A 57434-nucleotide genomic window follows, 5' to 3' on the forward strand; every position below is an offset into this window, starting at 1 on the left:
CGGTGGACAACACGGTGACGGTCGGCCCCGCGTCCGCCCTGGACGTCAGCGCCCTCACGGCCATCAAGCCCCGCTGGTGCGGCGCCGCCCCCACCGGCCCCGGCACCTACACGGCCCAGCTGCGCGCCCACGGCGGCGAGACGGAGGTGAGCGCCGAGGTCGTCGACGGCTCCCTGGAGGTCACCTTCACCGAGCCCGTCCGCGGCGTCGCCCCCGGCCAGGCGATCGTGCTGTACGACGGCACGCGCGTGGTCGGCTCGGCGACGATCGCGTCGACGACCCGGGCCACGGCGGGCGTGGCCTGATCACCTGATCCTGCTAGGGGACAGGGGACAGGGGACAGGGGACAGGGGCGGGTTCCACGCGCGCGTGGTCCCGCGCCCCCCCGGCTCACCCCCGCCCGAAGAACTCCGTCAGCACCGGCGCCAGCACGTTCGGCTCGACCATGTGTGTCTGCCCCTGCAGCGCGCGGTACGCGCCCTGGGGGACCGATTCCGCGATCGCCCGGGCCGCCTCCCGCAGCCACTCGGGGCTCGCGTCGCCCGCCACCGCCAGCACGGGGACGCCGACCGAGCCCAGCCGGGAGCGGGGGACACGGCCGTCGCGCATGACGGCGTCGTCGTAGGCGAGGCTCGGGGCCATCGCCTCCATACCGGCCCACATGGGGGACTGGCGGGCGCCCTGGATCACTCCCTCGGCCAGACCCGTCAGCCGCAGGAACAGTTCGACCGCGTCCCCGCGCCGCCCCTCACCGAGCGCCTCCGCCAGCCGCCCGGTGTACTCCGCACGCTCCTTGGCGCCCTCCTCCGACATCGCGAACGGCGTCTCGTACACGGCCACCCGCCGCACCGGCAGCCCGCTCGCCGCCGCCTCCAGCGCCAGGGCCCCGCCCGAGGAGATGCCGTACAGGAGCGCCTCGCCGCCCACCGCCTCGATCACCGCGGCCAGGTCCTCGACCTCACGTTCCACCGCGTACGGCGCGGTGTCACCACTGGCGCCGCGGCCCCGGCGGTCGTACACCACGGCCTGGAAGCGCTCCGAGAGCGACACGGCCAGCGGCGCCAGGGTGCCGCCCGTCGACATCGCGCCGCTCACCAGGACGACCGCGGGGCCGCGTCCGGTGCTCTCGTAGGCGATGCGGGTGCCGTCACGCGAAAGGGTCTTCTTGTCCATGCTCATGCAGACTGCCGCACGGCGCGGTGTTCATCGATGAGGCGGGCGGCGCGTCCGCCGATCAGAACACTTCCACCTCGTAGAAGCACAGGTGATCCTTGATCTCGGCGACGTCCGGCTTGGGGTCCGGATACGCCCAGACGAGGTCCGCCGCGTCCGGCCGCGACCAGTAGGAGGCGGTCCCCTTGAACGGGCAGTACGTCTGCGTGCCGGACGGCGTCAGCAGGTCCGTGCGCACGTCCTCCGGCGGGATGTAGTAGCGCTCGGGACAGCCCGTCTCGCGCAGCACCAGCGCCCGGTCGCTGTCCGCCAGCACCTGCCCGCCGCGCACCACGCGCACGCGCCTGCCGCTCCGCTCGACGGTGATGCGATGCCCTGTCGTCACGATCGCCCCTCCTCGGGTAGCCGACTCCTCCGCTACAGCGCAGGCTGAAGCCGAGTTCTTCCCTCGCGCCAGGAGGCCCCCATGCGCGCCACGGATCCGGCCGGAAACCGCTCCCGGCTGCTGCACCAGGTCCGGTACGCCCTGCGGCACCCGGACCGGGTGCCCGCGCACGCCCGGCGCACGCTGCGGGACACCTGGCTGCGGCTGCGCCACCGGGACCACATCGCCTACTACCGGGCCGTGATGGCCTCCGACGCGGCCCGCAGCGCCGAAGCGGCGGTCGGGCACAACCCCTCACGCGAACAGTGGGAACGCATCGGCCGCATGCAGTTCGACTACCTGGTGGGCCACGGCCTGCTGCCGCACCACCGGATGCTGGAGATCGGCTGCGGAAACCTGCGCGCCGGACGGCTGTTCATCGACCACCTCGACACCGGGCACTACTACGGCATCGACATCTCGCCGCACATCCTGCTCGCCGCGCAGGACACCCTGGTGGCCGAGAAGCTCCAGGCCAAGCTGCCCTACCTGGCGCTCGCCGACGACCTCACCTTCGCCTTCCTGCCGGACGCCCACTTCGACGTCGTGCACGCGCACAGCGTCTTCTCGCACTCGCCGCCGCACGTCATCGAGGAGTGTTTCGCCCACGTCGGCCGGATCCTCGCACCGGGCGGCTTCTTCGACTTCACCTTCGACCGCACGGAGGGGGAGGAGCACCAGGTCCTGCACGAGGACTTCTACTACCGGACGCGGACCCTCACCGACCTCGCCGCGCGGCACGGCCTGGACGCCCGCCTCATGGACGACTGGGAGCGCCTGCCGCACCGGCAGTCGAAAATGCGGGTCACCGCGGCGGCGGACCGGGCCCGTACGGTGGGGTCATGAACATCTGTGTCTTCCTGTCCGCCGCCGACCTCGACGAGCGCTACACCCGCCCCGCGCGGGAGTTCGCCGAACTGCTGGGCAAGGGCGGCCACACACTCGTCTGGGGCGGCTCCGACGTCGGCCTGATGAAGGTGGTCGCCGACGGGGTGCAGGAGGCGGGCGGCCGGCTGGCCGGTGTCTCCGTGCAGTTCCTCGCGGCCAAGGCCCGCCCGGGCGTCGACGAGATGATCGTCGCCAAGGACCTCGCCGAGCGCAAGAAGCTGCTCCTGGAGAAGGCCGACGCCGTGGTGATCATGGTCGGCGGCACCGGCACGCTCGACGAGGCGACCGAGATCCTGGAGCTGAAGAAGCACGGGCACACCGACAAGCCGGTGGTCCTGCTCAACACCGCGGGCTTCTACGACGGCCTGAAGGAGCAGTTCCGCCGCATGGACACCGAGGGCTTCCTGCCCCGGCCCCTCACCGACCTGGTCTTCTTCGCCGAGGACCCGGTGGGGGCGCTGGCGTACCTGGAGGAGAGCCAGGGCATCGAGTAGGCGGGTGCGGGTGCGGGTGCGGGTGCGGGTGCGGGCCGGCGGGGGCGCGGGCTCGGGTGCGGGCTCGGGCGGGGCGGGGCGGGATCGCCGGGCAGCGCGCGACCGGCCGTGGCGGGTGCGCGCCCGCGGGGCGGCGGGAGTGCCGGGGCTCGAGTGACCCGGCCCTGATGCGAGCATGGCGGGCATGGCTACTCATGTGATCACCGGAGCCGGTTCCGGCATCGGCGCGGCCGTCGCCCGCCGCCTCCACGCGCGCGGGGACGAACTCGTGCTGCACGCGCGCGACGCCGGCCGCGCCAGGGAACTGGCGGCCGAGTTCCCCGGGTCGCGCACCCTCGTCGGCGACCTCGCGGACCCCGAACGGCTGTCCTGGGCCTTCTCCCACCAGTCGCTGCCCGACCGCGTGGACTCGCTGCTGCACATCGCCGGCGTCGTCGACCTCGGCCCGGTCGGCGAACTCACCCCGAAGACCTGGCGCCACCAGCTCAACGTCAACCTGATCGCCCCCGCCGAGCTGACCCGCCACTTCCTGCCCCAGCTGCGCGCCGCCCGCGGACACGTGCTCTTCGTCAACTCCGGCGCCGGCCTCAACGCCCACGCCGACTGGTCCGCGTACGCCGCCTCCAAACACGGCCTGAAGGCCCTCGCCGACTCCCTGCGTCACGAGGAGCACGGCAACGGCGTCCGCGTCACCTCGGTCTACCCGGGCCGCACGGCCAGCCCCATGCAGGCCAAGGTCCACCAGCAGGAGGGCAAGAACTACGACGCCACGCGGTGGATCGACCCGGAGTCGGTCGCCACGACGGTCGTCATGGCCCTGGACCTGCCGCGCGACGCGGAGGTCAACGACCTGACGGTGCGCCCGGGGAGCTGACCCCGGCACGCCCCCTGCGTAGGCTTCTCCGGTGAGTGAAAACAGCCCGTTCAGGTTCGGCGCGGCCACCGGCGTGGGGTCCATGCCGGGCGGCGACGCCCGAGAGGCCGCCAAAACCGTCACCGGCACCTTCGAGGACTTCCCCTTCCTGCCCGAACTGCCCGCCCGGGGACCCGGCGCGGACATGATCGGCCGGACTGCCGGCCTGCTCGTCGAGCTGTACGCGCGCGTGGAGCCCAGCGGCTGGCGGCTCGGGGACCGGCCGGGCCGGGACACCAGGCGGGCCCGCTCCTGGCTCGGGGAGGACCTCGACGCGCTGGAGGAGTTCACGCAGGAGTACGAGGGCCCGCTGAAGGTCCAGGCCGTCGGTCCCTGGACCCTCGCGGCCAACCTGGAGCTGCGGGGCGGCGAGGCCGCCCTCTCCGATCCCGGGGCCTGCCGCGACCTCGCCGCCTCCCTCGCCGAGGGGCTGCGCCTGCACCTCGCCGAGCTGCGGCGGCGGATCCCCGGCGCGCAGCTCGTCCTCCAGCTCGACGAGCCGTCCCTGACGGCCGTCCTGCGCGGTCAGGTGAAGACCGCCAGCGGCTACCGCACCCACCGGGCCGTCGACCGGCAGATCGTCGAGCAGACGCTGCGCGACCTCGTCGGGGTGCACGAGGCGGGCCCGGTCGTGGTCCATTCCTGCGCTCCCGACGTGCCGTTCGCCCTGCTGCGCCGGGCCGGTGCGGCCGCCGTCTCGTTCGACTTCTCTCTGCTCACCGAGCGTGACGACGAGGCGATCGGGGAGGCCGTGGAGGCCGGCACCCGGCTCTTCACCGGTGTCGTGCCGTCCGCGGAGGGCCCATTGTCAGACCCTGCCGGTAGCGTCATGGGTGTCAGGACGCTGTGGCGCAGGCTGGGGCTGTCTCCGGGGCTTCTCGCGGAGGCGGTCACGGTCACCCCGGCGTGCGGCCTCGCGGGGGCCTCCCCGGGGTACGCGCGCAGGGCTCTCGCGCAGTGCGCCCGGGCGGCGAGATCCCTCGCGGACAACCCAGAGTAACGGGAGGACGACACGGTGGCCGGCGACAAGCAGGCGGAGACGACGACGGTGCCCGCCGAGGCACGGGAGAAGCACGCGCGCCTCGCGGAGCAGATCGAGGAGCACCGCTTCCGTTACTACGTGAAGGACGCTCCCGTCGTCAGCGACGCGGAGTTCGACCAGCTGCTGCGTTCCCTGGAGGCGCTGGAGGAGGAGTACCCCGAGCTGCGCACACCGGACTCGCCGACCCAGAAGGTCTCCGGGTCCTACGAGACGGAGTTCACGGCCGTCCAGCACCGCGAGCGCATGCTCTCCCTCGACAACACGTTCAACGACGAGGAGATGGCCGCCTGGACCGAGCGCATCGCCCGGGAACTGGGCGAGCAGGAGTACCACTTCCTGTGCGAGCTGAAGGTCGACGGCCTCGCCGTGAACCTCACCTACGAGCGCGGCCGCCTCACCCGTGCGGCCACCCGCGGCGACGGCCGCACCGGCGAGGACATCACACCGAACGTGCGGACGATCGCCGAGATCCCCGACCGCCTCAAGGGCGACGACGTGCCCGACGTCGTGGAGATCCGCGGCGAGGTCTACTTCCCGATGGAGAAGTTCCAGGAGCTCAACGCCCGCCTGGTGGAGGCCGGTGACAAGCCCTTCGCCAACCCGCGCAACGCGGCGGCCGGTTCCCTGCGCCAGAAGGACCCCCGCGTCACCGCCACCCGCCCCCTGCACATGGTGGTCCACGGCATCGGCGCCCTGGAGGGTTTCACCGGCCTGACCCGCCTGTCCCAGGCCTACGACCTGCTCAAGACCTGGGGCCTGCCCACCTCCCGGCACAACCGGGTGGTCGACGGCCTGGCGGGCGTACGGGAGTTCATCGCCCACTACGGCGAGAACCGCCACTCCGTGGAGCACGAGATCGACGGTGTGGTCGTCAAGCTCGACGAGATCCCCCTCCAGGGCCGCCTCGGCTCCACCTCGCGCGCCCCGCGCTGGGCGATCGCCTACAAGTACGCGCCGGAGGAGGTCAACACCAAGCTCGTCAACATCCGCGTGGGCGTGGGCCGCACCGGCCGCGTCACCCCGTACGCCCAGGTCGAGCCGGTCACGGTCGCCGGTTCCGAGGTCGAGTTCGCGACCCTCCACAACCAGGACGTGGTCAAGGCCAAGGGCGTCCTCATCGGGGACACCGTGGTGCTGCGCAAGGCCGGTGACGTCATCCCGGAGATCCTCGGCCCGGTCGCCGACCTGCGCGACGGCAGCGAGCGGGAGTTCGTCATGCCGAGCGAGTGCCCCGAGTGCGGCACGCCCCTGCGACCCATGAAGGAGGGCGACGTCGACCTGCGCTGCCCGAACGCCCGCACCTGCCCGGCCCAGTTGCGCGAGCGCCTGTTCTACCTCGCCGGCCGCAAGGCCCTGGACATCGAGCACTTCGGCTATGTCGCCGCGGCCGCCCTCACCGCCCCCCTGGAGCCGAAGACCCCGCCGCTGGTCGACGAGGGCGACCTCTTCGACCTCACCATCGAGCAGCTGCTGCCCATCAAGGCGTACGTCCTCGACCCCGACAGCGGCCTCCCCAAGCGCGACCCGAAGACCGGCGAGGAGAAGGTCGCCACGATCTTCGCCAACCAGCAGGGCGAGCCCCGCAAGAACGCCGTCGCCATGCTGGAGAACATCGCGGCGGCCAAGGAACGCCCCCTGGCCCGCATCCTCACCAGCCTGTCGATCCGTCATGTCGGGCCCGTCGCCGCCGAGGCGCTGGCCCGCGAGTTCCGCTCGATCGAGCGGATCGACCAGGCCACGGAAGAGGAACTGGCGGTCACCGAAGGCGTCGGGCCGACCATCGCCGCCTCTCTCAAGCAGTGGTTCGCCGAGGACTGGCACCGCGACATCATCCGCAAGTGGAAGGCCGCGGGCGTCCGCATGGAGGCCGAGAGCACCGGCGAGGACGAGGGGCCGCGCCCTCTGGAGGGACTCACCGTCGTCGTCACCGGAACCCTTGAGCACTTCACACGGGACGGCGCCAAGGAGGCGCTGCAGAGCCGCGGGGCCAAGGTGACCGGCTCGGTGTCGAAGAAGACGTCCTTCGTGGTGGTCGGTGACAGCCCCGGCTCGAAGTACGACAAGGCGATGCAGCTGAAGGTTCCGGTTCTGAACGAGGAGGGTTTCGGCGTCCTGCTGGAGCAGGGACCGGACGCCGCGGCCGAAGTCGCCCTTTCGGCCGAGGAGTAGCGGTTGAAGGCCACCCGTTCGGCGCATACCAGATGCATACGGGTGGCCGGGGCGCATTCGGGCAACCGTCGGCGACCGCTGCCCGTGGAAGCCTTCTGCGGCCTACTGTTGAGATGTGCGCCCGCCGTGCCCAGCCGCGGTCGGGGCATCGTCGTGCTCGCACGGAGCGCGGGGAAGGGCTTTCGGGCGCGGGCCGCCTAAGGGTTGTCGGGCACCGGGCCGCGGGGCGTGGGCACCGCCGGCTGTGAGAGGGACGGGAATGGAACCGACCGAGAGCGCCGTGCCGGGCTCACGGCTGCACCTGCGCCGCATGGCGGCCGCCTGGCGTGCGGTCCGTGAGGCCGTACGGCCGGCGGGGCGTCCGGGTGCGGAGGTGCGCGCCGTCGGACAGTACACCCCGGAGGGGCGCGGCGCCGGAGGGCGCGCCGCGGACGGGTCCGGGACACAGCCGGCCGCCGATCACACCCCCGGACCGCACGGCGCGGATCCGGACGCGGACGGCGACCGGCACCAGTCCTGGCCCGCGCTGCCCGCCGCGGTCGTCGCGGCGGCCGGCTTCGTCCTGGGTGCCGGCTTCTACCGGGCCTTCACCGGCGGACACGCGCTCTTCCCGGCCGGCACGGCCGGCTGGTCGCTGGCGGTGCTCACCGGCGTCATCGTCGGCCACCTCGTCATGCTGGGCCGCTCCCGCTGGTGGGGCGGCACCGGCTCGGGCGCCGCCCTCACCCTCGCCGTGCTGCTGCTCTACGGCTGGGTCCCGGCCGGAATGGTCAGCCTCACGGTCGTCGTCCTGGTCGGCGTGGCCCGCCGCAACCGCTGGCGCCAGGGCGTGCTGCACGGCGCGGTCGACCTCCTCGGCATCGGCGCGGGCGCGCTCGTGCTGGGCGTCTTCGGCACCGTTCCGTCCGTGGAGTCCCCGGCGGAGCCCGCCGCCTGGACACTCGCCACGGCACCCCAGGTCGCCCTGGTCGCCGTCGCCTACCTGATGGTCACCCGCGTCCTGCTCTGGTATCTGCACGCCCCGCGCCCCGGGCTGCCCACGGTCGCCCGTACCGCCCTGGTCAGACAGGGCCTGGTGGCCGTCGCGCTGCTGGGCATCGCGCCGCTGGTCTGTGTGGTCGCGGTGGCCAAGCCCATCCTGCTGCCGCTGTTCTCCATCCCCCTGATCGCCCTGGACTCCACCCTGTGGATCGCGCGGGCCCGGGCGGAGGAGCAGCTGCGCGACCCCTTGACCGGGCTGCCCAACCGTCAGTGGCTGCTGGAGCGCATCTGGACCGCGCTGGACGACGCGGAGCGGATCGATGCCCGCGCCGCCCTGATGCTGATCGACCTCGACCGGTTCCGTTCGGTCAACGACACGCTGGGTCATCTGGCCGGTGACCGGCTGCTGCTGCAGATCGCCGACCGGCTGCGGGTGGCGCTGCCGCGCGGGGCGGAGGCCGCCCGGCTCGGCGGCGACGAGTTCGCCGTCTTACTCCCGGTCGCCGACTCCACGACCTCCGCGACCCGGGTCGCCCGCAACCTTGTGGCCGCCCTCAGCTCACCCCTCGACCTCGACGGCCTCACCCTCGTGCTGGAGGCGAGCGCCGGGGTCGCCGTCTTTCCCGACCACGCCCTGGACGCCGAAGGCCTGCTGCGGCGCGCGGACGTGGCGATGTACCAGGCGAAGCGGGACCGCACCGGCGTCGAGGTCTACGAGTCCAAGCGCGACTCCAACACCCCCGACCGGCTCGGTCTGCTGGGCGACCTGCGCCGCGCCCTCGACGCGCACGAGGTGCAGCTGCACTACCAGCCCAAGGTCCGTTTCGACGGGCAGGTCGCGGGCCTGGAGGCGCTGGTCCGCTGGGTGCACCCCGAGCGGGGCAAGGTGCCGCCGGACGAGTTCATAGCGATCGCGGAGTCCTCGGGGCTGATGCCCCATCTCACCGAGTACGTCCTGGAGACGGCGCTCGGCCAGGTCGCGCGCTGGCGCGAGCAGGGCCTGTTCGTGCCGGTCGCGGTGAACGTCTCCCCGCGCGATGTGCACACCCCCGGTTTCGCCGGCTCCGTCGCCGCCCGGCTGGCCCGGCACGGCGTCCCGGCGGGAGCGCTCCAACTGGAGATCACGGAGCACGTGCTCCTGGAGGACCCGCAGCGTGCCGCCGACACCCTCAATCAACTGACGGCCCACGGCGTGAAGATGTCCCTCGACGACTTCGGCACGGGCTACTCCTCGCTGGTGCACCTGCGCCGGCTGCCGGTGAGCGAGCTGAAGATCGACCGTTCGTTCGTGGCCCGGCTCGCGGTCGACGCCGAGGACGCGGAGATCGTGCGCTGCACGGTCGACCTCGCCCACTCCCTCGGCCTGCTCGTCGTCGCCGAGGGCGTCGAGGACGACGAGACCTGGGAGCGCCTGCGGGACCTCGGCTGCGACGCCGTCCAGGGCTGGCTGGTCGCCGCCGCGATGCCCCCGGAGGAGACCACGGCGTGGCTGCGGGCCCGGGGCCCCCGGGGATGGCAGCGCCCGCGCACCGCGCTGCCCGCGGCGACGGCCGACGAGTAGGCCCTGCCGCGCTCGTCCGGGGTGACGGCTCCGGGGTGGGCGGTCAGTGCGTGCCCTGCGGCACGAAGTGGCCGATGAACAGCCCCAGCCGCCGCTCGTGCGCCTCCTCGGGCAGCCGGCCGCTGCGCATCAGGGTCACCAGCCCGTGCAGCCCGGCCCAGTACGTCTCCGTCAGCGCACCCATGTCCTCGCCCTCGGCCGCGATCGGCTGGACAGCCTGCAGCAGTTCGCCGAAGGCGTCCTGGAGGGCGGCGGGTGCCTCGGGGGTGGCGAAGGGCAGATCCACGTCGAGCGTGAAGATCACGTCGTAGAGCGCGGGCCGCCGCCGGGCGAAGGCGGTGTAGGCGCGGCCCACCGCGGCCAGTGCCTCACGGGGGCTCCCGGCCGCCGTGCGCGCCGCCCGCAGTTCGCCGGCCAGTTCCTCGCAGCCCTGCACCGCGACCGCCGCCATGATGGCGCCCTTGCCCTTGAAGTGGCTGTAGAGCACCGGCTGGCTGTACTCGATCTCGTCGGCGAGCCGGCGCGTGGTGACCGCGTCCCAGCCCTCCGCCTCCGCCAGCTCCCGCGCGGCCGTCACGATCAGCCGCTCCCGTTCCGCTCGTTCACGCTCCCGGCGCTTCTGGATCGTCATGGAAGAAACCCTAGCATCGCTAGCGTTCCTGTCGACGCTCTGCTAGCTTCGCTCTTGTCCCTAGCGCTGCTAGAAATTCAGCAAACGGAGAAGATCATGACCGTCACCGCGTACACCCTGGCCGTCGTGCTCAACCTGTTCTGCCTGTTCCTCGGCTACCGCTTCCTCTTCCAGCCCGGCCCCGCGGCCACCGGCTACGGCGTCCCGGCCGACCCGCGCGGCGACGCCGGGGCCTACCTGACGATCAAGGGCCTGCGGGACGGCACCCTCGGGGTGGCCGGTCTCGTCGTGCTCGCCTTCGCGGGAGCCCGGGCCGAGGCCTGGTTCATGCTCGCCGTGGCCCTCATACCGCTCGGCGACACCCTGATCGTGCTGCGCCACGGCGGCGCGAAGGCCGTGGCCTTCGGCGTCCACTTCGCCACCGCGCTCATCGTCCTGGTCAGTGCCGCCCTGCTCTTCGCGGCCTGACCGCGCCCACCGAGTTCGTCCCGCTCGACGGGCCGCCGGGATCGCCGGCGGCGGACGGGCGAAACCGTTTCACGGGCACGGCCCCGCGCCCCATAGGATTGGGCCACACCACATTCACTCACCCCAGAGGATCGCTGCATGCCTGGCATCACGCGCGAGGAGGTCGCCCACCTCGCCCGGCTGGCGCGTCTGGAGCTGAAGCCCGAAGAGCTCGACCACTTCGCGGGACAGCTGGACGACATCATCGGCGCGGTCGCCCGCGTCAGCGAGGTCGCCGACCAAGACGTACCGCCGACCTCGCACCCGCTCCCGCTGACGAACGTCATGCGCGAGGACGAGGTCCGTCCCTCGCTCACCCCCGAGCAGGCGCTCTCCGGCGCCCCGGCCCAGGAGCAGCAGCGTTTCAAGGTGCCGCAGATCCTGGGGGAGGACTAACCGCCATGACGGACAACGTCAACATCATCAAGCTCACGGCCGCCGAGACCGCCGCGAAGATCGCCTCCGGCGAGCTCACGGCCGTCCAGGTCACCGAGGCCCACCTGGCCCGCATCGAGGCCGTCGACGAGAAGGTGCACGCCTTCCTGCACGTCGACCGCGAGGGCGCCCTCGCCCAGGCCCGTGCCGTGGACGCCAAGCGCGAGCGCGGCGAGAAGCTCGGCCCGCTGGCCGGCGTGCCCCTGGCGCTGAAGGACATCTTCACCACCGAGGGCGTGCCCACGACCGTCGGTTCGAAGATGCTCGAAGGCTGGATCCCGCCGTACGACGCGACGGTCACCCAGCGCCTGAAGGCCGCCGACGTCGTCATCCTCGGCAAGACCAACATGGACGAGTTCGCCATGGGGTCCTCCACCGAGAACAGCGCCTACGGCCCGACCGGCAACCCCTGGGACCTGACGAAGATCCCCGGCGGCTCCGGTGGCGGCTCCTCCGCCGCGCTGGCCGCGCACATGGCCCCGCTCGCCATCGGCACCGACACCGGCGGCTCCATCCGCCAGCCGGCCGCCGTCACCGGCACGGTCGGCGTGAAGCCGACGTACGGCGCGGTCTCCCGCTACGGCATGGTCGCCTTCTCCTCCTCCCTCGACCAGGGCGGTCCCTGCGCCCGCACGGTCCTGGACGCGGCCCTGCTGCACGAGGTGATCGCCGGGCACGACCCGATGGACTCCACCTCCATCGACGAGCCCGTCCCGGCGGTCGTCGAGGCCGCCCGCAACGGCAGCGTCGAGGGCATGCGCGTCGGCGTCGTCAAGCAGTTCCGCGGCGAGGGCTACCAGGCCGGCGTCATCCAGCGCTTCGACGAGTCCGTGGAGCTCCTCAAGGAACTCGGCGCCGAGATCGTCGAACTGGACTGCCCGTCCTTCGACCTGGCGCTGTCCGCGTACTACCTGATCGCGCCCTCCGAGTGCTCCTCCAACCTCGCCCGCTTCGACGGCCTGCGCTACGGCCTGCGCGTCGGCGACGACGGCACCCACTCCGCCGAGGAGGTCACCTCCCTCACCCGTGAGGCGGGCTTCGGCCCCGAGGTCAAGCGCCGCATCATGCTCGGCACGTACGCCCTGTCGAGCGGCTACTACGACGCCTACTACGGCAGCGCCCAGAAGGTCCGCACGCTGATCAAGCGGGACTTCGACAAGGCGTTCGAGCAGGTCGACGTGATCGTCTCCCCGACGACCCCGACCACCGCCTTCGCGATCGGCGAGCGCGCCGACGACCCGATGGCGATGTACCTCGCCGACCTGTGCACCATCCCGACCAACCTGGCGGGCAACGCGGCCATGTCGCTGCCGTGCGGTCTCGCCCCGGAGGACAACCTCCCGGTCGGTCTGCAGATCATCGCCCCCGTCATGAAGGACGACCGCCTGTACAAGGTGGGCGCAGCCGTCGAGGCCGCCTTCGTGGAAAAGTGGGGCCACCCGCTGATCGAGGAGGCTCCGTCGCTGTGAGCGCACTGTCCAAGGCCAAGGGCTTCAAGAAGTCCAAGTCCGGTCTGTACGTCTCGATGGCCACGTCGGCGTTCGGCGCCGTCGGTGTCTACAAGCAGATCAAGAAGGCCCGCGGAGACAACGACACGCTGCGGCTGCTCGACGCCGTCGTGACCGGAGCCGCCGTCGTCACCAACCTGGCCATTCTCTACCGCGAGCTGAAGCGGCTGGGCGACGACGACGTCCTGCTGGGCTGAGAGGGAAGTACTCACCGTGACCACCACGACCGACCTGGTGTCGTACGAGGAAGCACTCGCGTCGTACGACCCCGTCATGGGCCTCGAGGTCCATGTCGAACTCGGCACCAAGACCAAGATGTTCTGCGGCTGCTCGACCGCCCTCGGCCAGGACGCCAACACGCAGACCTGCCCGGTCTGCCTCGGCCTGCCCGGCGCACTGCCGGTCGTCAACGCGACCGGCGTCGAGTCCGCCATCAAGATCGGCCTCGCGCTGAACTGCGAGATCGCCGAGTGGTGCCGCTTCGCCCGGAAGAACTACTTCTATCCGGACATGCCGAAGAACTTCCAGACCTCCCAGTACGACGAGCCCATCGCCTTCGACGGCTACCTCGACGTGCAGCTGGAGGACGGCGAGACCTTCCGCGTGGAGATCGAGCGCGCCCACATGGAGGAGGACACCGGCAAGTCGACCCACGTCGGCGGCGCCACCGGCCGTATCCACGGCGCGTCCCACTCCCTGCTGGACTACAACCGCGCCGGCATCCCCCTCATCGAGATCGTCACCAAGCCGATCGAGGGCGCCGGCGAGCGCGCCCCCGAGGTCGCCCGGGCGTACGTCCGTGAGCTGCGCGAGGTCATCCGCGCGCTGGGCGTCTCCGAGGCCCGGATGGAGATGGGCCAGATGCGCTGCGACGTGAACCTGTCGCTGCGCCCGCACGGCACCGAGAAGTTCGGCACCCGCTCGGAGACCAAGAACGTCAACTCGCTGCGGTCCGTGGAGCGCGCGGCCCGCTTCGAGATCCAGCGGCACGCGGCCGTGCTGTCCTCCGGCGGCACGATCGTGCAGGAGACCCGGCACTTCCACGAGGACACGGGGTCGACGACCTCGGGCCGCGTGAAGGAGGAGGCCGAGGACTACCGGTACTTCCCGGAGCCCGACCTCGTTCCCGTGGCGCCCTCGCGGGAGTGGGTCGAGGAGATCCGCGCCGGTCTGCCCGAGCTGCCGCTGGTCCGCCGCAACCGGCTCCGCGAGGAGTGGGGCATCTCGGCGACCGACATGCAGGCCATCCTCAACGCCGGCGCGCTGGAGCCCATCGTCGCCACGATCGAGGCCGGGGCCGACGCCGCGTCCGCCCGCAAGTGGTGGATGGGCGAGCTGGCCCGCAGCGCCAACGAGTCGGGCAAGGCGCTCGACGAGCTGGCGATCACCCCGGCGCAGGTGGCCCGGGTCACCGAGCTCGTCGCCAAGGGCGACCTGAACGACAAGCTGGCGCGTCAGGTCATCGAGGGCGTCCTCGCGGGCGAGGGCACTCCGGACGAGGTCGTCGACAAGCGCGGTCTGAAGGTCGTCTCCGACGAGGGCGCGCTGACGGCGGCCGTCGACGAGGCCATCGCCGGCAACCCGGGCGTCGCGGACAAGATCCGCGGCGGCAAGGTGGCCGCGGCCGGTGCGCTGGTCGGCGCGGTCATGAAGGCGACCCGCGGCCAGGCCGACGCGGCCCGCGTGAAGGAACTGATCCTTCAGAAGCTGGGCGTCAGCGAGGGCTGACCTCCCGTGGCCCCGACGAGGGGGGACACACCGGACCCGGTGCGTCCCCCCTCGTCATGCACGCAGAGGCATCACGCCCTCAGCGGCATCACGCCCGCAGCGGCATCACCGCCTGCAGCGGCCTCATGCAGGCAGGGGCGTCGTGCCCCCGGAGGCGTCATGCGCGCAGCGGGCCGTCCCTCACAGGCGGCGGCCGACGACCCGGACGAAGCCCAGCGTCTCGCCCCGGTCGAGGCGCAGCATCTCGGCACACTGCCCGGCCATCCGGACGTGCCACTCGTCCGTGCTCTCGTCGGCCACGACCTCGCACCAGCGCAGCCAGTCGCGCCAGCCGTCCTCCAGCCAGTCCGCGGCCTCGACCTCCACGGCCCCGCTGCGGGTCCAGTGCCGCCGCCACCAGGCCGCCGTGTGGAAACACCAGAAGCCGGGCTCCCAGTACGGCTCGAGGTGCTCCGGCGGCTCGGCGCCGTCGATCTCCTCGCGCAGCGCCGGTACGACCACACCGATCCGCCCGCCGGGCTTCAGCAGCCGCGTCAGCGTGGGCAGGTACAGGTCGTCGGTGCCGAAGTACTGGTAGGCGTCGATGGAGACGATCGTGTCGAAGCTGTTCTCGCCGAACGGCAGGTCGTGCGCCTCGGCCAGCACGGGCAGCACCCGGTCGGCCACCCCCGCCTCGGCGATGCGCCCGGCGTTGTCGTCGGGCTTGATCCACAGGTCGGCGGCGGTGACCTGGGCGTCGTACTCCCGGGCGAGGAAGACCGACGTCATGGCGCGGCCGCAGCCCAGGTCGAGCACGCGGGAGCCCGGGCTCAGGGTGTCGAGCCCGAGGGCGGGGGCCAGCCACTCCAGCAGCCACAGCGCGTGCGGGCCCATCTGGTTGTCGACGGTCCAGCGGGCGTCGTAGCCGTTGCTGCGGGGCCAGCCGGGGTGGCTCACACGGTCAGTGAGGGGGTCGTTCGAGGTGGGGGAAGTGATGTCCGGCATCGGTGGACGGGCTCCTTGAGTCCTTGAGGGAGAAAGGGGATGCGTCGGAGCTCGGTCGGACCGTCAAACAATGCACCTCTTCGGCCGGGCGGCGGGATGCCGCGGGCATACCTCGGACCGGCGGACGCTACCACCCGGGAGCCCGGCCCCGCACCCGGTTTTCCCCGCCGGGCGCGCTACCGTCACGGCCATGAGTGGATGCCCTGATTCCGACACCGAGCCCGAGACCGCGGACTCGGAGGCGGCCGCCGGGCAGGACGAGGCCGGTGATCCGACACGGGACGAGGCCGATGACCCGGCACGGGACGAGGCCGGTGACCCGACACGGGACGAGGCCGGTGACGCGGCACAGGACGAGGCCGGTGACCGGGCACAGGACGAGGGGGCCGCGCGCCGGGCCCGCTGGACGGCGGCCGCCACCGGCGCCGCGCTGACGCTCGCGGGACTCGCCGCGGCCGTGCTCCGCCTCACCCGCCCGGCGCCGGCACTCGTCCCGGCCGCCTACGCGAGCGGGGCCGCCGTGTGCGCCGCCGCCGCCGTGCTGGGCTCCCGCGGCCGCACCCGGCGGGCGCTGTGGCTGCTGATCGCGGGCGTGATGGTGATGGCGCTGGGGGACCAGTTCGACTGAGACCGGCCGCTGTGAATAAGCCCACGAAACCGACAAATGATCTCGTTCGTTTGTAAGAGTGGCAGCGCATTGCTCATGCGTTCTTTGCTGGCTGTTCAGTTCATGTACGACTGTTCCCGGCCAAAGATCCACACAAAGCAACTCCGGGAGCACGTTCGTGGCAGCCCTAGCACGCTGGTGTGTCCAGCGCCGTCTGCTCAGCGTCCTGCTGTGGCTCCTCGCCTTCGCGGGGGTCGCCGCGGGCGCCGCTGTCGCCGGCACCGCGTACTCGAACGACTACGAGGTCCCCGGTACCGAGTCGGGCCGCGCCACCCAGCTGCTGCACGAGGGCTTCCCGCGGCTCGGCGGCGACAGCGACACCGTCGTCTGGCACACCGCGTCCGGCGGTGTCCGGGCCGCCGACGTCGAGCAGACGATGACCCGCACCCTGGACCGCATCGAGAACCTCCCCGGTGTGGCCTCGGTCACCAGCCCCTACGACGGGCCCGGCACCGGCCGCATCAGCGAGGACGGCCGCACCGCTTACGCCTCGGTCACCTTCGACGACCGGGCCGAGGACATCGCGAAGGGCGAGGCGCAGGCCGTCGTCGACACCGCGAAGAGCGCCGAGACCGACGGGCTCCAGGTGGAGCTGGGCGGCAGCGCGGTAGCACTCACCGAGTCCTCCGGCGGGCACGTCGCCGAGATCGTCGGTGTGATCGTCGCCGCGGTAGTGCTGTTCCTCGCCTTCGGCTCGCTCGCCGCGTCCCTGCTGCCCATCGCCACCGCCCTGGTCGGGGTCGGCACCGCCTACGCGGGGATCGTGCTGCTCGGGCACGCCATGACCGTCGCCGACTTCGCCCCCATGCTGGGCATGCTCGTCGGACTCGGCGTCGGCATCGACTACGCGCTGTTCATCGTCACCCGGCACCGGCGCGGGCTGAAACGCGGGCTGTCCGTCACCGAGGCCGCCACCAACGCCGTCGCGACCACCGGACGGGCGGTCGTCTTCGCGGGTGCGACCGTTTGCATCGCCCTGCTGGGCATGCTGATCCTGCGGCTGAGCTTCCTCAACGGCGTCGCCGTCGCAGCCGGCCTCACCGTGCTCCTCACCGTCGCCGCCTCCGTGACGCTGCTGCCCTCCCTGCTGTCGTTCATCGGCATGCGCGCCCTCAGCCGCCGCGAGCGCCGCCGCCTCGCGGAACACGGCCCCGAACCCGAGCTGCCCACCGGCTTCGCGGCCCGCTGGTCGGCGTTCGTGGAGCGCCACCCCAAGGTGCTCGGCCTGGTGGCCCTGGTCGTCATGGCCGTCCTCGCGCTGCCCACCCTGTCGCTGCACCTCGGCACCTCCGACCAGGGCAACGGCCCGAAGACGGCCACCACGCGCCAGGCCTACGACCTGCTCGCCGACGGCTTCGGACCCGGCGTGAACGGCCCGCTCACCCTCGTCACGAAGGTCGGCGGCGCCGACGACAAGCTCGCCCTGGAGAACCTCGACGGCACCCTCCGCGCCACCGAGGGCGTCGCCTCGGTGACCCCGGTGACATTCGACTCCGGCGGCCACACCGCGTACCTGACCGTCGTACCGGAGTCCTCCCCGCAGTCGCAGCGGACCAGCGACCTCGTCGACCGGCTGCGCGAGGACGTGCTGCCGCGCGCCGAGTCGGGCACCGCGCTCGACGTGCAGGTGGGCGGCATGACCGCCGGCTACGACGACTTCGCCGACGTCATCGTCTCCAAGCTGCCGGTCTTCGTCGGTGTCGTCATCGGCCTGGGCTGTCTGCTGCTCCTGCTCGCCTTCCGCTCGATCGGCATCCCGCTCAAGGCCGCCGCGATGAACGTCGCCGCCGTGGCCTCCGCCTTCGGGGTGGTGGTCGCGATCTTCCAGTGGGGCTGGGGCAGCGAACTGCTCGGCCTCGGCAGCGCGGGACCCATCGAGCCCTTCCTGCCCGTGATCATGGTGTCGGTGCTCTTCGGCCTCTCCATGGACTACCAGGTCTTCCTGGTCAGCCGGATGTACGAGGAGTGGCTGGAGACCGGCGACAACCGGCGGGCGGTGCGCGTCGGCCTCGCCGAGACCAGCCGGGTGATCAACTCGGCGGCCGTCATCATGATCTCCGTCTTCCTGGCCTTCGTGCTCAGCGGCGACCGGGTGATCGCCATGTTCGGCATCGCGCTGGCCTCCGCCGTCGCCCTGGACGCCTTCGTCCTGCGCACGCTCCTCGTCCCGGCCCTGATGCACCTGCTGGGCGGCGCCAACTGGTGGCTGCCCCGCTGGCTGGACACCCGCATGCCGCGCATCAGTATCGAGCCGCCCGAGAGCCGTGCCGCCCATGAGAGGCTGGCCGCCGCGACGGACGCCGAGGTGGCGGACGTCCTGGCGGAGGAGGAGCGGCAGCGGGATGTACGCGATATCCCTGGGTGACGACGCCGAGCTGAGGCCCCTGGAGCCCTGGGACGCCGCGGAGTTCCTGGCGCACCTGGAGCGGGGACGGGAGTTCATCGGGCGGTACATCCCGTTCGGGACGACCGAGACGGACCTGCTCTCGGCCCGTGCGAAGCTCCAGCGCTACGCCGACATGCGCGCCGCCGACACGGGGTCCCTGCACGGCCTGTGGCTGGAGGGGACCCTGGTGGGCGGGGTGCTCTTCCTGAACTTCGACGCGGCGAGCGGGAACTGCGAGGTCGGCTGCTGGCTGGAGCCCGCGGGAACGGGCCGGGGCCTGGTCACCCGCGCGATGCGGGTACTGATCGACTGGGCGGTCGAGGAGCGCGGCATCCACCGCGTGGAATGGGTCGCCGCCTCGGGCAACCGGCCGAGTCTGAACGTGGCCCGGCGACTCGGGATGACCCGCGACGGTGTGCGCCGGGAAGCCCACCCCTATGGTGGCGTACGGCACGATCTCGAAGTCTGGTCGGTGCTGGCGCCCGAGTGGCGGGCCGCACGCGCGCGTGCGGCTCACGACGATCATTAAGAGACTTCTCAGACAGCGACCCTACGGTGCGAGACATGGCAACGAACGCAGTGGACGAGACCGAGGCCACCAAGGCCACGACCGACGAGAAGGCGGTGGACACCACCGAGTCCGACGAGGCGCCCCGGGCCGAGGCCGAGGTCGCGACCGACGACGCGCCGGCCAAGGAGGAGAGCCCCTCCGGCGTGGGCCAGGGTGCGGCGGCCGTGGTCTCCGCGGCGCTGGGCGTCGTCTCGCTCACCGGCAGCTGGATCGGCACCGTCGCCTCCGCGCGCCAGAACCTCGTCGGCCAGCTGGAGACCGCGCAGAACGCGGGCGTGGCCCAGCAGATCCAGGCGGTCTACGGCGACGCCTGGCAGACCACCGCCCTGTGGGGCGGCCTGTTCGCGCTGATCGCGCTGGTCGTCGGCGTCGTGACACTCGCCCGGCCCGCGTTCGGCACCCCGGGCAGGATCCAGGCCCCCTGGATCAAGTCCGTCGCCTGGGCGGGCGTCGCGCTCGGCGTCATCGGCCTGTTCCTGGCCGTCCTCAAGTACACCGGCATCCTGCTCGGACTGCCCTCCGCCAGCTGAGAGCCCGCAGGTCTTGAGGGGCCTCAGGCGCTTCCGTGAGCACCTTACGGAGCCCCTGAGGCCCCTCAGCCGCGTCTAAGGCCCCTCCCACGGCCGAAGATGCGGAACTCTCCCGATGTGGCGGCCCCACCTGGGAGACGAGAGTGAGGTCATCGCGGAGGAACACTCCGCAACCGGCCTCTCCTCGAAGGACACACCATGTACGAGTACGAGCTCCAGCAGCTGCGCACCTCCGACCTCATCCGCCGGGCCGACCACGAGCGCCTGGTCCGCGAGGCCGCCCGGGCCCGCCGCGCCGCCCGCCACGAAGCGGACCAGGACTCCGCCGAGCATGAGAGCCATAGCCGCCGCTTCCGCCGGCCGCGGTCCGCCCGGACCGCGTGAACACGCAGGCGGGCCCGGCCGGCGCCGTGACCGTCCGGGGAACGGCGGCCGTCGTCCCTACGGCAACAGCGGCCGTCGTCCCCACGGGAACGGCGGCCGCCGCCCGTGCCGCCGGAGGGAAAACCGGTGCCGCGCCGCCGGACCCGCATGCGATGCTCGGGCCCGTGGAGACCAGGTCCGTCAGTCCCGTGTTCGTCGGCCGCGCGGAGGAGTTGGGCACGCTGCACGACGCACTCGCGGGCGCCCGCACGGGCGAGCCGCAGGCCCTGCTCATCGGCGGGGAGGCCGGCATCGGCAAGACCCGCCTCGTCGAGGAGTTCGCCGCCGCGGCCCGCCGGCGCGGGGCGGTCGTCGCCCTCGGCGGCTGCGTGGAGATCGGCGCCGACGGACTGCCCTTCGCCCCCTTCTCCACCGCCCTGCGCGCCCTGCGCCGCGAACTGCCCGGCGAACTGGCCGCCGCGGCCGACGGGCAGGAGGAGGAACTGGCCCGGCTGCTGCCCGAACTGGGCGAGTCACGGTCCGGACGGCACGACGAGGACGGCATGGCCCGCCTCTTCGAGCTCACCGCACGCCTGCTGGAACGCGTCGCCGCCGAGCACACCGTCGTCCTCGCCCTGGAGGACCTGCACTGGGCCGACGCCTCCACTCGCCACCTGCTCACCTACCTGGTCCGCACCCTGCGCACCGGCCGTCTCGTCGTCCTCGCCACGTACCGCTCCGACGACATCCACCGTCGCCACCCGCTCCGACCCCTCCTCGCCGAACTCGACCGGCTCCGCACGATCCGCCGCCTCGACCTCGCCCGCTTCAACCGTGACGAGGTCGGTCGCCAGGTGGCCGGGATCCTCGCCCACGACCCGGACCCGGACCAGGTCGACGCGATCTTCCGACGCTCCGACGGCAACGCCTTCTTCGTCGAGGAACTCGCCGTCGCCGCCCACGAGGGCTGCCGGACCGGCCTCACCGACTCCCTGCGCGACCTGCTGCTCGTCCGCGTCGAGGGGCTCCCGGAGCCCGCCCAGCGGGTCGCCCGGTTCGTCGCCGAGGGCGGCTCCACCGTCGAGTACCGGCTGCTGGCCGCCGTGGCCCGGCTCCCCGAGGACGACCTCATCGAGGCGTTGCGGGCCGCCGTGAACGCCGGCATCCTCGCCCCCGCACCCGGCGGCGACGGCTACCGCTTCCGCCACTCCCTGGTCCGCGAGGCCGTCAGCGACGACCTGCTCCCCGGCGAACGCTCCCGCCTCAACCGCCGCTACGCCGAAGCCCTGGAGAGCGACCCGGCCCTGGTCCCCGCCGACCAGCGGGCCACCCGCCTGGCCAGCTACTGGTACCACGCCCACGACGCGGCCAAGGCCCTGCCGGCCGTCCTCGAAGCCTCCGTGGAAGCCCGCCGCCGGCACGCCTACTCCGAGCAACTCCGCCTCCTGGAGCGGGCGATGGAGCTGTGGGACTCCGCGCCCGAGGCCGTGCGCGGCACCCTGCGCCCCGTGGACTGCACCGAGGTCTACCCTCCCCCACTGTCCGAACGACGTGGGGGGACCCCCAGCGGCTGCGACCCCGCCACCACCGCGCTGCGCCACCTCGACCTGCTGGCCGAGGCGGCCGTGGCGGGACGGCTCTGCGGGGAACGCGAACGCGCCCTGAAGATCACCAAGCGGGCGCTGCGGCTGCTCGACGAGGAGAACGACCCCCTGCGTACCGCCTGGTTCTGGATCCAGCGCTCCCGGCTGGTGCAGGGTCTGGCCCGCGGCGACGGCTGGCAGGAGATCGCCACCGCCCAGGAACTGGTCCGCGGTCTGCCGCCGTCGGAGGTGCACGCGGAGGTGCTGGCCACGGCCGCGCACTGGTCGATGCTGCACGAGCCGGGGCCGGACGCCCTGACGGCCGCCGAGCGCGCCGTCGAGTACGCGCGCATGGTCGGCGCCGACGACATCGAGTCCAATGCCCGGCTCACCCTCGGCGGGCTCATGGTCGACGCCGGGCAGATCGACGCCGGACTCGGCCACATGTACGACGTCCGGGACGAGGTGGTCGCCCGGGGGCTCGCGGGGGTCGTGGGCCGCAGCCATGTGAACCTGCCCTCCGTCCTCGAAGGCGTCGGCCGCTCCGAGGAAGCCGTCGGCATCCTGCGCGAGGGCCTGCGGCTCACGGGGACGATGGGGCTGCGGGACGCCGAGGCCTGGATCTGGAGCAACCTCGCCGAGTCGCTGATCTCCCTCGGCCGCTGGGACGAGGCCGCCGAGGCCGCCGGCAACGCCCAGCGGCGCGGCCAGACCGCGGGTCCGCACGGGTCGGGCGCCAACTGCCTGGCCTATCTGGCGCTCGCGCGCGGACAGGTGCCCGAGGCGGCCCGGTACCTCGCCCAGGGCCGCGCCGCCTACGGCCCGCACGACCCCATGCCGCAGCACGATCTGCCGATCTCCTTCCTCAGCATGGCCGTCGCCACCGCCGAGGGCCGTCCGGCCGACGCCCGCGCCGAACTGGCCCGGACCCTGGAAGCCGGCTTCCCGCTCGGCACCCAGCGCTACGCCTGGCCGCTGCTGCTCCAGGCGGCCACCGCCGAAGCCGACGCCCGGGCGCTGCCCGCCGCCCGCGACGGCCGTGAGCAGGTCCTGGACGGCATCCTCGCCGCCGTCAAGCGCCTCACCACCCACGCCCCCGTCTGGCTCGCCCACGAGCAGTGGGTCCGCGCCGAGCTCCACCGCGCCGAGGGGCGGAGCACCCCGGACACCTGGTCGGACGTGGTCACCGCCTTCGAACCGCTGAGCCGGCCCTACGACCTCGCCCGCGTCCGGTACCGCCTGGCCGAGTCCCTGCTGACGGGCGCCGGCGAGGACGAGCGCGACCGCGCCACGGAACTGCTCCGGCTCACCCACTCCGCCGCCCGACACCTCGGTGCCCGGCCGCTCGCCGACGCCGCCGCCGTGCTCGCCCGGCGCGCCCGCCTCCCGCTGACCCCCGTCACGGGACCCGGCCCCGCGCCGGCCGACCCCGCGGACGCCCTGGGCCTCACCACCCGGGAACGGGACGTCCTGCGGCTGGTCGCGGCGGGTCACACCAACCGCCGCATCGCGCAGGAACTGTTCATCTCGCCCAAGACCGCGAGCGTGCACGTCTCCAACATCCTCGGCAAGCTCGGCGTCTCCGGGCGGGGCGAGGCGGCGGCGGTGGCGCACCGGCTGGGGCTGTTCCCGGCCGAGACGCTCGTGCCCGGTCCGGCGGGCTCAGGCATACGCTGAAAGGAGGTATCGCGGATGCCGTGAACCCGCGGCCCAGGGAGGCACCCGTTGTTCAACATGTTCGAGGAACTGTTCTCGCCCGGGCGCAAGCACACCCACGACGAGCAGAACCGCCTGGAACTGACCCGCGAGGACGTCGGGGACGGCGATCCCGGACGCGGGCCGATAGACCTCGCGTCCGGAAAGGTCGTCGTCCGGCCGCCCGACGAGCACCCGCACGACCCCGCCGCCTAGCGGAATCCCCTACGACACCAGCAGCCCGCCCGGACCCCGGCAGCGGGCCGCAACCGCCGCACCCCCCGGAGCAGCCGGCAGGAGCCCCTACGTCACCGCAACAGGCCGACAACCCGACGGCCGGCGGGAGCCCCTACATCACCGCAGCAGGCCGACAACCCGACGGTCGGCGGGAGTCGCTGGTGCCCCCGGGCAGTCGACGGGAGCCGCTACTCGGCGCAGCCGGTGCGCACCGGCCAGGGCCGCCCCACGTCACCCGCGGCGGCCGGACACCCGGTGGCCGGCAGGAGCCCCTACGTCACCCGCAGTTCCAGGATCCGGTCGTCGCCCGCCTTCGGCCTGCCCCGGCCGTCCGTGTTGCTGGTGACGAGCCAGAGCCTGTCGCCGCCCGCCGCGACGACCGTGCGCAGCCGCCCGTATGCGCCCTCCAGGAACGCCTGTGGCTCGGCCGAGGCCGCCGTGCCGTCCAGCGGGACGCGCCACAGCCGCTTGCCACGCAGGCCCGCCATCCAGATGGAGCCCTCGGCGTAGGCGATGCCACTGGGGGAGGCCTCGGCCGTCGTCCACTGGTCGACCGGGTTGTGGAACCCCTTGTCGCCGGACCGGCCCTCCGCCTCCGGCCAGCCGTAGTTGTCGCCCGGCTTGATCGCGTTGAGCTCGTCCCAGGTGTCCTGACCGAACTCCGAGGCGAACAGCCGCTGCCTGCCGTCCCAGGCCAGGCCCTGCACGTTGCGGTGCCCGTAGGAGTACACCGGCGAGTCCGGGAACGGGTTGCCCGGCGCCGGCTCGCCCTCCGGGGTCAGCCGCAGGATCTTGCCGCCCAGCGACTTCCTGTCCTGGGACAGGCCCGTGTCACCGCTCTCGCCGGTGCCCACGTACAGCATCTTGTCCGGGCCGAACGCGATACGGCCGCCGTTGTGGATGAAGCCCTTGGGGATGCCCTTGAAGACCGTGTCGGGAGCGCCGAGCTGCTCGCCCGCCGGCTTCTGTCCGTCGTAGATCATGCGGACGACGCGGTTGTCGGAGGCCGAGGTGAAGTACGCGTAGACCATGCGGTCCGAGGCGTAGTCGGGGGAGAGGGCGAGCCCGAGCAGTCCGCCCTCGCCGGCCGCCGAGACGCCCGGCACCTCGCCCAGTTCGGTCTTCCTGCCGGTCTTCTCGTCGACCCGCACGATCGTCCCGTCGTCCCGGGAGGCGACGAGCAGCCCGCCGCCCGGCAGCGGAGCGAGACCCCAGGGGGAGTCCAGGCCCTCGGCGACGGTCCGCACCACCTTCACCGAGCCCTTGGCGGGAGGTGTCTCCCCGGCCTGCCGAGGCGGCGCCGACGACCCCGGTGCCGTACGGCTCGGGGAGGTGCTCGCGTCCTCGCCGGAGGGACTCCCGCCGTCGGAGGAGCAACCGGCCGTCAGCAGGAGCGCGGCGGCCAGCACGGCCGGGACGGCTCGACGTCGCACGATCATGGTCCCTTCGACGGGGCAGGTTCCTCTCCCTGTCATACACCGCCCGCGGCTCAGAGGTTCCCGATCACGCGACGCGGTACCGGTAACACGGGTTTTGCCCGGAACGCACCCGTGAAAAAACGCACCCGTGAAAAGGGAGCTCAGTCCCACGACCCACGGGCCGGCGGCAGCGCGGCTATCTCCCGGAGATCGTCGAGGGTCAGGTGCAGGTCCGCGGCGGCCGTGTTCTCCGTGACCCAGCGCTCCTGCTTCGTGCCGGGCACCGGGACCACGTGCGGGCCCTGGGCCAGCACCCACGCGAGGGCGACCTGGCCGGGGGTGACGTCCGCGCCGTGCCGGCGGGCCACGCGACGCAGGCCCGCGACCACCGGCTGGTTCGCGGCCATCATCTCGCCCGTGAAGCGGGGGTGCCGGGCGCGCGGGTCGTCCGCCTCGAAACCCGCCCCGGGGCGCAGCCTGCCGGTCAGGAAGCCGTTGCCCAGCGGCATCGCGGCGAGGAAACCCACGCCCCGCGTCCGGCACCACGGCAGCAGCGTCTCCAGCGCCTCCGGCGACCACACGGACAGCTCGGCCTGCACCGCGCTCACCGGGAAGACCTGCTGCACCCGTTCCAGCTGCCGGATCGTCCCGTCGTGCAGTCGGGCCCCGGACCGGCGGCCGGCCCTCGCGCCCACCGCGCACAGGCCCAACGCCCGCACCTTTCCGGCCTGTACGAGCTCCGCCATCGCGCCCCAGGTCTCCTCCACCGGCACCTCGGGGTCGGCCCGGTGCAGCTGGTAGAGGTCGATGACGTCCGTCTGCAGCCGCCGCAGCGAGGCGTCGCAGGCCCGCTTCACGTACCCGGGGCGGCCGTTGGCGACGATGTGCTGGTCGCCCACGAGCAGCCCGACCTTCGTCGACACGAACGCGTCGGACCGGCGTTCCTTCAACGCCCGCCCCACCAGCAGTTCGTTGGTGAAGGGGCCGTACATGTCGGCGGTGTCCAGCAGGGACGCGCCCAGGTCGAGCGCCCGGTGCACCGCCCTGAGCGACTCGTCGCCGCGCCGCCGCGACGCGCTGTAGGCCCAGCTCATCGGCATGCATCCGAGTCCGACGGCCCCCACCGCGAGCGCCGCCGCGCCGATCGTCCTGCGCTCCACCTGGTCGTGACCCTCCCTGTTCGAGCCACCCCAACCTAACCTCTGCCGTCACACGCACCTGACATAGCCTCCAGAGCATGACTGCTGACGTGTGGCTGCCCATCCCGCCGGACGAGATCGACGGACTCCCCGAGGGCCCGGACTACCGTTTCTGGAACGGCGAGGAGGACTTCCCCGCGGACCCGGCCGACTGCGCCTTCTACGTCGTCCCCTACATGAAGCCCAGCCCGTTGTGCGTGCGTCCCCTGGGGCGGATGAGCAACGTCCGGGTCGTGCAGACCCTCTCCGCCGGGATCGACCACGTGGAGCCGGGGCTCGCCCAACTGCCCGCCGGCGTCCGGCTGTGCAACGCGCGCGGGGTGCACGAGGCCAGCACCGGCGAGCTGACGCTGGCGCTGATCCTCGCCTCGCTGCGCGGGATCCCCGACTTCGTGCGCGCGCAGGACCGGGGGGAGTGGCTGGGTGGGTTCCGGCCCGCGCTCGCCGACAAGAACGTCCTCATCGTGGGCTACGGCTCGATCGGCGAGGCCATCGAGGACCGGCTCGTTCCGTTCGAGGTGGCGCGGGTGGCGCGCGTCGCGCGCTCCGAGCGCACCACGGCGCGCGGTCCGGTGCATCCGCTCACCCAACTCCCCGCGCTGCTGCCGGAGGCGGACGTCGTCATCCTGTCCACCCCGCTCACCGAAACCACCCGTGGCCTGGCCGGAGCCGACTTCCTGTCCCGGATGAAGGACGGCGCGCTCCTCGTCAACGTCGCCCGCGGCCCGGTCGTGGACACCAAGGCCCTGCTCGCCGAGCTGGAGACCGGCCGCATCACCGCCGCCCTCGACGTCACCGACCCGGAGCCGCTGGCGCGCGAACACCCCCTGTGGCGTGCGCCGGGGGTACTCATCAGCCCCCATGCCGGCGGACCCACCTCCGCGTTCTTTCCGCGCGCCAAGCGGCTCCTGGTGGACCAGTTGAACCGTTATGTGAACCGGGAGCCGCTCCGCAACGTGATCCTTACGACGGGTGCCTCAACCGTCTGAGACAAGTGCGAGTACCGTCCGCAATCCTGCGGGTGCGGTGGGTACTCATATATCTGTTGATCGTCACGGAGCGTAGAGAACCTATGTCCCTGAGTGACGAGACTGGTGTATCGTCCCGACAGGGGCTGCGCCGGGGACCATACGGCGCCGGGGACGGACACTTCAGACTGTGAGGGGGGCGACAGGCGATGCACGGCCTATGGACGAGCGATCCGACGGGGCGGGGCTGCCGGCGGCGACCCTGGCGGACGGCCGCGAGCAGACGCGGTCAGCACGCCGATCACGTCGGCCACCACACCCACCGCAGCGATCGCCACACCGATCACAGCCATCACCACCGCAGGACCGGCCGGAGCCGACGGCACGCCCCGCCGGTCCACCGGGGCTCGCGGGACCCGGGCACGGCGCGGACCGGGAGGGCCCGGTGAGCGCGCCCCCCACCCCCACGCTGGACGGAGCGCTGCGGGCACAGCCTCCTTCCCCGGGCGCGCTCCTGCCCCGTACGCCGGTCACCGGACAGCGGCCCGGCCTGGCCCTCCAAGTCGTCCTCACCCTGGCCTGCGCGGGATACGCCGTCGGTGCCGCGCTCGGCTGGGGTTCGTACGAAGTGGCCCTGTTCATGGGCGACTTCGGGCTGAGCGCCGCGGCCGGCACCGCCGCCGTCTCGTGCTTCCTCTACGCCCGCAGCCGCCGCACCCGCTTTCGACCCGCCTGGCTGCTGTTCGGCCTCTCCTCGGCCATGGCGTCCCTGGGCAACCTGGTCTGGGGGTGGTACGAGGTGGTCCTGGGGCTGCCCGTGCCCAGTCCCAGCTACGCCGACCTGTTCTTCCTCTGCTTCGCGCCGCCCGCGATCGTCGGGTTGCTCGTGCTCGCCAAGCGGCCCGTGACCAAGGCCGGCTGGGTCTGTCTCGGGCTGGACGCCTGGCTCATCGGCGGCTCGCTGCTGACGCTGGCGTGGAGCCTCGCCCTCGCCCAGGCCGCGAAGTCGGAGGGGCCCGGCGTGGCGCACATCGCGCTGTCCCTGGCCTACCCGCTGCTCGACATCGCGCTGGTGAGCATGGTGCTCGCACTGCACTTCAGGCGGTCCGCCGTGAACCGCTCCGCGGTGAACACCGCCATCGGGGCCCTCGCCCTCACCGTGATGTGCGACGCCCTGTTCACCTCACCGCTCATGCACCACGACTACCGCTCCGGGCAGCTCCTCGACGCGGGCTGGTTCGCCGGCTCGCTGCTCCTGGCGTACGCCCCGTGGGCCGGGGCGCGCGCGGAGCTCGAGCGGTACGGCACCGCCGGGCACACCCGCGTGGTGCACGAGCACGTGCCGGGGCAGCGCACCGGCGCCCACCACCCGGCGCCCCTGCCCGGCGCCGAGCTCAGCCGGTACCCGGCCGCCCGGCCCATCGCCGGCTCGCTCGCCGCGCTCACGCCGTATCTCGCCGCCGCGGTGTGCACCCTGGGGATCCTCTACAACGTCCTCAACGGCCGCAGCGTCGACCGCGTCGTCCTGCTCACCGGGGGCACGGTGGTCCTCGCGCTCGTCGTGCGCCAGGGCATCATGCTGCTCGACAACATCACCCTCACCCAGGAACTGGCGCAGAAGGAGAACCACTTCCGCTCCCTGGTCCAGGGCTCCAGCGACGTCATCATGATCGCCGCACCCAGCGGTGTCCTGCGCTACGTCTCCCCGGCCGCCGCCGGTGTCTACGGCCGCCCGGCGGAGGACCTGGTCGGTACGGAACTGGCCGGTCTCATCCACCCCGAGGACCTGGGCTGCGTCGTGCACGAGGTCCGCAGGTTCCTCGCCGCCGACCCGGTCGAGGAGCCCACCACGCGCATCGAGTGCCGCTTCCGCTCGGGCGAGGGAAGCTGGCTCAACGTCGAGTCGACCATCAACCGTCATCACGGCGGCCTCATCTTCAACAGCCGTGACGTGACCGAACGAGTGCGCCTCCAGGCCCAGTTGCAGCACAACGCCGAACACGACCCGCTCACGGACCTGCCCAACCGTGCCCTGTTCACCAAGCGCGTCCAGCACGCCCTCTCGGGACGCCGCGCCTCCGACCGGGGCGTGGCCCTGCGGAACACGGCCGTGCTCTTCATCGACCTCGACGGCTTCAAGGCCGTCAACGACACGATCGGGCACCAGGCCGGGGACGAACTCCTCGTCCAGGCCGCCCGCAGACTCCAGGACTCCGTACGGCACGGCGACACCGCGTCCCGGCTCGGCGGGGACGAGTTCGCGGCCCTGATCGCCGGGGACAACACCCGCGACCGGGACGCCCGGGAGCGGCACATCCTGGAGCTCGCCGACCGCCTCAGGACGACCCTGTCCCAGCCCTACCTCATCGACGGCAACGATGTCCGCGTCAACGCCTCCATCGGCGTGGCCTTCGCGGAATCCGGCCTCGGCGCCGGCGAACTGCTGCGCAACGCCGACCTGGCGATGTACCGGGCCAAGGCCGGCGGCAAGGGCCGCGTCGAGCTGTACCGGCCGCAGATGCAGCAGGACGTCGTCCGCAAGGCCGAGCTGGCCACCCGGCTGCGGGCCGCCCTGCACGACGGGGAGTTCGCCCTGCTGCACCAGCCGGTGGTGTCCCTGGAGGACGGCCGGATCACGTCGGTGTCCGCACAGGCGCGCTGGCGTTCCTCCCAGGGGGTGCTCTTCACCCCGGCGGAGTTCCTGCGCGTCGCCGAGGACGGCGACAAGACCGCCGAACTGGGCCGGTGGATGATCGAGGAGGCCGTCGAGCAGGCCGCCGAGCGGCACGCGGCCGGGCTGTCCGTGCCCGTCGTCGTCCGGATGAGCGCCCGCCGCCTGCTGGACCGGTCGATGCCGCTCGGCTCGATCGAGGCGCTGCTCACGCGGCACGGACTGCCGTCCGGGTCGCTGATCATCGAGCTGTCGGACGCCGACCCCAGGGTGTCGCTGGACGAGCTGGAGCGGCGTCTGGGCGCGCTGCGGCGGGTCGGCGTACGGATCTCGCTCGACGGCTTCGGCAGCGGCTACGCGGCGATCACGGCCCTTCGGCGGCTCCCCGTCGACGTGCTGAAGCTCGACCGCGGTCTCGTCGAGGGCGTCGTCGAGTCCGCCCGCCTGTACAAGATCACCAGCGGGCTGCTGCGCATCGCGGGCGACCTCGGGCTGAAGTCCGTGGCCGAAGGGGTGGACCTGCCCGAACAGGTCGTCGCCCTGCGCGCGATGGGCTGTACGCACGGACAGGGCATGGCCTTCTCCGGGCCGCTCGACGAGTACCGGCTGCGCCGGGCGCTCGCCGCAGGGCACTATCCGGTGCCGGACGGACCGGCCGAGCCGGCGTTCGCGGGCGGCGCCCCGCGGGTGTACAGCTCGGGCATGTCCGCCGTCATCGGAGGTGGCACGACCCTTCGTTCACATAATGAGACTCCCGTCCCACCCACTTGACAGTGAGTGCGTGCCGGGGGGAGGGTCAGTGCCATGCGCACCCGAATTCTCGTACTTGGAAAGCGCGTCGGCTGACGCTGAGCCTCGACCGCTCAGCGACCCCACCCGGCGCGCTCCCCTCGCTTGCCTTATGGCACGAGGGGTTTTTTGTTGCACAGGCACCATCCGTGCAGCAGCCGAAGACCGTCCAAACCTCGCATAAACCCTCAGCATCTGAGAAGAGAATGCCGATGACCGAGCAGGCCACCGGGGCCCACCACCCGCAGCCCCGGCCCCGATCCGGAGGACACTCCGCCCCCGAGCAGGTGACGGGCGCGCAGTCCCTCATCCGCTCTCTCGAGGAGGTCGGCGCCGACACGGTATTCGGCATTCCCGGCGGTGCGATCCTCCCGGCCTACGACCCGCTGATGGACTCCACCAGGGTGCGCCACGTCCTGGTCCGCCACGAGCAGGGCGCCGGTCACGCCGCCACCGGCTACGCCCAGGCCACCGGCAAGGTCGGTGTCTGCATGGCCACCTCCGGCCCCGGCGCCACCAACCTGGTCACCCCGATCGCCGACGCGCACATGGACTCCGTGCCGCTGGTCGCGATCACCGGCCAGGTGGCGTCCAAGGCGATCGGCACGGACGCCTTCCAGGAGGCGGACATCGTCGGCATCACCATGCCGATCACCAAGCACAACTTCCTCGTCACCAAGGCCGAGGACATCCCGCGGATCATCGCCCAGGCGTTCCACATCGCCTCCACCGGCCGCCCCGGCCCGGTCCTGGTCGACATCGCCAAGGACGCCCTGCAGGCGAAGACCACCTTCTCCTGGCCGCCCACCATGGACCTGCCCGGCTACCGCCCGGTGACCAAGCCGCACGCCAAGCAGATCCGCGAGGCCGCCAAGCTGATCACCCAGGCCAAGCGGCCGGTGCTGTACGTCGGCGGCGGCGTGCTCAAGGCCAGGGCCACCGCCGAGCTGAAGGTGCTCGCCGAGCTCACCGGCGCGCCCGTCACCACCACCCTGATGGCACTCGGCGCGTTCCCCGACAAGCACCCGCAGCACCTGGGCATGCCCGGCATGCACGGCTCCGTCGCCGCCGTCACGGGGCTGCAGAAGGCCGACCTGATCGTCGCCCTCGGTGCCCGCTTCGACGACCGCGTCACCGGCAAGCTGGACAGCTTCGCCCCGCTCGCCAAGATCGTCCACGCGGACATCGACCCGGCCGAGATCGGCAAGAACCGCGCCGCCGACGTGCCGATCGTGGGTGACGCCCGCGAGGTCATCGCCGACCTGATCCAGGCCGTCCAGAAGGAGCACGCCGAAGGCCACCAGGGCGACTACAGCTCCTGGTGGAACGACCTGAACCGCTGGCGCGACACCTACCCGCTCGGCTACGACCAGCCCGGCGACGGCTCGCTCTCCCCGCAGCAGGTCATCGAGCGCATCGGGCAGCTCGCCCCCGAGGGCACGATCTTCGCGGCGGGCGTCGGCCAGCACCAGATGTGGTCCGCGCACTTCATCGAGTACGACAAGCCGGGCACCTGGCTGAACTCCGGCGGCGCCGGAACCATGGGGTACGCCGTCCCGGCCGCCATGGGCGCCAAGGCCGGAGTGCCCGAGCGGGCCGTCTGGGCCATCGACGGCGACGGCTGCTTCCAGATGACCAACCAGGAGCTCACCACCTGCGCCCTGAACAACATCCCGATCAAGGTCGCCGTCATCAACAACGGCGCCCTCGGGATGGTCCGCCAGTGGCAGACCCTCTTCTACAACCAGCGGTACTCCAACACGGTGCTGCACTCCGGCCCGGACGACGTCAACCCCGAGGCCCGCGGCACCCGCGTCCCCGACTTCGTGAAGCTGTCGGAGGCCATGGGCTGCTACGCCATCCGCTGCGAGTCCCCGGACGACCTCGACAAGGTCATCGAAGAGGCGAACTCCATCAACGACCGGCCCGTCGTCGTGGACTTCATCGTCCACGAGGACGCCATGGTCTGGCCGATGGTCGCCGCCGGCACCTCCAACGACGAGATCATGGCCGCCCGGGACGTCCGCCCCGACTTCGGCGACAACGAAGACGACTGAGCGAGAGAGACGTAAAAGACCATGTCCAAGCACACGCTCTCCGTCCTGGTGGAGAACACCCCCGGCATCCTCGCCCGGATCGCCGCCCTGTTCTCCCGCCGCGGCTTCAACATCGACTCGCTCGCGGTCGGCGTCACCGAGCACCCCGACATCTCCCGCATCACCATCGTCGTCGGCGTGGAGGACCTGCCGCTGGAGCAGGTCACCAAGCAGCTCAACAAGCTCGTCAACGTGCTGAAGATCGTCGAGCTGGAGCCGTCGCAGGCCGTGCAGCGCGAACTCGTCCTGGTGAAGGTGCGCGCCGACAACGAGACGCGCTCCCAGATCGTCGAGATCGTCCAGCTGTTCCGCGCCAAGACGGTCGACGTCTCCCCGGAGGCCGTCACCATCGAGGCCACCGGATCCGGCGAGAAGCTGACCGCGATGCTCAAGATGCTGGAGCCGTACGGCATCAAGGAACTCGTCCAGTCCGGCACGATCGCGATCGGACGCGGTGCCCGTTCCATCACCGACCGGTCGCTGCGCGCCCTGGACCGGTCGGCCTAGTAACCGGAACGGGCGGCCGGAGCGCCTTCGTCCGCCCGTATTCCGAGACCCTCAGACTTCCCTTCCGCCCCCCGTCATACGGTGGGACGCAACACCTGCACTCCCGAGGAGAGAACCCAAAGTGGCCGAGCTGTTCTACGACGCCGACGCCGACCTGTCCATCATCCAGGGCCGCAAGGTCGCGGTCATCGGGTACGGCAGCCAGGGCCACGCCCACGCGCTGTCGCTCCGTGACTCGGGTGTCGACGTCCGCGTCGGTCTGCACGAGGGCTCCAAGTCCAAGGCCAAGGCCGAGGAGCAGGGCCTGCGCGTGGTCAGCCCGTCGGAGGCCGCCGCCGAGGCCGACGTCATCATGATCCTCGTCCCGGACCCGATCCAGGCCCAGGTCTACGAGGAGCACATCGCCCCCAACCTGAACGACGGCGACGCCCTGTTCTTCGGCCACGGCCTGAACATCCGCTTCGGCTTCATCAAGCCCCCGGCCGGTGTGGACGTCTGCATGGTCGCCCCGAAGGGCCCGGGCCACCTGGTCCGCCGCCAGTACGAGGAGGGCCGCGGCGTTCCCTGCATCGCCGCCGTCGAGCAGGACGCCACGGGCAACGGCTTCGCGCTGGCGCTGTCCTACGCCAAGGGCATCGGCGGCACCCGCGCCGGCGTCATCAAGACGACCTTCACCGAGGAGACCGAGACCGACCTGTTCGGTGAGCAGGCCGTCCTCTGCGGTGGCACCGCGGCGCTGGTCAAGGCGGGCTTCGAGACCCTGACCGAGGCCGGCTACCAGCCGGAGATCGCCTACTTCGAGTGCCTGCACGAGCTGAAGCTGATCGTGGACCTCATGTACGAGGGCGGCCTGGAGAAGATGCGCTGGTCGATCTCCGAGACCGCCGAGTGGGGCGACTACGTCACCGGCCCGCGGATCATCACGGACGCCACCAAGGCGGAGATGAAGAAGGTCCTCGCCGAGATCCAGGACGGCACCTTCGCGACGCAGTGGATGGACGAGTACCACGGCGGTCTGAAGAAGTACAACGAGTACAAGAAGCAGGACTCCGAGCACCTGCTGGAGACCACCGGCAAGGAGCTGCGCAAGCTGATGTCGTGGGTCAACGAGGACGCGTGACCCCCGGGCCCCGCGGCGGTGCCCCCCGGCAGGGGGACGCCGCCGCGGGGCTTCGCCCCGGGCCCCCGCCACATCGGCACTTCTCGTCCGGGTGATCCTTCCGCAGTGGCACAGAACGAGCCCCCGGGCGCCACTAGACTGCTGCACAGATACATACGCGTCAGGCCCACAGCGTCGTGCGTCTTCCACGCGGCAAGCACCCCTCCACCGCCTGCGGCCGTCGGGACGGCCGTCCGCAGCACTGGACTTGTGAGGACTCACGTGAGCTCGAAACCCGTCGTACTCATCGCTGAAGAGCTGTCGCCCGCCACCGTCGACGCGCTGGGCCCGGACTTCGAGATCCGGCACTGCAACGGCGCCGACCGGGCCGAGCTGCTCCCGGCGATCGCCGACGTCGATGCGATTCTGGTCCGCTCGGCCACCAAGGTCGACGCCGAGGCCATCGCCGCCGCGAAGAAGCTGAAGGTCGTCGCACGAGCCGGCGTCGGCCTGGACAACGTGGACGTCTCCGCCGCCACCAAGGCCGGCGTGATGGTCGTCAACGCCCCCACCTCGAACATCGTGACCGCGGCCGAGCTGGCCTGCGGTCTGCTGGTCGCCACCGCCCGCAACATCCCGCAGGCCAACGCCGCGCTGAAGAACGGCGAGTGGAAGCGCAGCAAGTACACCGGCGTCGAGCTGGCCGAGAAGACCCTCGGTGTCGTCGGCCTCGGCCGCATCGGCGCGCTCGTCGCGCAGCGCATGTCGGCCTTCGGCATGAAGGTCGTCGCCTACGACCCCTACGTGCAGCCGGCCCGCGCCGCGCAGATGGGCGTCAAGGTCCTGTCGCTGGACGAGCTGCTCGAGGTCTCCGACTTCATCACCGTCCACCTCCCGAAAACCCCCGAGACCCTCGGCCTGATCGGCGACGAGGCGCTGCGCAAGGTCAAGCCGAGCGTGCGCATCGTCAACGCCGCGCGCGGCGGGATCGTCGACGAGGAGGCGCTGTACTCCGCCCTCAAGGAGGGCCGGGTCGCCGGTGCCGGTCTCGACGTGTACGCGAAGGAGCCCTGCACGGACTCCCCGCTGTTCGAGTTCGACCAGGTCGTCTGCACCCCGCACCTCGGTGCCTCCACCGACGAGGCGCAGGAGAAGGCCGGTATCGCCGTCGCCCGCTCGGTGCGTCTCGCCCTCGCCGGTGAGCTCGTGCCGGACGCGGTGAACGTGCAGGGCGGGGTCATCGCCGAGGACGTCAAGCCGGGTCTGCCGCTCGCCGAGCGCCTGGGCCGGATCTTCACCGCGCTCGCCGGTGAGGTCGCGGTCCGCCTCGACGTCGAGGTGTACGGCGAGATCACCCAGCACGACGTGAAGGTGCTGGAGCTGTCCGCGCTCAAGGGTGTCTTCGAGGACGTCGTCGACGAGACGGTCTCCTACGTCAACGCGCCCCTGTTCGCGCAGGAGCGGGGTGTCGAGGTGCGCCTCACCACCAGCTCCGAGGCGACCGAGCACCGCAACGTCGTCACGGTGCGCGGCACCCTCGCCGACGGCGAGGAGGTGTCGGTGTCCGGCACGCTCGCCGGCCCCAAGCACCTCCAGAAGATCGTCGCGGTCGGTGACTACGACGTGGACCTCGCGCTCGCCGACCACATGGTGGTCCTGAAGTACGAGGACCGTCCCGGCGTGGTCGGCACGGTGGGCCGCATCCTCGGTGAGGCGGGCCTCAACATCGCCGGCATGCAGGTGTCGCGTGCGGTGGCCGGCGGCGAGGCACTGGCGGTGCTGACCGTGGACGACACGGTGACCGCACCCGTGCTGGCCGAGGTGGCCGAGGAGATCGGGGCCACCTCGGCCCGGTCGGTGAACCTGGCCTGATCCGCCCCGGGGGGCTTCACGCTTCGCCCCCCGGGACCTCCGTTCGTCCTGAACGGATCCGTCCTCAGACGCCGGACGGGCTGAGCTGCTCAGCCCGTCCGGCGTTCTTCGTCCCCCGGGTCCGCCGCAGGGTCATGACCGCCGCTGCCGCCGCACCGGCCAGCAGCACCGCGCCCGTGACCGCCGCCGCGTGCATGCCGCTGGTGAAGGCCTCGCGGGCCGCCGTCGCCAGGGCGTCCCCCGCGCGCCCCGGGAGCCGGTCGGCCACGGCCAGGGCGCCGCCCAGGGTCTCGCGTGCCGCCGCCGGAGCCGAGTCCGGCATGTCGTGCCGGAAGACGGCCGTGCCGATGGAGCCGAGGAACGCCATGCTCAGCGCGCCGCCGAACTCCGTGCCCGTCTCCAGCAGGGAGGACGCCGCGCCCGCCTTCTCGACCGGGGCGGCGCTCAGGGCGAGGTCCGTCACCTGCGCCATGACCGCGACGATGCCGCAGGCCAGGACGGCGCAGGCGGCGAGCAGCAGCCAGAGGGAGTCCGTTCCGGCCAGGGCCAGCATCACGTAGCCGCACGCGGCGACCGCGAAGCCCCCGCCGATGACGTGGGCGCGGGCGACGCCCCGCTGGACGAGCTGTGCGCTGACGGGGGCCGCGAGTCCGATGGGCACCGACGGCAGCAGGCTCCACAGCGCCGCTTCGAGGGGGCCCTTGTCCAGGACCGACTGGATGTACTGGGTCGTGAAGAAAGCCGAGCCCATCATGCCGAAGGCGGCGGTGAGGTTGAGGACGAGCGCCGGGCTGAAGCCGCGGGCCCGGAAGAGGTCCGGCGCGATCAGGGGCGAGGCCGTCGTGCGCTGGCGGTGGACGAACAGGGCGGCGAAGAGCAGGCCGACGGTCACCGACATCACGTACCGCACGTTCCAGCCCTCGGCCGCGAGCTCCTTCAGGCCGTAGATCACCGGGAGCACCGCCGCCATCGACAGCGGGACGCTCAGCAGGTCGAAGCGGCCGGGGTGAGGGGTGCGCGACTCGGGCAGCAGGACGGGGCCCAGGGCCAGGAGCAGCAGCATCGCGGGCAGGTTGACCAGGAAGACCGAGCCCCACCAGAAGTGCTCGACCAGCACGCCGCTCATGACCGAGCCGAGCGCGATGCCGGCCGTCATCACGCCCGACCAGACACCGATCGCCTTGGTGCGCTGCGCGGGGTCGGTGAACATCGTGCGGACCAGGGCCATGGTGGACGGCATCAGCGTCGCACCGCCGATGCCGAGGACCGCGCGGGCGGCGATGAGCGTCTCGGCGCTGTTCGCGTAGGCGGCGATCAGGGAGGCCGTGCCGAAGGCGGCGGCGCCGAACAGCAGCAGCCTGCGGCGGCCGATGCGGTCGCCGAGCGAGCCCATCGTCATCAGCAGGCCGGCCAGCACGAAGCCGTAGATGTCGAAGATCCACAGCTGCTGGGTGGAGCTCGGTTCCAGGTCGGCGCTGATCGCGGGGATCGCGAAGTACAGCACCGAGACGTCCATGGAGACCAGCAGCAGCGGGAGCATCAGCACACCGAGGGCCGTCCATTCACGGCGGCCGGCGCGGGCGGGAGGGGGCGGGTTCGTCGTCATGGACAGGACTGTACGAGCGTATTAAACGCCTGTCTAGTACGCCTGTTTAATACGTGCGTCTGGATTCCGGGTTAGGGTGACGTGCCATGGGACACCGTGAGGATCTGCTGGAGGGCGCCAAGCGCTGCCTGCTGGCGAAGGGCTTCCTGCGCACGACGGCACGCGACATCGTCAAGGAGTCGGGGACCAACCTGGCGTCGATCGGCTACCACTACGGCTCGAAGGACGCGCTGCTCGCCCAGGCCTACATCGACATGGTGGAGGGCATGTCCGACGCCTTCGAGGGCGGTGGCGAGCTGCGCGGGGAGCCGGGCTCGCTGGAGCGCTTCACCGACGTCTGGACGAACATCATCCAGACCATGCGGGAGCCCGGGTCGATGTGGCGGCTCAGCCTGGAGATCGTGGCCATGGGGGAGCAGCTGCCGGAGGTGCGGGCGCATCTCGCACGGGCCCAGCGCGAGGGTGCGCGCGGCCTCCTGCCCCTTTTCCTCGGCGGGCGGGAGGCCGACGTGACGGACGAGCAGGTGGACACCCTCGGGTCCTTCTATCTGACCCTGATGATGGGTCTCATGGCGCAGTGGACCTTCGACCCGGAGAGCGCGCCGGACGCCGAGCAGCTCACCGCCGGGCTGCGACGGGTGATCGAGGCGGCAGGGCGCGCGTGACGCCTCAGCCGGGCGGGCCGGTCCTCACAGCCGGTGCGCTTTGAGGGTCATGTGCAGCAGTAGCCGGTCCTCGCCGTCGTCCAGGTCGAGGCCGGTGAGCTTCTCGATGCGGGACAGGCGGTAGTACAGGGTCTGGCGGTGGATGCCGAGTTCGGCGGCGGCCCGGGCGGCCTGGCCGGCGCAGTCGAGGAAGACCTCGGCGGTCCGGGCGAGTTCCTGGTGGACGGGGGTGAGCAGCGCGCGGGCGACGGGGTCCTGGGCGACCTCGGGCGGCAGGGCCGTGAGCAGCCGGAACGGCCCGATCGACGCCCACTGCGCGACCGGCCCGAACCGCGCCTCGGCCCGTGCCGCCCGGGCCGCCGCCGACGCCTCCCGCCAGGCGGCTGCCGTCTCGGCGAGCCCGGAGCGGGGAGTGGCGATGCCGGCGGCCGGAGCCGCTGCCGGGCGCGGGCCGCTGCCGCTCGGCCCGCCACCACCCTCCGGGCCGCTGCCTGCGCGCGCCCGCTCCAGCAGACGTCCCGCCGCCGTCGTCGCCGGCGTCAGCACGTCCGAGGAGCGCAGGCGGATCAGCACCGCCAGACACTGGGCCGTCGCCCCCCACGGCAGGGTGCACAGCGCCGCCGCCCCCGGCACCGCACGGACCGACGGAGCGTCCTCCGGGTCGGCCGAGGGCCAGGGTGCGACGCACACCAGGGCATGGAGGCCGTCGGCGCGGGGGCCGAGGGCGGTACGGAGTTCGGCGACGGCCATGTCGCCCTGCCAGCCCGGCTCGGCGGTGAGAACGGCCCGGAGTTCGCGGCTGAGGTCGGCGCCGTGCTGTGCCTCGTCCGCGAGCAGGGCACCGATGCGGGCCGTGACCCGCATGGCGGCGGACAGCTGCCGCTCGCTCGGGCCGGGATCGTCGTCCAGCAGCCAGACGTAGCCGTGCACCACACCCCGGTGGCGGACAGGCAGGCAGATGCGGCCCCGCAGGACCCCGGCCTCCGGTGTCGGCGGGATCCGGACCGGTTCCGTCGCGCGGGTGATGCCGAAGCCCTCGAACCAGGCCCGGACCGCGGCCGTCGAACGGCGGGTGAGGATCGAGCGGGTGCGCACCGGGTCCAGGGCCGAGGGATCGAGGTCGCCCTCACTGTCGTAGGCGCCGAAGGCGAGCAGCTCGAAGTCCCGGTTCTCCAGGGTCGCGGGCGCGCCGAGCAGCTCCGAGATCTCGTCGACCAGTTCCTCGTAGTCGCCCCTGTGTTCCGACGTCACCCCCGCATTGTCGCGCACGTCCCGGACCCCTTCATACATCTGTCTGAGATCTGCGGCACGGATGCGTGACAGCTGTCGATGGCAGACGATCGGAGGGATCCTTAGGTTTCACGGTGGTTCTCCGTGCCGTACCCGACGCGTCGTCCGCGAGGGGTCCGGCCTTCATGTTGCTTGTGCTCTGGAGGTGCCCCGTGCTGGGTCCCGTGATTCTCGCCGCGTCACGCAGCGACCGGATGCGACGCCTGATCTCGGCGGCCCCGGTGACCAAGCAGGTCGTCGACCGCTTCATCCCGGGCGAGGACGTCGACGACATCGTCCCCGTCGTCCGCGACCTGACCGGGCAGGGACTGGAGCTGACGATGGACGTCGTCGGCGAGGACATCACCAGCCCCGCGCAGGCGGCCGCCGCCCGGGACGCCTACCTGGAGCTCGTGGACCGCCTCAAGCCGCTGGAGCTCGGCACCCGCGCCGAGATGTCGGTGAAGCTGTCGATGTTCGGGCAGGCGCTGGAGGGCGGCCACGAGCTGGCCCTGAGCAACGTCCGCCCGGTCGTCGAGGCCGCCGCCGAGATCGGCACCACGGTCACGCTCGACGCCGAGGACCACACCACCCTCGACTCGATGTTCGCCATCCACGAGGAGCTGCGGAAGGACTTCCCGCAGACCGGCTGCGTCATCCAGGCCTACCTGTTCCGCACCGAGGCGGACGCCCGCCGCCTCGCGGAGAGCGGCAGCCGGGTCCGCCTGGTCAAGGGCGCGTACAAGGAGCCGGCCTCCGTCGCCTACCAGGACAAGCACGAGATCGACCGGGCATACGTGCGCATTCTGCGGACGTTGATGCAGGGGAAGGGGTACCCCATGATCGGGTCCCACGACCCCCGCCTGATCGCGATCGGCCAGGAACTCGCCCACCAGGCCGGGCGCAAGCCCGACGAGTACGAGTTCCAGATGCTCTACGGCATCCGCACCGACGAGCACCTGCGGCTGGCTGCCGAGGGCCACCGGATGCGCGTCTACACCGCGTACGGCACCGACTGGTACGGCTACTTCATGCGCCGTCTCGCGGAGAAGCCGGCCAACCTGCGCTTCTTCGCCCGCTCGATGCTCACCAAGGGCTGACAGCCCGGCAAGGGCCGAGAGCCCCTCGAGGGCTGAGACCGACACACCGCTCAGTAAGGAGTTACGGAAAACATGGACGCTGTGACCCAGGTCCCCACCCCCGTCAACGAGCCGGTGCACGGCTACGCCCCCGGCTCGCCCGAGCGCGCCCGGCTGGAGGCCAAGCTGAAGGAGCTGGCCGACAATCCGGTCGACCTGCCCTGCACCATCGGCGGCGAGAAGCGGATGGGCGGCGGCGAGGCCTTCCAGGTCGTCCAGCCGCACAACCGCAAGGCCGTGCTCGGCACGTACCGCAACGCCACCCAGCAGGACGCGCAGGACGCCATCGACGCGGCCCTGGCCGCCGCGCCCGCCTGGCGCGCCATGGCCTTCGACGACCGCGCGGCGATCATCCTGCGCGCCGCCGAGCTGCTGTCCGGCCCGTGGCGGGAGACGCTCGCCGCCTCCACCATGCTCGGCCAGTCCAAGACCGCCCAGCAGGCCGAGATCGACACGCCCTGCGAGCTGATCGACTTCTGGCGCTTCAACGTCTCCTATGCCCGCAAGCTCCTGGCCGAGCAGCCCCCGGCCAACGCCCCGGGCGTGTGGAACCGTCTGGACCACCGTCCGCTGGAGGGCTTCGTCTACGCGATCACGCCCTTCAACTTCACCGCCATCGCGGGCAACCTGCCGACGGCCCCGGCCCTGATGGGCAACGTCGTCGTGTGGAAGCCGTCCCCGACGCAGACGCACGCCGCCGTGCTGCTCATGCAGCTGCTGGAGGAGGCCGGACTGCCCAAGGGCGTCATCAACCTCGTCACCGGTGACGGCATCGAGGTCTCCAAGGTCGCCCTGGAGCACCGCGACCTCGCCGGCATCCACTTCACCGGCTCGACCAAGACCTTCCAGTACCTGTGGAAGACGGTCGGCGCCAACATCGAGAAGTACCGCACCTACCCGCGCCTGGTCGGCGAGACCGGCGGCAAGGACTTCCTCGTCGCCCACCCCTCGGCCGACCCGGCGATCCTGAAGACGGCGCTGACCCGCGGTGCCTTCGAGTACCAGGGCCAGAAGTGCAGCGCCACCTCCCGGGCCTACATCCCCGCCTCGATCTGGAACTCCGGCTTCAAGGAGGAGTTCGCGGCCGAGGTCGACGGCATCAAGATGGGTGACGTCACCGACCTGTCGAACTTCATCGGCGCCGTCATCGACGAGCGTGCCTTCGCCAAGAACAAGGCCGCCATCGACCGGGCCAAGGAGGACGCCTCCTGCACGATCGTCGCGGGCGGCACCTACGACGACTCGGAGGGGTACTTCGTCCGCCCGACCGTCATCGAGTGCACCGACGCCGACAACGAGGTCTTCCGCACCGAGTACTTCGGCCCGATCCTCGCCGTGCACGTCTACGAGGACGACAAGTACGACGAGATGCTGACCCAGATGGAGTCGGTCTCCGACTACGCCCTGACCGGTTCGGTCGTCGCGAACGACCGCGCGGCCGCCGCGTACACGGCGAACAAGCTCCGCTACGCGGCCGGCAACTTCTACATCAACGACAAGTCCACCGGCGCCGTCGTCGGCCAGCAGCCCTTCGGCGGCGGCCGTGCCTCCGGCACCAACGACAAGGCCGGCGCCCCCCAGAACCTGATGCGCTGGACCCTGACCCGCGCCATCAAGGAGACCCTGGTCCCGCCGACCGACTACACCTACCCGCACATGGGCTGACACCCCCCGCACGAACCGACGGGCCAGGTCGAAAAGACCTGGCCCGTCGGCATGTCCCGGGAAAGACTGGGCCGATGACCCTCCGCGTGCGCACCGCTCACACCGCCGATCTGACCCCCGCCGAACTCGACGCCGTACGCGGCCTGCTGGACGCCGCGTTCGAGGGTGACTTCGGCGACGAGGACTGGGACCACGGCCTCGGAGGGGTGCACGCCCTCGTCCACGACGGCCCGGCGCTCCTCGCGCACGGTGCGGTCGTGATGCGGCGGGTGCGGCACCGGGGCCGGTGGCTGCGTGCCGGGTACGTCGAGAACGTGGCCGTCCGCGCCGACGCCCGGCGCACCGGCCTCGGCGGACGGGTCATGGCGGAGCTGGAACGCGTCGTCGACCGGGCCTACGACCTCGGCGCCCTCTCCGCGAGCGACGACGGGGCCCGGCTCTACACCTCCCGGGGCTGGCGGCTCTGGGACGGCCGGGTGCACGCCCTCAGCCCGCTCGACGGGATCGTCCGGCTGCCCGAGGAAGAGGACAGCACGTTCGTGCGGCCCGCCCTCGCCGGCCCGCTCGACCCCGCGCGCGAACTCGTCTTCGACTGGCGCGACGGTGACGTGCTCTAGAAATCGCCGCAGGTCAGCGGGGTGTGACCCAGTCCACCGTCTCAGATAGTAGGAAGTCCGAGTAATTGTGGAGACAGACGCTCCGCGCTCCCTTAGCTTTGTAGGAGCCGAACGTCTCGCTCGATCAAGCGAATGGCGGTCGAGAGCCGGGCCCCGTGCAGGCAATCCCTGCGGCACCGCTCCCCGCCCCTTCCGGCGTCTCGTAACCCTCCCTGTGCACTCCGTGCTGTCGAAGGAGTCGATGTCCCATGGCCGAGACGACCGTCCGCCGCCGAGTCCGTCACGTTTCCCGTACGACCGAGTCCGACCGGAAGAACGCCGCCGCCGCGCTCCAGCGCGCCCTCGACCGCAGGGACAACGGCGGATCCAGCGGCCACTGAGCCGCGGCAACACCGCAGGACCGGGAGCCGCCCGCGGGGCGCGGTGCGGGGCCTCACGCCCCGCGCCGCACCTCGAAGTGGTCGATCCGCTCACCGCTCGACGCCAGCGCCGACACCTTCAGCCTCGGCCTGGCGCCGCTGACCGCCTCCACCGAGAGGAACGAGAAGCCGCGGTAGCGCACCCGTGACCACTGCGCCGACTCCGCCTTCATGTCCCGGGACTTGGTCCACCGGAACGTGGCGACCGGCTCGTGGTCGGCGGTGTTCCCCTCGTAGCTCTCCTTCACGCCGCCGGGGAAGCCGTACAGCTCCTTGCCGCCCCCGCCCGCGGTGACGTACACGATCCCGTCCCGCCGCGGGTCCGTCGTGCCGCCGACCGGCACCGGCCGGCCCACCTCGCCGCCCCGGATGGCGTCCGTCCGTTCGTAGACGTGGTTGTGCCCGTTGATCACCAGGTCCACCTCGTGCCGCGCGAACAGCGGCAGCCACTCGGCACGCACCCCGCCGTCGGAGGCGTGCGTGGACGTCGAGTACGCGCAGTGGTGGAAGAAGACGACGATGAAGTCGACGTCCTTCGAGGACCGCAGCTCACCGAGCTTCGCGTCCAGCCACCTCGTCTGCCGCCCCTCCGAGTAGCCGAAGTTGGCGGGGATCTCGTACGACACGTCGTTGGCGTCCAGCGCGACCACGCCGACGTTGCCGTACGTGAAGGCGTACACGCCCGGTGCCGTGCGCGGGTCGAAGCCGCTGTCCGGCAGGGAGAACCGGGCGAGTTGCCCCCCGTAGCCGTCCGGCGAGTACCAGGCCTCCATGTCGTGGTTGCCCGTCGTCACCATCCACGGCACCGACCGGGCCACCGGCTCGGTCTGCTTCAGGAACCGGTCCCACTGGGTCGCGTCGAAGACGTCCGACTCCCTGCCCTTGCCGGTCGGGTCCGCGTAGCAGATGTCGCCGGCGTGCAGATGGAAGGCGGGCTTCCGGCGCAGCAGCGTACGGTCGTTGAGGGCCGCCTCGTCGCCGACGCCCTGGTCGCCGAACGCGGTGAACACGAAACGGCCGGGAGGCCGGGCCGGTGCCGTGCGGAAGGTCGTGACGGTCGCCCGGTGCCGCGGGTCGGCCGGGTCGAAGCCCTCGTGGCCGACGCCGTAGTAATAGGTCGTGTCCGGGCGCAGGCCGTCCAGCGCGGCGTGCAGGTAGTACTGCTCGACCGCCGCCCGGACGCCCTTCAGCTCCGGGGTGCGCAGGTCGCGCAGCTCCGCTTCGACCTTGCGGCCGAGGTCGTCGGGGCGCAGGCCCACCCGGACGTAGGGCCTGCGCACCGCGAGCGGCACCTGCCAGGAGATCCGCATCTGCGTCTTCGGGTCGGCGCCGAAGGCCAGATGGCGGCCGAAGGGCGTGACGAGGGAGCCGGGCGCCGTCGACGTGGTGGACGACGGGGCCCCGGCCGATGCGCCGGACCGCCCTGGACGCGCACCGGAGCCGGAACCCGAGCAGCCGGTCAGCAGCCCGCTCGCCACCGCGCCCGCGGTCACCAGGGTGCGCCGCCGCGACAGCCGGGTCCGCAGGTACTCGTGCTGCTCCGCCATGCTCATCCGGCCGGCGAGCTCGGGCGGGATGCCGAAGTGGGGGATCTCCATGTCCAGTGAATGTCCCAGCAGAGGCCGACGGGCGCACCACATACGGGTGAACGGCACCCGACGGACGCGTGCCGTCCCCCGGTCGGGTGCGTCCCGCCTGTCCGCATCACGGACAGTGTGTGTCATCCCATGGGACGAGGAGTAGGGTGCCCGCATGTCTCGCAGCATCAATCTCGCAGTGATCCCCGGTGACGGCATCGGCCAGGAGGTCGTGGCCGAAGGCCTGAAGGTCCTCTCCGCCGTCCTTCCGCAGGATGTGAAGCTGGAGACCGAGGAGTACGACTTCGGCGCCCGGCGCTACCACGCCACCGGTGAGACCCTCACCGACGCCGACCTCGACGCCCTGAAGCGGCACGACGCCATCCTGCTCGGCGCGATCGGCGACCCGTCGGTGCCGTCCGGCGTCCTGGAGCGGGGCTTCCTGCTCAAGCTGCGCTTCGCCTTCGACCACCACGTCAACCTGCGCCCGTCGAAGCTGCTGCCGGGTGTGGCCACCCCGCTCGCCGGTGAGCCGCAGATCGACTTCGTCGTGGTCCGCGAGGGCACCGAGGGCCCGTACACCGGCAACGGCGGCACGATCCGCAAGGGCACCGCGCACGAGGTCGCCACCGAGGTGTCGGTGAACACGGCCTTCGGCGTGGAGCGCGTGGTGCGGGACGCCTTCGCCCGGGCCCAGGCCCGCCCCCGCAAGAAGCTGGCGCTGATCCACAAGAACAACGTGCTGACCTTCGCCGGTCACCTGTGGACCGACATCTTCAACCGGGTGGCCGAGGACTTCCCCGAGGTCACCACCGAGTACATGCACGTGGACGCGGCGACGATCTACCTCGTCACGCAGCCCGAGCGGTTCGACGTGATCGTCACCGACAACCTCTTCGGCGACATCATCACCGACCTGGCCGCGGCCGTCTCCGGCGGCATCGGCGTCGCCGCGAGCGGCAACATCAATCCCTCCGGCGACTTCCCGTCGATGTTCGAGCCCGTGCACGGCTCGGCCCCGGACATCGCCGGGCAGGGCAAGGCCGACCCGACCGCCACCGTGCTGTCCGTCGCCCTGCTGCTGCGCCACCTCGGCTACGAGGCCGAGGCCGCCCGCATCGACGAGGCGGTCTCCGCCGACCTCGCCGAGCGCACCGGCAAGCCCGCCCGCTCCACCTCGGAGATCGGTGACGCCCTCGCCGTACGCGTAGCCGGCTGACCCTCCCCCAGTGCCTGAAGGGCCTGGGGGGACCCCCAGCTGCTCTTCCGCAAGCCGCCGGGTCGCATCCGCGCCCGGCGGCTTTCGCATGTTCCCCGCCGGGTGCCACCATCGACCACCGGGCCGCAGTCACCCCGTTCCTTCCACGGCCGCCTCCGGGCGATAATCGAACGCGAGGCCGCGCAATGAGGAATGCTCGGACGTCCTAGCACTGGTCACCATCAGAGCAGTACCGAGCGCGGCCCGTCACTACAACCGGTGAAGGACATCAACCCATGACGACGCCCACGATCGAGCTCAAGCCCTCCGCCAACCCGCTCTCCGCCGCCGAGCGCGAGCAGATCCTGGCCAACCCCGGGTTCGGCCGCCACTTCACCGACCACATGGTGACGATCAAGTGGACGGAAGGCCGTGGCTGGCACGACGGCCAGCTCGTGCCGTACGCGCCGATCTCCCTCGACCCCGCCACCACGGTGCTGCACTACGCGCAGGAGATCTTCGAGGGTCTGAAGGCCTACCGCCAGCCCGACGGGTCCGTCGCCACCTTCCGCCCGGAGAAGAACGCCGAGCGGTTCCAGCGCTCCGCCCGCCGGCTCGCCATGCCGGAGCTTCCGGTCGAGACGTTCATCGAGGCGTGCGACGCCCTGGTCCAGCAGGACAAGGCATGGGTGCCGGCGCACGGCGGTGAGGAGTCCCTCTACCTGCGCCCGTTCATGATCGCCACGGAGGTCGGGCTGGGCGTGAAGCCGGCCAACGAGTACCTCTTCCTGGTGATCGCCTCCCCGGCCGGGGCGTACTTCCCCGGCGGTGTGAAGCCCGTGTCCATCTGGGTCTCCGAGGACCGTGTCCGCGCCGTCCCCGGCGGCATGGGCGACGCGAAGACGGGCGGCAACTACGCGGCGTCCCTGCTCGCGCAGGCCGAGGCCGCGACGAAGGGCTGCGACCAGGTCTGCTACCTCGACGCCGTGGAGCACACCTGGGTCGAGGAGCTGGGCGGCATGAACCTGTACTTCGTGTACGGGAACAAGATCGTCACGCCGTCCCTGACCGGGTCGATCCTGGAGGGCGTCACGCGTGACTCCCTGCTCGCCGTCGCCCGTGACCTCGGGTACGAGGCCGAGGAGGGCCGGGTCTCGGTCGACCAGTGGCAGCGGGACTCGGAGAACGGGTCGCTGACCGAGGTCTTCGCCTGCGGTACGGCGGCGGTGATCACTCCGGTCGGTACGGTGAAGCGGGCCACGGCGGAGTGGAAGCAGAGTGGGGGAGAGCCGGGCGAGGTCACGCTGCGGCTGCGTCAGGCGCTGCTGGACATTCAGCGGGGTACGGCCTCGGACGCCCACGGCTGGATGCACAAGCTGGGCTGAGCACACCTGGCCCCCGGGGGCTCCGCCCCCGGACCCCCGGCCTATGCCCACCCACCACCCGACCCGGTCGGCCAAGAAGCCGGACCGGTGACCGTGCCCGAACCCGTCGGGTGGTAAGCCGGACCCCCGGCCGATGCCCACCCCCCACCCGAACCGATCGGTCAAGGAGCCGGGCCTTCGTCCCGCCGGGATCCGGTCGGTCAAGAAGCCGGGCGTGAATCGATCGGACGAGAAGCGGGCGTCGCCTCACCGGCCCCGGGCTCCTCTGCGGGTGACCCCGGGGCCGACAGCGCATAAGCCACCCCTCCCACCACCCCCGACAGCAGGAAGCTGCAGTCCACCCCGCCGGTCAGGGACAGCAGCGGGCCCTCGTACGACGGCAGGGACACCGCCAGGACGCCCACCGTCGCCCCGGCCGCCCACGACAGGGTCGCGGGGACGTTCCAGCCGGAGCGGTACCAGTAGACGCCGCCCCGCGCGCGGCGGTTGAAGACCTGAAGGGCCTCCGGGTCGTAGACGCCGCCGCAGCGGGCGAAGCCGATGAGCGTGATGACCGCCCAGGGCGTGCCGATGGCGGTCAGGAGCAGCACGAAGGACGTCATCGCGTCCTGCGCGGTCGAGTAGTAGTGCCCGGCGAAGACACAGGCCGTGGCGACGGCCGCGACCACGTACGTCGCCCGGGCCCGCGAGGCGCGCGGCAGGATCGCGTCCAGGTCGAGGCCCATCGAGTACAGCATCAGCCCCGCGTTGCCGACCGAACCCGCGGAGGCCGCGAGCAGCAGCGGGACCAGGTACCAGCCGGGGGCCGCGTCGACCAGCGGACCCGCGTAGTCGAGGGCGGCTCCGGCCGCGTACGCCGTGAACGTGCCGAACAGCTGCGGCACCAGCAGGCCCAGCATCAGCCCCAGCCAGGTCGCGTGCAGCACCCGGCGGGAGGAGTGCCGGGCCGGTGAGATGTAGCGGGTGTAGTCGCCGAGCAGCGTGATGAACGCGACCGGCCCGGACAGCCCCGCGGCCACCGCCGCGAGCAGCCAGGTGGGCCAGAAGCCGCCCAGGAGATAACCGCCGGTCTCGGGCAGCGCGGCGGTGGTGAATGCGGGCGCGTACGCGATCACCCCGACGGCCAGCAGGGCCGTCATGCCGAACGCCAGCACCCGGGACATCGCGAGCAGCACCCGGTAGCCGTAGACCGCACCGGCGACGGTGGCCGCGGCGAGCAGCCCGTAGACGACGCCGTACGACAGCCCGCCCTGCGGCAGTCCGGCCAGGCGGCCCAGGACGCTCACCATCACGTCCCCGCCGATCCACACCGTCAGCGCGGTGTAGCCGAGGGCCAGGAGCAGCCCGACCACCGAGCCGACCAGGCGCCCGCGGACCCCGAACTGGGCGCCGGAGGAGGTCGACAGGTTGGTGCCGGTGCGCAGCGAGACCAGCGCCAGCGGGGCCGTGAACAGCACGCCCACCACCGTGCCCGCGAGCACCGCACCGACCGACGACCACCAGTCCAGGCCGAAGGACGGCGGCAGCCAGCCGAAGACGATCACGCCCAGGCAGAGGTTGGAGCCGAGCAGGATCGAGACGAGGTCGCGTGGCCCGCTCGTGCGTTCCTCCTCCGGGATGGTGTCGACTCCGCGCTGTTCGATCGGCATGCTGGTCTCCCTTGGTTAGAACGACGTTCAATGTGATGTGTGCATTGCTCCACCGTCAACCTTTCGGTCGAGAGAATTTCATGTTTAGAGTGATGCTCTAACTGGAGGGAGTGACATGCGGCTGACCCCGACCGAACGCGACCGGCTGCTGCTCTTCGGCGCCGCCGAGCTCGCCCGCGCCCGCCGCGCCAGGGGACTGAGGCTCAACGTCCCCGAGGCGACCGCGCTCATCGCCGACACGGTGTGCGAGGCCGCCCGGGACGGCAGGCGGCTCGCGGAGGCCGTCGAGGCCGCCCGGTCCGTCCTCGGGCCCGGCGACGTGCTGCCGGGCGTCGCCGACGTCGTCACGGAGGTGCACGTCGAGGCCGTCTTCGACGACGGCTCCCGGCTCGCGGTCGTGTCCGACCCCATCGGCGGCGGCTCGGGGCCGGACGCCCCCGGCGCGCTGCTGCCCGGGCCGGACCGGTCCGAGCCCGAGCCGGCCGAGCGGCTCACGGTCACCAACACCGCGACCGTGCCGGTCTCGGTGACCTCCCACTTCCACTTCTTCGAGGCCAACCCGCGGCTCGACTTCGACCGCGGCCGGGCCTACGGCATGCGGCTCGCCGTGCCCGCGGGGTCCTCCGTCCGGTTCGGGCCGGGGGACAGCGCCGAGGTCGGGCTGGTGCCGATCGGGGGCGAGCGGATCGCCATCGGTTTCGCCGGGCTCGTCGACGGGCCGCTGGACGCGCCGGGCGCCAAGGCCGAAGCCCTGAAGCGGGCCGCCGCCTGCGGCTACCTCGGCGTACCGGAAACAGCTGATCAGGAGGTCGAGCGATGAGCCGCCCAGGAGGCCACCCCGCCGAGGCACGCCGCCTCACCCCGTACGAGTACGCCGCCACCCACGGGCCCCGCGCCGGCGACCGCATCCGCCTGGGCGACTCCGGGCTGGTCGTCCGGGTCGAGTCGGACTCCCAGCGCTACGGCGACGAGTTCCTCGCCGGGTTCGGCAAGACCGCCCGCGACGGACTGCACCTCAAGGCCGCCGCGGTCCGCGAGACCTGTGACGTCGTCATCAGCAACGTCGTCGTCATCGACGCCGTGCAGGGCGTCCGCAAGGTCTCCATCGGCATCCGCGAGGGCCGCATCCGCGCGATCGGCCGGGCCGGCAACCCCGACACCCTCGACGGGGTCGACGTCGTCGTCGGCACGGGCACCTCGATCGTCTCCGGCGAGGGGCTCATCGCCACCGCCGGGGCCGTCGACACCCACGTCCACCTGCTGTCGCCGCGCATCATGGAGGCCTCGCTCGCCTCCGGCGTGACCACGGTCATCGGGCAGGAGTTCGGCCCGGTGTGGGGCGTCGGCGTCAACTCGCCCTGGGCGCTGCGGCACGCGTTCAACGCCTTCGACGCCTGGCCCGTCAACATCGGCTTCCTGGGCCGGGGCTCGTCCTCGCACGAGGCGCCCCTGGTCGAGGCCCTCGCCGAGGGCGGCGCGAGCGGCTTCAAGGTGCACGAGGACATGGGCGCCCACACCCGCGCGCTCGACACGGCGCTGCGCGTCGCCGAGGAGCACGACGTCCAGGTCGCCCTGCACAGCGACGGGCTGAACGAGTGCCTGTCCGTGGAGGACACCCTGCGTGTGCTGGAGGGCCGCACCATCCACGCCTTCCACATCGAGGGCTGTGGCGGCGGGCACGTCCCCAACGTCCTGAAGATGGCGGGCGTACCGAACGTCATCGGCTCCTCCACCAATCCGACCCTGCCCTTCGGCCGGGACGCCGTCGCCGAGCACTACGGCATGATCGTCTCCGTCCACGACCTGAAGACCGACCTGCCCGGCGACGCGGCCATGGCCCGGGACCGCATCCGGGCCGGCACCATGGGCGCCGAGGACGTCCTGCACGACCTGGGCGCGATCGGCATCACCTCGTCGGACGCGCAGGGCATGGGGCGCGCGGGCGAGACCGTCCGCCGCACGTTCGCCATGGCCGGGAAGATGAAGGCCGAGTTCGGCGCCCCCGACGACGGGCACGACAACGAGCGCGTCCTGCGGTACATGGCCAAGCTGACCATCAACCCGGCCCTCGCGCACGGGCTTTCCCACGAGGTCGGGTCCATCGAGACCGGCAAGCTCGCCGACATCGTGCTGTGGCGCCCCGAGTACTTCGGCGCCAAGCCGCAGCTGGTGCTGAAGGCCGGTTTCCCGGCGTACGGCGTGGTCGGCGACCCGGGCGCGGCGACGGACACCTGCGAACCCCTCGTCCTCGGGCCGCAGTTCGGGGCGCACGGGGCGACACCGGCCGACATCTCGGTGGCGTTCGTCGCGCAGGCCGCCCTCGACCAGGGGCGCGACACCATGCCGACCCGGCGTCGCAGGGTCGCCGTGCGCGGCACCCGCGGCATCGGCCCGGCCGACCTGCGCCTCAACTCCCGCACCGGAGCCGTCGACGTCGACCAGCGCACCGGTCTCGTCACCCTCGACGGGGAGCCGCTGCGCTCCGAACCCGCCGATTCCGTCTCCCTCAACCGTCTCTACTTCCTCTGAGGATCAACGATGTCCGCAGCCGCCGACGGCTTCCGCATGCCCGCCGAATGGGCTCCGCACGAGCGGACCTGGATGGCCTGGCCGGGCCCGAACCAGACCTTCGACGACCCCGGGGAGCTGGCCGCCGCCCGCGTCGCGTGGGCCGCGGTCGCCCGGGCCGTCCGCCGCTTCGAACCGGTGACGGTGGTGTGCGGGCCGGGGCAGTCGGGTGAGGCGCGTGCCCTGCTGGGCGACGGTGTCGACACGGTCGAGCGGGACCTCGACGACGCCTGGATGCGCGACATCGGCCCCACCTTCCTGACCGACGGGAAGGGGCGACTGGCCGCCGTCGACTGGACGTTCAACGGCTGGGGCGCCCAGGAGTGGGCCCGCTGGGAGCACGACGCGAAGGTCGCCGGGCACGTCGCCGACCTCGCCGGGGCACGGACGTACGCCTCGGAGCTCGTCAACGAGGGCGGGGCGATCCATGTCGACGGCGAGGGCACGGTCCTGCTGACCGAGACCGTCCAGCTCGGCCCGGAGCGCAATCCCGACTGGTCCCGCGAGCAGGTCGAGGCCGAGATCCACGCCCAGCTCGGCACCCGCAAGGCGATCTGGCTGCCGCGCGGCCTGACCGGCGACTACCCTCCCCACGGCTTCGGCACCCTCGGCCACGTCGACATCGTCGCCGCCTTCGCCCGCCCGGGCGTCGTCGTCGCCCACTCCCAGCCGGACCCCGCCCACCCCGACCATGAGGTGACCCGGGAGGTCATCGGGCTGCTGAAGACCCAGACGGACGCGCGCGGCCGGCGCCTGGAGGTCGTCGAGGTCCCCGCCCCGACCGTCCTGGAGGCCGACGGCCACTGGGCCGACTACTCCTACATCAACCACTACCTCTGCAACGGCGGCGTGGTGCTGTGCGGCTTCGACGACCCGCGCGACGAGATCGCCGCCGGCATCTTCCGCCGCCTCTTCCCCGAGCGGACCGTGACCCTGGTGGACGCCCGTACGATCTTCGCGGGCGGTGGCGGCATCCACTGCATCACGCAGCAGCAACCGAGGATCTAGGAGCGCGCATGGCCGGTGGGCGAAAGCAGGCCCCGCCCCGCGAGGACGTCCTCGCCGCGGCCATGGAGATGATCGCCGAGCGCGGCCTGGAGAAGCTCACCATGGCCGCGCTCGGCCGCGAGGTCGGCATGAGCAGCGGCCACCTGCTCTACTACTTCGGCTCCAAGGACGAACTGCTGCTGCGCACCCTGGAGTGGAGCGAGGGCCGCCTCGGCGCCGAGCGCGGCCGGCTGCTGACCCGGACCGCGCCCGCCCGCGAGCGCCTCGCCGCCTTCGTCGACCTGTACGTCCCCGACGGCCACCGCGACCCGCACTGGACGCTGTGGCTGGAGGTGTGGAACCGCTCGCAGACCGCCGACGCCGACGCCCGCGACCGGCAGGCCGCCATCGAGGGCGCCTGGCACCGCGACCTGGTCGCGCTGCTCGCCGAGGGCATCTCGCGCGGGGAGTTCCGGCGCGTGGACCCGGACCGCTTCGCCGCCCGGCTGCGGGCGCTGCTCGACGGCTTCTCCATCCACGTGGCGATCGGCCTGCGCGGCACCGACCGGGCACACGTGCTCGCGCACGTGAGCGAGTTCCTCACCGACAGCCTCCTCACCGACAGCCTCCTCACGGACACCTGAACCCCCGCCCGGGCCGTCCTCCCCCCGGCCTCGCACCTCCACGTCCGTCACCTCGCGTGACCGACCGCATCCTGAGACAGCGGTGAGCGGAGCGCGGGGATTGTGCCAAACTGCCCCCGTGCTCTCGTTCGCCATGATTATTGGCAGCAGGCGCGCCGGTCCGCAGTGACCGCCACGTACGACCAGGTACGGGCGGACACCGTCGTCCTCGACCCGCGCGCAGACCTCTCGCACCCGCGAGAGGTTTTTCGCATTTCTGGCCCACCCGCAGCCGGAGGCGAGAGCGCGAGGGACCATGTGAGGGCGGTGGAGCCGGTCATTCCGGTACGACCGAGATCCCATCCTCAGGAGCCTTGAGACCATGACCGACACCAGCGAGCTCGACGACTCGTTCCACGTCTTCGACACCACCCTGCGCGACGGCGCCCAGCGGGAGGGCATCAACCTCACCGTCGCCGACAAGCTGGCCATCGCACGGCACCTGGACGACTTCGGCGTGGGCTTCATCGAGGGCGGCTGGCCGGGCGCCAACCCCCGGGACACCGAGTTCTTCGCCCGCGCCCAGCAGGAGATCGACTTCCGGCACGCCCAGCTCGTCGCGTTCGGCTCCACCCGCCGCGCTGGCACCACCGCCGACCAGGACCCCCAGGTCAGAGCGCTCCTGGAGTCCGGTGCGCCGGTCATCACCCTGGTCGCCAAGTCACACGACCGCCATGTCGAACTCGCGCTGCGCACCACCCTGGACGAGAACCTGGCGATGGTCCGCGACACCGTGTCCTTCCTCAAGGCACAGGGCCGCCGGGTCTTCATCGACTGCGAGCACTTCTTCGACGGCTACCGCGCCAACCCCGAGTACGCCAAGGCGGTCGTCCGCACCGCGTCCGAGGCCGGCGCGGACGTCGTCGTCCTGTGCGACACCAACGGCGGCATGCTCCCCGCCCAGATCCAGGCCGTCGTCTCCACCGTCCTCGCCGACACCGGAGCCCGGCTCGGCATCCACGCCCAGGACGACACGGGCTGCGCCGTCGCCAACACCCTGGCCGCCGTCGACGCCGGCGCCACCCACGTGCAGTGCACCGCCAACGGCTACGGCGAGCGCGTCGGCAACGCCAACCTCTTCCCGGTCGTGGCGGCCCTGGAGCTCAAGTACGGCAAGAAGGTCCTGCCCGAGGGGCACCTGCGCGAGATGACGCGCATCTCGCACGCCATCGCCGAGGTCGTCAACCTCACCCCCTCCACGCACCAGCCCTACGTCGGCCTCTCCGCCTTCGCCCACAAGGCCGGACTGCACGCCTCCGCGATCAAGGTCGACCCGGACCTGTACCAGCACATCGACCCCGAGCGGGTCGGCAACACCATGCGGATGCTGGTCTCCGACATGGCGGGCCGGGCCTCCATCGAGCTCAAGGGCAAGGAACTCGGCATCGACCTCGGCGGCGACCGCGAGCTGGTCGGCCGGGTCGTCGAGCGGGTCAAGGAGCGCGAACTCAAGGGCTACACCTACGAGGCCGCCGACGCGAGCTTCGAACTCCTGCTGCGCGCCGAGGTCCAGGGCAAGCCGCTGCGCTACTTCGAGGTCGAGTCCTGGCGTGCCATCGTCGAGGACCGGCCCGACGGCTCCCACGCCAACGAGGCCACGGTCAAGCTGTGGGCCAAGGGCGAGCGCATCGTCGCCACCGCCGAGGGCAACGGCCCCGTCAACGCCCTCGACCGCTCCCTGCGCGTGGGCCTGGAGAAGATCTACCCGCAGCTCGCCAAGCTGGAGCTGGTGGACTACAAGGTCCGCATCCTGGAGGGCAAGCACGGCACCAACTCCACGACCCGCGTGCTCATCTCCACGTCCGACGGCACGGGCGAATGGTCGACCGTCGGTGTCGCCGACAACGTCATCGCCGCGAGCTGGCAGGCCCTGGAGGACGCGTACACGTACGGGCTGCTGCGCGCGGGCGTCGATCCGGCGGAGTAGCCCGGGGCCGGCGCAGTAGCCCGGGGCCGGCTCAGTAGCCCGGGGCCCGGCGGCGGAATGACCGCGGGGTGGTGTCACACGGCCGTGTCCCGGAGCCGAGGCCCCGGGGCGCGTGTCACCTCGCGGTGTCCCGGAGCCGAGGCCCGGGGCGCGTGTCACGTCGCGGTGTCCCGGAGGCGAGGCGCCGGGGCGTGTGTCGCCTCGCGGTGTCCCGGAGTCGAGGTCCCGGGGCGTGTCACGTCGCGGTATCCCGGAGGCGAGGCGCCGGGGCGTGTGTCGCCTCGCGGTGTCCCGGAACCGAGGCCCCGGGGCGTGTGTCACATCGCGGTGTCCCGGGAGCGCGGCACCGGAACCTCGCCGCCCCGGTCCCGTCCGGGGCTCCGGTCGAGGCGGAACAGGCCCGCGGTGTGGGAACGCTGGCCGGTGGCGGAGGCGGTGGAGCGGGTCAGCTCCTCGACGCCGTCGGCCAGATACCCGACCCACGCCGCGCCCTCGTCCTCGATGATCCGCTGCGCGTCGGTCCGCAGCCGCTCGATCACCCCGAGCAGGGCGGCCTGCTCCTTGTCACTGGGGGAGTCGGTGGTCCGCAGGAACGCCTGCGCCCAGTCGGACTGCGCCTTCTTGAGGATCTGCTGCAACGCCATCTCCGCGCGGATGTAGCGGGTCCAGGACGCCGAGAACCCGAAGATCCGGTCGAAGAGCACACACCCCGCCCCGCCGGCCAGGAACACGAAACCCCACTCGGGCCGCACGGTCGTGGGCGAGGCGGCGTGCACCAGCGGCGTGATCGTGCCGACGATGCCCAGCAGCGTGGCGAGCGCCCGCAGCGAACGCGACCACAGCGACGGGCCACGGCGCCGCGCCAGGTACCAGCCGATCGCCGACGTCACCTCCGCCTCGGCGTGCCGGAACAGCTCCCACAGCAGGTCGGCGCGCGTACGCGACCGGTCCAGCTCGGTCAGTTCGGACACCGTCATGTCCGCAGCCCCGCGTCGTCCGAACATGTCCCCGCTCCCGCCCCTCCTGGATGGCCAGGGGCATCCTAGGCCGTGTCCGCCACGCCCCGCCCGCCCGCGACGGACACGGACCGGGCACAGCCTCGCCCCCTGTCTCTTGCTCGCTGAATAACCCTTTCTGGGGTGTTTCGGGTAGCTTCGAACATATGAGGGTCGCACTGGTGCGTACCGTCGCACGTCTGCTGATCGTGCCGTTCGCCGCCGTCCTGGCGGTGCTGCTGGCCGGTGCGCCGGGCGCGCACGCGGCCACCGACCTCTCCGAGGTCGCCCGGAACCTGCGCGAGAGCCCGGTGTACGTGGATCCGGCCGCCTCCGGGCAGCTCGCGGCGTCGGACGCCGAGGCGCTCGCCGACAAGATCAAGGACGCGGACAAGCCCGTCCTCGTGGCGGTCCTCCCGGCCGGCTATCCCACGCAGGACCTCTTCCGCAACCTCCGCACCGAGACCGGCGTCACCGGCCTGTACGGCATCCGTCTCGGCGACCGTTTCGACGCCCGCGCCGACAGCTCCGTGATGAGCCGGCAGACCGTGTCCAACCTGGTCACGGCCGTGCAGGGGGCGGGCGACGCCAAGGCCCAGCTGAACGACTTCGTCGACGACGCCCTGCGCAACGTGGGCGGGTCGGCGCCGAGCAGCTGGAGCGGCGGCTCGGGCACCGACGTGCCCGTCGGCGGCCTGATCACGGTCGGCGCCCTCGTGGCGGCCGGCGGCGCGGGCGCCTACGCCCTGGTCCGCCGCAACCGGCGCCGCCACGAGGAGGAGCAGCGGGCCGCCCTGGAGAAGCTGCGGGTGGTCGTCGACGAGGACATCACCGCGTTCGGCGAGGAACTCGACCGGCTCGACTTCCATCCCGGGGAACCCGGCGCCGACGACGCGATGCGCACCGACTACGAGCGCGCCCTGGACTCCTACGAGCAGGCCAAGTCCCTGATGGCGGCCGCGACGAAACCCGAGGACGTGCGGGCCGTCACCCAGG

At 72.0% G+C, this 57434-nt stretch carries 49 protein-coding genes (2 of these 49 only partly in view); 38 read left to right on the forward strand and 11 right to left on the reverse strand.

The window, feature by feature from the left end; translation table 11 throughout:
• A protein-coding gene (gene mnmA, locus ACFV20_RS24875) for a tRNA 2-thiouridine(34) synthase MnmA (RefSeq protein ID WP_385659828.1) crosses the window boundary here: on the forward strand, positions 1 to 305 show its 3' portion. Its footprint begins 826 nt before the window's first position; only the last 305 of its 1131 coding nucleotides appear in the window; the start codon falls outside the window, past its left edge; the stop codon is at positions 303 to 305.
• A gap of 85 nt (positions 306 to 390) precedes the next feature.
• On the opposite strand, the gene ACFV20_RS24880 is transcribed toward mnmA, so the two are convergent.
• Positions 391 to 1173, reverse strand: coding sequence for an alpha/beta fold hydrolase (locus ACFV20_RS24880; RefSeq protein ID WP_385659829.1), 783 nt, complete (start codon positions 1171 to 1173; stop codon positions 391 to 393).
• Between the two features lie 61 nt (positions 1174 to 1234).
• Positions 1235 to 1558 (reverse strand): DUF427 domain-containing protein, encoded by a 324-nt coding sequence (locus ACFV20_RS24885; RefSeq protein ID WP_385659831.1) that lies wholly within the window; start codon positions 1556 to 1558, stop codon positions 1235 to 1237.
• An 81-nt stretch (positions 1559 to 1639) separates the two neighbouring features.
• Here ACFV20_RS24885 and ACFV20_RS24890 point away from each other — a divergent pair, with 81 nt between their 5' ends.
• From ACFV20_RS24890 to ACFV20_RS24915, 6 genes are all read left to right on the forward strand, one after another.
• Entirely contained in the window at positions 1640 to 2443 is an 804-nt protein-coding gene (locus ACFV20_RS24890; protein WP_385659833.1) for a class I SAM-dependent methyltransferase, read from the forward strand.
• A complete protein-coding gene (locus ACFV20_RS24895; RefSeq protein ID WP_385659835.1) occupies positions 2440 to 2979 on the forward strand; it encodes a TIGR00730 family Rossman fold protein in 540 nt (179 codons plus the stop codon). Before ACFV20_RS24890 ends, ACFV20_RS24895 begins: the two co-directional genes overlap by 4 nt.
• 184 nt (positions 2980 to 3163) lie before the next feature.
• Complete coding sequence (locus ACFV20_RS24900; protein WP_385659837.1) at positions 3164 to 3853, forward strand: SDR family oxidoreductase; 690 nt, start codon at positions 3164 to 3166, stop codon at positions 3851 to 3853.
• Positions 3854 to 3884: 31 nt separating this feature from the next.
• Positions 3885 to 4892: a methionine synthase gene (locus tag ACFV20_RS24905; RefSeq protein ID WP_385659839.1), complete on the forward strand. Its 1008-nt coding sequence runs from the start codon at positions 3885 to 3887 to the stop codon at positions 4890 to 4892.
• A gap of 15 nt (positions 4893 to 4907) precedes the next feature.
• The gene (gene ligA, locus ACFV20_RS24910) at positions 4908 to 7103 is read left to right on the forward strand and encodes an NAD-dependent DNA ligase LigA (RefSeq protein WP_385659841.1); all 2196 of its coding nucleotides are present in this window, start codon (positions 4908 to 4910) and stop codon (positions 7101 to 7103) included.
• Between the two features lie 259 nt (positions 7104 to 7362).
• The gene (locus ACFV20_RS24915; RefSeq protein ID WP_385659843.1) at positions 7363 to 9645 is read left to right on the forward strand and encodes a putative bifunctional diguanylate cyclase/phosphodiesterase; all 2283 of its coding nucleotides are present in this window, start codon (positions 7363 to 7365) and stop codon (positions 9643 to 9645) included.
• A 43-nt stretch (positions 9646 to 9688) separates the two neighbouring features.
• Here ACFV20_RS24915 and ACFV20_RS24920 read toward each other — a convergent pair whose 3' ends face one another.
• Positions 9689 to 10276: a TetR/AcrR family transcriptional regulator gene (locus ACFV20_RS24920; protein ID WP_385659844.1), complete on the reverse strand. Its 588-nt coding sequence runs from the start codon at positions 10274 to 10276 to the stop codon at positions 9689 to 9691.
• Positions 10277 to 10372: 96 nt separating this feature from the next.
• Here ACFV20_RS24920 and ACFV20_RS24925 point away from each other — a divergent pair, with 96 nt between their 5' ends.
• From ACFV20_RS24925 to gatB, 5 genes are all read left to right on the forward strand, one after another.
• Positions 10373 to 10744: a DUF4267 domain-containing protein gene (locus tag ACFV20_RS24925; protein ID WP_385659846.1), complete on the forward strand. Its 372-nt coding sequence runs from the start codon at positions 10373 to 10375 to the stop codon at positions 10742 to 10744.
• Between the two features lie 138 nt (positions 10745 to 10882).
• The gene (gatC, locus tag ACFV20_RS24930; RefSeq protein ID WP_019754397.1) at positions 10883 to 11179 is read left to right on the forward strand and encodes an Asp-tRNA(Asn)/Glu-tRNA(Gln) amidotransferase subunit GatC; all 297 of its coding nucleotides are present in this window, start codon (positions 10883 to 10885) and stop codon (positions 11177 to 11179) included.
• A gap of 5 nt (positions 11180 to 11184) precedes the next feature.
• On the forward strand, positions 11185 to 12687 hold the full coding sequence (gatA, locus tag ACFV20_RS24935; protein WP_385659847.1) for an Asp-tRNA(Asn)/Glu-tRNA(Gln) amidotransferase subunit GatA: 1503 nt from the start codon (positions 11185 to 11187) through the stop codon (positions 12685 to 12687).
• A complete protein-coding gene (locus ACFV20_RS24940; RefSeq protein ID WP_019329755.1) occupies positions 12684 to 12923 on the forward strand; it encodes a hypothetical protein in 240 nt (79 codons plus the stop codon). The genes gatA and ACFV20_RS24940 overlap by 4 nt, the downstream gene beginning before the upstream one ends.
• 16 nt (positions 12924 to 12939) lie before the next feature.
• Positions 12940 to 14454, forward strand: a complete 1515-nt coding sequence (gene gatB, locus ACFV20_RS24945; RefSeq protein ID WP_385659849.1) for an Asp-tRNA(Asn)/Glu-tRNA(Gln) amidotransferase subunit GatB — start codon at positions 12940 to 12942, stop codon at positions 14452 to 14454.
• Positions 14455 to 14634: 180 nt separating this feature from the next.
• On the opposite strand, the gene ACFV20_RS24950 is transcribed toward gatB, so the two are convergent.
• Positions 14635 to 15438, reverse strand: a complete 804-nt coding sequence (locus ACFV20_RS24950; protein WP_385659851.1) for an SAM-dependent methyltransferase — start codon at positions 15436 to 15438, stop codon at positions 14635 to 14637.
• 190 nt (positions 15439 to 15628) lie between these two features.
• On the opposite strand from ACFV20_RS24950, the gene ACFV20_RS24955 reads away from it, so the two are divergent.
• From ACFV20_RS24955 to ACFV20_RS24985, 7 genes are all read left to right on the forward strand, one after another.
• Positions 15629 to 16066, forward strand: coding sequence for a hypothetical protein (locus ACFV20_RS24955; RefSeq protein ID WP_385659853.1), 438 nt, complete (start codon positions 15629 to 15631; stop codon positions 16064 to 16066).
• Between the two features lie 157 nt (positions 16067 to 16223).
• Positions 16224 to 18470: an MMPL family transporter gene (locus ACFV20_RS24960; protein WP_385659855.1), complete on the forward strand. Its 2247-nt coding sequence runs from the start codon at positions 16224 to 16226 to the stop codon at positions 18468 to 18470.
• Positions 18448 to 19020: a GNAT family N-acetyltransferase gene (locus tag ACFV20_RS24965; RefSeq protein WP_385659857.1), complete on the forward strand. Its 573-nt coding sequence runs from the start codon at positions 18448 to 18450 to the stop codon at positions 19018 to 19020. Before ACFV20_RS24960 ends, ACFV20_RS24965 begins: the two co-directional genes overlap by 23 nt.
• Positions 19021 to 19055: 35 nt before the next feature.
• Positions 19056 to 19592, forward strand: coding sequence for a hypothetical protein (locus ACFV20_RS24970; RefSeq protein ID WP_385659859.1), 537 nt, complete (start codon positions 19056 to 19058; stop codon positions 19590 to 19592).
• Positions 19593 to 19790: 198 nt separating this feature from the next.
• Complete coding sequence (locus ACFV20_RS24975) at positions 19791 to 19976, forward strand: hypothetical protein (RefSeq protein ID WP_385659860.1); 186 nt, start codon at positions 19791 to 19793, stop codon at positions 19974 to 19976.
• Positions 19977 to 20128: 152 nt separating this feature from the next.
• Complete coding sequence (locus tag ACFV20_RS24980) at positions 20129 to 23215, forward strand: AAA family ATPase (protein ID WP_385659862.1); 3087 nt, start codon at positions 20129 to 20131, stop codon at positions 23213 to 23215.
• A 48-nt stretch (positions 23216 to 23263) separates the two neighbouring features.
• Complete coding sequence (locus ACFV20_RS24985) at positions 23264 to 23449, forward strand: DUF6191 domain-containing protein (RefSeq protein ID WP_385659864.1); 186 nt, start codon at positions 23264 to 23266, stop codon at positions 23447 to 23449.
• 293 nt (positions 23450 to 23742) lie between these two features.
• On the opposite strand, the gene ACFV20_RS24990 is transcribed toward ACFV20_RS24985, so the two are convergent.
• Together ACFV20_RS24990 and ACFV20_RS24995 are read right to left on the reverse strand one after the other, a co-directional pair.
• Positions 23743 to 24909 carry a PQQ-dependent sugar dehydrogenase gene (locus tag ACFV20_RS24990; RefSeq protein ID WP_385659866.1) on the reverse strand — a complete coding sequence of 389 codons (1167 nt, stop codon included), beginning with the start codon at positions 24907 to 24909 and terminating at the stop codon, positions 23743 to 23745.
• A gap of 140 nt (positions 24910 to 25049) precedes the next feature.
• The gene (locus ACFV20_RS24995) at positions 25050 to 26048 is read right to left on the reverse strand and encodes an aldo/keto reductase (RefSeq protein WP_385659868.1); all 999 of its coding nucleotides are present in this window, start codon (positions 26046 to 26048) and stop codon (positions 25050 to 25052) included.
• A 77-nt stretch (positions 26049 to 26125) separates the two neighbouring features.
• Here ACFV20_RS24995 and ACFV20_RS25000 point away from each other — a divergent pair, with 77 nt between their 5' ends.
• The 6 genes from ACFV20_RS25000 (at position 26126) to serA (ending at position 36089) form a co-directional block, all read left to right on the forward strand.
• Positions 26126 to 27076 (forward strand): 2-hydroxyacid dehydrogenase, encoded by a 951-nt coding sequence (locus ACFV20_RS25000; protein ID WP_385659870.1) that lies wholly within the window; start codon positions 26126 to 26128, stop codon positions 27074 to 27076.
• A 424-nt stretch (positions 27077 to 27500) separates the two neighbouring features.
• Positions 27501 to 30497 carry a putative bifunctional diguanylate cyclase/phosphodiesterase gene (locus ACFV20_RS25005; RefSeq protein ID WP_385659872.1) on the forward strand — a complete coding sequence of 999 codons (2997 nt, stop codon included), beginning with the start codon at positions 27501 to 27503 and terminating at the stop codon, positions 30495 to 30497.
• Positions 30498 to 30727: 230 nt separating this feature from the next.
• Complete coding sequence (locus ACFV20_RS25010) at positions 30728 to 32572, forward strand: acetolactate synthase large subunit (protein WP_385659874.1); 1845 nt, start codon at positions 30728 to 30730, stop codon at positions 32570 to 32572.
• 21 nt (positions 32573 to 32593) lie between these two features.
• Entirely contained in the window at positions 32594 to 33118 is a 525-nt protein-coding gene (ilvN, locus tag ACFV20_RS25015) for an acetolactate synthase small subunit (RefSeq protein ID WP_003993148.1), read from the forward strand.
• A 121-nt stretch (positions 33119 to 33239) separates the two neighbouring features.
• Positions 33240 to 34238 (forward strand): ketol-acid reductoisomerase, encoded by a 999-nt coding sequence (gene ilvC, locus ACFV20_RS25020; RefSeq protein WP_234845322.1) that lies wholly within the window; start codon positions 33240 to 33242, stop codon positions 34236 to 34238.
• 261 nt (positions 34239 to 34499) lie between these two features.
• Entirely contained in the window at positions 34500 to 36089 is a 1590-nt protein-coding gene (serA, locus tag ACFV20_RS25025) for a phosphoglycerate dehydrogenase (protein WP_385659876.1), read from the forward strand.
• A 64-nt stretch (positions 36090 to 36153) separates the two neighbouring features.
• On the opposite strand, the gene ACFV20_RS25030 is transcribed toward serA, so the two are convergent.
• Complete coding sequence (locus tag ACFV20_RS25030) at positions 36154 to 37695, reverse strand: MFS transporter (protein ID WP_385659878.1); 1542 nt, start codon at positions 37693 to 37695, stop codon at positions 36154 to 36156.
• 86 nt (positions 37696 to 37781) lie between these two features.
• Between ACFV20_RS25030 and ACFV20_RS25035 the strand changes: the two genes are divergently transcribed.
• Positions 37782 to 38360 carry a TetR/AcrR family transcriptional regulator gene (locus ACFV20_RS25035; RefSeq protein WP_385659880.1) on the forward strand — a complete coding sequence of 193 codons (579 nt, stop codon included), beginning with the start codon at positions 37782 to 37784 and terminating at the stop codon, positions 38358 to 38360.
• Positions 38361 to 38384: 24 nt separating this feature from the next.
• Here ACFV20_RS25035 and ACFV20_RS25040 read toward each other — a convergent pair whose 3' ends face one another.
• Positions 38385 to 39650 (reverse strand): PucR family transcriptional regulator, encoded by a 1266-nt coding sequence (locus ACFV20_RS25040; RefSeq protein WP_385659882.1) that lies wholly within the window; start codon positions 39648 to 39650, stop codon positions 38385 to 38387.
• Between the two features lie 152 nt (positions 39651 to 39802).
• Between ACFV20_RS25040 and ACFV20_RS25045 the strand changes: the two genes are divergently transcribed.
• The 4 genes from ACFV20_RS25045 to ACFV20_RS25060 all read left to right on the forward strand — a co-directional run bounded on the left by ACFV20_RS25045 (position 39803) and on the right by ACFV20_RS25060 (position 43430).
• Positions 39803 to 40729 carry a proline dehydrogenase family protein gene (locus ACFV20_RS25045; RefSeq protein ID WP_385659883.1) on the forward strand — a complete coding sequence of 309 codons (927 nt, stop codon included), beginning with the start codon at positions 39803 to 39805 and terminating at the stop codon, positions 40727 to 40729.
• Positions 40730 to 40801: 72 nt separating this feature from the next.
• Entirely contained in the window at positions 40802 to 42433 is a 1632-nt protein-coding gene (gene pruA, locus ACFV20_RS25050; RefSeq protein ID WP_385659885.1) for an L-glutamate gamma-semialdehyde dehydrogenase, read from the forward strand.
• 74 nt (positions 42434 to 42507) lie between these two features.
• Complete coding sequence (locus ACFV20_RS25055; RefSeq protein ID WP_385659887.1) at positions 42508 to 43050, forward strand: GNAT family N-acetyltransferase; 543 nt, start codon at positions 42508 to 42510, stop codon at positions 43048 to 43050.
• A gap of 248 nt (positions 43051 to 43298) precedes the next feature.
• Positions 43299 to 43430, forward strand: a complete 132-nt coding sequence (locus ACFV20_RS25060) for a hypothetical protein (protein WP_104781486.1) — start codon at positions 43299 to 43301, stop codon at positions 43428 to 43430.
• A 53-nt stretch (positions 43431 to 43483) separates the two neighbouring features.
• On the opposite strand, the gene ACFV20_RS25065 is transcribed toward ACFV20_RS25060, so the two are convergent.
• Positions 43484 to 45067, reverse strand: a complete 1584-nt coding sequence (locus tag ACFV20_RS25065) for a purple acid phosphatase family protein (RefSeq protein ID WP_385659889.1) — start codon at positions 45065 to 45067, stop codon at positions 43484 to 43486.
• A 154-nt stretch (positions 45068 to 45221) separates the two neighbouring features.
• Between ACFV20_RS25065 and ACFV20_RS25070 the strand changes: the two genes are divergently transcribed.
• The gene (locus ACFV20_RS25070; protein ID WP_385659891.1) at positions 45222 to 46265 is read left to right on the forward strand and encodes a 3-isopropylmalate dehydrogenase; all 1044 of its coding nucleotides are present in this window, start codon (positions 45222 to 45224) and stop codon (positions 46263 to 46265) included.
• Positions 46266 to 46540: 275 nt separating this feature from the next.
• Positions 46541 to 47629, forward strand: coding sequence for a branched-chain amino acid aminotransferase (locus tag ACFV20_RS25075; RefSeq protein WP_385659892.1), 1089 nt, complete (start codon positions 46541 to 46543; stop codon positions 47627 to 47629).
• 200 nt (positions 47630 to 47829) lie between these two features.
• On the opposite strand, the gene ACFV20_RS25080 is transcribed toward ACFV20_RS25075, so the two are convergent.
• Positions 47830 to 49278 carry a cytosine permease gene (locus ACFV20_RS25080; protein ID WP_385659894.1) on the reverse strand — a complete coding sequence of 483 codons (1449 nt, stop codon included), beginning with the start codon at positions 49276 to 49278 and terminating at the stop codon, positions 47830 to 47832.
• Positions 49279 to 49393: 115 nt separating this feature from the next.
• Between ACFV20_RS25080 and ureA the strand changes: the two genes are divergently transcribed.
• The 5 genes from ureA to cimA all read left to right on the forward strand — a co-directional run bounded on the left by ureA (position 49394) and on the right by cimA (position 55443).
• On the forward strand, positions 49394 to 50098 hold the full coding sequence (gene ureA, locus ACFV20_RS25085; RefSeq protein ID WP_385659895.1) for an urease subunit gamma: 705 nt from the start codon (positions 49394 to 49396) through the stop codon (positions 50096 to 50098).
• Positions 50095 to 51807, forward strand: a complete 1713-nt coding sequence (locus ACFV20_RS25090) for an urease subunit alpha (protein ID WP_385659897.1) — start codon at positions 50095 to 50097, stop codon at positions 51805 to 51807. Before ureA ends, ACFV20_RS25090 begins: the two co-directional genes overlap by 4 nt.
• Before the next feature lie 9 nt (positions 51808 to 51816).
• The gene (locus tag ACFV20_RS25095; protein WP_385659899.1) at positions 51817 to 52854 is read left to right on the forward strand and encodes an agmatine/peptidylarginine deiminase; all 1038 of its coding nucleotides are present in this window, start codon (positions 51817 to 51819) and stop codon (positions 52852 to 52854) included.
• Between the two features lie 8 nt (positions 52855 to 52862).
• Complete coding sequence (locus ACFV20_RS25100) at positions 52863 to 53477, forward strand: TetR/AcrR family transcriptional regulator (RefSeq protein ID WP_385659901.1); 615 nt, start codon at positions 52863 to 52865, stop codon at positions 53475 to 53477.
• A 361-nt stretch (positions 53478 to 53838) separates the two neighbouring features.
• Complete coding sequence (gene cimA / locus ACFV20_RS25105) at positions 53839 to 55443, forward strand: citramalate synthase (RefSeq protein WP_385659903.1); 1605 nt, start codon at positions 53839 to 53841, stop codon at positions 55441 to 55443.
• A 317-nt stretch (positions 55444 to 55760) separates the two neighbouring features.
• On the opposite strand, the gene ACFV20_RS25110 is transcribed toward cimA, so the two are convergent.
• The gene (locus tag ACFV20_RS25110) at positions 55761 to 56447 is read right to left on the reverse strand and encodes an SLATT domain-containing protein (RefSeq protein WP_385659905.1); all 687 of its coding nucleotides are present in this window, start codon (positions 56445 to 56447) and stop codon (positions 55761 to 55763) included.
• Between the two features lie 158 nt (positions 56448 to 56605).
• Here ACFV20_RS25110 and ACFV20_RS25115 point away from each other — a divergent pair, with 158 nt between their 5' ends.
• On the forward strand, positions 56606 to 57434 hold the 5' portion of the coding sequence (locus ACFV20_RS25115) for a hypothetical protein (RefSeq protein WP_385659907.1). Its footprint extends 521 nt past the window's final position; only the first 829 of its 1350 coding nucleotides appear in the window; its start codon is at positions 56606 to 56608; the stop codon falls past the right edge of the window.

This window comes from Streptomyces sp. NPDC059696, from assembly GCF_042733745.1.
GTDB lineage: Bacteria > Actinomycetota > Actinomycetes > Streptomycetales > Streptomycetaceae > Streptomyces.

What these genes read in the sequence shown, in the direction of transcription:
- ACFV20_RS24880 (WP_385659829.1), bottom strand. Translation starts at nt 1,173, where the DNA reads ATGGACAAGAAGACCCTTTCGCGTGACGGCACCCGCATCGCCTACGAG.
- ACFV20_RS24890 (WP_385659833.1), top strand. Translation starts at nt 1,640, where the DNA reads ATGCGCGCCACGGATCCGGCCGGAAACCGCTCCCGGCTGCTGCACCAG.
- ACFV20_RS24895 (WP_385659835.1), top strand. Translation starts at nt 2,440, where the DNA reads ATGAACATCTGTGTCTTCCTGTCCGCCGCCGACCTCGACGAGCGCTAC.
- ACFV20_RS24900 (WP_385659837.1), top strand. Translation starts at nt 3,164, where the DNA reads ATGGCTACTCATGTGATCACCGGAGCCGGTTCCGGCATCGGCGCGGCC.
- ACFV20_RS24915 (WP_385659843.1), top strand. Translation starts at nt 7,363, where the DNA reads ATGGAACCGACCGAGAGCGCCGTGCCGGGCTCACGGCTGCACCTGCGC.
- ACFV20_RS24920 (WP_385659844.1), bottom strand. Translation starts at nt 10,276, where the DNA reads ATGACGATCCAGAAGCGCCGGGAGCGTGAACGAGCGGAACGGGAGCGG.
- ACFV20_RS24925 (WP_385659846.1), top strand. Translation starts at nt 10,373, where the DNA reads ATGACCGTCACCGCGTACACCCTGGCCGTCGTGCTCAACCTGTTCTGC.
- gatC (WP_019754397.1), top strand. Translation starts at nt 10,883, where the DNA reads ATGCCTGGCATCACGCGCGAGGAGGTCGCCCACCTCGCCCGGCTGGCG.
- gatA (WP_385659847.1), top strand. Translation starts at nt 11,185, where the DNA reads ATGACGGACAACGTCAACATCATCAAGCTCACGGCCGCCGAGACCGCC.
- ACFV20_RS24950 (WP_385659851.1), bottom strand. Translation starts at nt 15,438, where the DNA reads ATGCCGGACATCACTTCCCCCACCTCGAACGACCCCCTCACTGACCGT.
- ACFV20_RS24955 (WP_385659853.1), top strand. Translation starts at nt 15,629, where the DNA reads ATGAGTGGATGCCCTGATTCCGACACCGAGCCCGAGACCGCGGACTCG.
- ACFV20_RS24965 (WP_385659857.1), top strand. Translation starts at nt 18,448, where the DNA reads ATGTACGCGATATCCCTGGGTGACGACGCCGAGCTGAGGCCCCTGGAG.
- ACFV20_RS24970 (WP_385659859.1), top strand. Translation starts at nt 19,056, where the DNA reads ATGGCAACGAACGCAGTGGACGAGACCGAGGCCACCAAGGCCACGACC.
- ACFV20_RS24975 (WP_385659860.1), top strand. Translation starts at nt 19,791, where the DNA reads ATGTACGAGTACGAGCTCCAGCAGCTGCGCACCTCCGACCTCATCCGC.
- ACFV20_RS24980 (WP_385659862.1), top strand. Translation starts at nt 20,129, where the DNA reads ATGCTCGGGCCCGTGGAGACCAGGTCCGTCAGTCCCGTGTTCGTCGGC.
- ACFV20_RS24990 (WP_385659866.1), bottom strand. Translation starts at nt 24,909, where the DNA reads ATGATCGTGCGACGTCGAGCCGTCCCGGCCGTGCTGGCCGCCGCGCTC.
- ACFV20_RS25000 (WP_385659870.1), top strand. Translation starts at nt 26,126, where the DNA reads ATGACTGCTGACGTGTGGCTGCCCATCCCGCCGGACGAGATCGACGGA.
- ACFV20_RS25010 (WP_385659874.1), top strand. Translation starts at nt 30,728, where the DNA reads ATGACCGAGCAGGCCACCGGGGCCCACCACCCGCAGCCCCGGCCCCGA.
- ilvN (WP_003993148.1), top strand. Translation starts at nt 32,594, where the DNA reads ATGTCCAAGCACACGCTCTCCGTCCTGGTGGAGAACACCCCCGGCATC.
- ACFV20_RS25030 (WP_385659878.1), bottom strand. Translation starts at nt 37,695, where the DNA reads ATGACGACGAACCCGCCCCCTCCCGCCCGCGCCGGCCGCCGTGAATGG.
- ACFV20_RS25035 (WP_385659880.1), top strand. Translation starts at nt 37,782, where the DNA reads ATGGGACACCGTGAGGATCTGCTGGAGGGCGCCAAGCGCTGCCTGCTG.
- ACFV20_RS25040 (WP_385659882.1), bottom strand. Translation starts at nt 39,650, where the DNA reads ATGTATGAAGGGGTCCGGGACGTGCGCGACAATGCGGGGGTGACGTCG.
- pruA (WP_385659885.1), top strand. Translation starts at nt 40,802, where the DNA reads ATGGACGCTGTGACCCAGGTCCCCACCCCCGTCAACGAGCCGGTGCAC.
- ACFV20_RS25055 (WP_385659887.1), top strand. Translation starts at nt 42,508, where the DNA reads ATGACCCTCCGCGTGCGCACCGCTCACACCGCCGATCTGACCCCCGCC.
- ACFV20_RS25060 (WP_104781486.1), top strand. Translation starts at nt 43,299, where the DNA reads ATGGCCGAGACGACCGTCCGCCGCCGAGTCCGTCACGTTTCCCGTACG.
- ACFV20_RS25065 (WP_385659889.1), bottom strand. Translation starts at nt 45,067, where the DNA reads ATGGAGATCCCCCACTTCGGCATCCCGCCCGAGCTCGCCGGCCGGATG.
- ACFV20_RS25070 (WP_385659891.1), top strand. Translation starts at nt 45,222, where the DNA reads ATGTCTCGCAGCATCAATCTCGCAGTGATCCCCGGTGACGGCATCGGC.
- ACFV20_RS25075 (WP_385659892.1), top strand. Translation starts at nt 46,541, where the DNA reads ATGACGACGCCCACGATCGAGCTCAAGCCCTCCGCCAACCCGCTCTCC.
- ACFV20_RS25080 (WP_385659894.1), bottom strand. Translation starts at nt 49,278, where the DNA reads ATGCCGATCGAACAGCGCGGAGTCGACACCATCCCGGAGGAGGAACGC.
- ureA (WP_385659895.1), top strand. Translation starts at nt 49,394, where the DNA reads ATGCGGCTGACCCCGACCGAACGCGACCGGCTGCTGCTCTTCGGCGCC.
- ACFV20_RS25090 (WP_385659897.1), top strand. Translation starts at nt 50,095, where the DNA reads ATGAGCCGCCCAGGAGGCCACCCCGCCGAGGCACGCCGCCTCACCCCG.
- ACFV20_RS25095 (WP_385659899.1), top strand. Translation starts at nt 51,817, where the DNA reads ATGTCCGCAGCCGCCGACGGCTTCCGCATGCCCGCCGAATGGGCTCCG.
- ACFV20_RS25100 (WP_385659901.1), top strand. Translation starts at nt 52,863, where the DNA reads ATGGCCGGTGGGCGAAAGCAGGCCCCGCCCCGCGAGGACGTCCTCGCC.
- cimA (WP_385659903.1), top strand. Translation starts at nt 53,839, where the DNA reads ATGACCGACACCAGCGAGCTCGACGACTCGTTCCACGTCTTCGACACC.
- ACFV20_RS25110 (WP_385659905.1), bottom strand. Translation starts at nt 56,447, where the DNA reads ATGTTCGGACGACGCGGGGCTGCGGACATGACGGTGTCCGAACTGACC.